Origin of the sequence: Undibacterium sp. SXout7W, from assembly GCF_049339385.1 — a bacterium.
Taxonomy (GTDB): domain Bacteria; phylum Pseudomonadota; class Gammaproteobacteria; order Burkholderiales; family Burkholderiaceae_D; genus Undibacterium.
In genome coordinates this window covers 1-57,671 of sequence record NZ_JBMPPF010000023.1, presented here as the reverse complement: position 1 = coordinate 57,671, position 57,671 = coordinate 1, and the positions used below count along the sequence as shown (strand labels likewise).

42 protein-coding genes, 3 tRNA genes and 1 pseudogene (1 of these 46 running past the window's edge) are annotated in these 57,671 nt (G+C 48.1%); 22 read left to right on the top strand and 24 right to left on the bottom strand.

Annotation, left to right across the window (positions count from 1 at the left end):
• From yegQ to ACO0LB_RS18450, 11 genes and pseudogenes are all read right to left on the bottom strand, one after another.
• Positions 1 to 206: the 5' end (the start) of a tRNA 5-hydroxyuridine modification protein YegQ gene (yegQ, locus tag ACO0LB_RS18500; protein ID WP_423051786.1), read on the bottom strand. The gene continues 1,171 nt to the left of window position 1, outside the view; only the first 206 of its 1,377 coding nucleotides appear in the window; its start codon is at positions 204 to 206; its stop codon lies beyond the left edge, outside the window.
• 242 nt (positions 207 to 448) lie between these two features.
• Positions 449 to 1,324: a DMT family transporter gene (locus tag ACO0LB_RS18495; protein WP_423051784.1), complete on the bottom strand. Its 876-nt coding sequence runs from the start codon at positions 1,322 to 1,324 to the stop codon at positions 449 to 451.
• A gap of 166 nt (positions 1,325 to 1,490) precedes the next feature.
• On the bottom strand, positions 1,491 to 3,326 hold the full coding sequence (gene typA, locus ACO0LB_RS18490) for a translational GTPase TypA (protein WP_423051782.1): 1,836 nt from the start codon (positions 3,324 to 3,326) through the stop codon (positions 1,491 to 1,493).
• A gap of 242 nt (positions 3,327 to 3,568) precedes the next feature.
• Entirely contained in the window at positions 3,569 to 4,504 is a 936-nt protein-coding gene (truB, locus tag ACO0LB_RS18485; protein WP_423051780.1) for a tRNA pseudouridine(55) synthase TruB, read from the bottom strand.
• 35 nt (positions 4,505 to 4,539) lie between these two features.
• A complete protein-coding gene (rbfA, locus tag ACO0LB_RS18480; RefSeq protein WP_423051778.1) occupies positions 4,540 to 4,929 on the bottom strand; it encodes a 30S ribosome-binding factor RbfA in 390 nt (129 codons plus the stop codon).
• A gap of 69 nt (positions 4,930 to 4,998) precedes the next feature.
• Complete coding sequence (infB, locus tag ACO0LB_RS18475) at positions 4,999 to 7,908, bottom strand: translation initiation factor IF-2 (protein ID WP_423051776.1); 2,910 nt, start codon at positions 7,906 to 7,908, stop codon at positions 4,999 to 5,001.
• A gap of 47 nt (positions 7,909 to 7,955) precedes the next feature.
• Positions 7,956 to 9,515 (bottom strand): transcription termination factor NusA, encoded by a 1,560-nt coding sequence (nusA, locus tag ACO0LB_RS18470; protein WP_423051774.1) that lies wholly within the window; start codon positions 9,513 to 9,515, stop codon positions 7,956 to 7,958.
• Complete coding sequence (rimP, locus tag ACO0LB_RS18465) at positions 9,512 to 9,997, bottom strand: ribosome maturation factor RimP (protein ID WP_423051772.1); 486 nt, start codon at positions 9,995 to 9,997, stop codon at positions 9,512 to 9,514. The genes nusA and rimP overlap by 4 nt, the downstream gene beginning before the upstream one ends.
• A 212-nt stretch (positions 9,998 to 10,209) precedes the next feature.
• Entirely contained in the window at positions 10,210 to 11,823 is a 1,614-nt protein-coding gene (locus tag ACO0LB_RS18460) for a pseudouridine synthase (protein ID WP_423051770.1), read from the bottom strand.
• A 313-nt stretch (positions 11,824 to 12,136) separates the two neighbouring features.
• A pseudogene (scpB, locus tag ACO0LB_RS18455) lies at positions 12,137 to 12,668 on the bottom strand (SMC-Scp complex subunit ScpB); the annotation flags it as partial.
• A 292-nt stretch (positions 12,669 to 12,960) separates the two neighbouring features.
• A tRNA-Met gene (locus ACO0LB_RS18450) sits at positions 12,961 to 13,037 on the bottom strand.
• Positions 13,038 to 13,165: 128 nt separating this feature from the next.
• Here ACO0LB_RS18450 and ACO0LB_RS18445 point away from each other — a divergent pair.
• The gene (locus tag ACO0LB_RS18445; protein ID WP_423051768.1) at positions 13,166 to 13,744 is read left to right on the top strand and encodes an NUDIX hydrolase; all 579 of its coding nucleotides are present in this window, start codon (positions 13,166 to 13,168) and stop codon (positions 13,742 to 13,744) included.
• 212 nt (positions 13,745 to 13,956) lie between these two features.
• Here ACO0LB_RS18445 and ACO0LB_RS18440 read toward each other — a convergent pair whose 3' ends face one another.
• Complete coding sequence (locus ACO0LB_RS18440; RefSeq protein ID WP_423051766.1) at positions 13,957 to 15,159, bottom strand: ammonium transporter; 1,203 nt, start codon at positions 15,157 to 15,159, stop codon at positions 13,957 to 13,959.
• A 185-nt stretch (positions 15,160 to 15,344) separates the two neighbouring features.
• Here ACO0LB_RS18440 and aat point away from each other — a divergent pair, with 185 nt between their 5' ends.
• The 4 genes from aat to ACO0LB_RS18420 all read left to right on the top strand — a co-directional run bounded on the left by aat (position 15,345) and on the right by ACO0LB_RS18420 (position 19,034).
• On the top strand, positions 15,345 to 16,064 hold the full coding sequence (aat, locus tag ACO0LB_RS18435) for a leucyl/phenylalanyl-tRNA--protein transferase (protein ID WP_423051764.1): 720 nt from the start codon (positions 15,345 to 15,347) through the stop codon (positions 16,062 to 16,064).
• Positions 16,061 to 16,789 carry an arginyltransferase gene (locus ACO0LB_RS18430; RefSeq protein ID WP_423051762.1) on the top strand — a complete coding sequence of 243 codons (729 nt, stop codon included), beginning with the start codon at positions 16,061 to 16,063 and terminating at the stop codon, positions 16,787 to 16,789. The genes aat and ACO0LB_RS18430 overlap by 4 nt, the downstream gene beginning before the upstream one ends.
• A gap of 146 nt (positions 16,790 to 16,935) precedes the next feature.
• Entirely contained in the window at positions 16,936 to 17,979 is a 1,044-nt protein-coding gene (locus ACO0LB_RS18425) for a quinone-dependent dihydroorotate dehydrogenase (protein ID WP_423051760.1), read from the top strand.
• Between the two features lie 11 nt (positions 17,980 to 17,990).
• Entirely contained in the window at positions 17,991 to 19,034 is a 1,044-nt protein-coding gene (locus ACO0LB_RS18420) for an aldo/keto reductase (protein WP_423051758.1), read from the top strand.
• 197 nt (positions 19,035 to 19,231) lie between these two features.
• Here ACO0LB_RS18420 and ACO0LB_RS18415 read toward each other — a convergent pair whose 3' ends face one another.
• A complete protein-coding gene (locus ACO0LB_RS18415; protein WP_423051825.1) occupies positions 19,232 to 20,155 on the bottom strand; it encodes a methyltransferase domain-containing protein in 924 nt (307 codons plus the stop codon).
• Between the two features lie 254 nt (positions 20,156 to 20,409).
• Positions 20,410 to 20,607 carry a hypothetical protein gene (locus ACO0LB_RS18410; RefSeq protein WP_423051756.1) on the bottom strand — a complete coding sequence of 66 codons (198 nt, stop codon included), beginning with the start codon at positions 20,605 to 20,607 and terminating at the stop codon, positions 20,410 to 20,412.
• 253 nt (positions 20,608 to 20,860) lie between these two features.
• Between ACO0LB_RS18410 and ACO0LB_RS18405 the strand changes: the two genes are divergently transcribed.
• The 7 genes from ACO0LB_RS18405 to cobA are packed head-to-tail and all read left to right on the top strand — an operon-like array spanning position 20,861 to position 27,655.
• The gene (locus ACO0LB_RS18405) at positions 20,861 to 21,634 is read left to right on the top strand and encodes a sulfite exporter TauE/SafE family protein (protein ID WP_423051754.1); all 774 of its coding nucleotides are present in this window, start codon (positions 20,861 to 20,863) and stop codon (positions 21,632 to 21,634) included.
• A 47-nt stretch (positions 21,635 to 21,681) separates the two neighbouring features.
• Positions 21,682 to 23,388: a nitrite/sulfite reductase gene (locus tag ACO0LB_RS18400; protein WP_423051752.1), complete on the top strand. Its 1,707-nt coding sequence runs from the start codon at positions 21,682 to 21,684 to the stop codon at positions 23,386 to 23,388.
• A 21-nt stretch (positions 23,389 to 23,409) separates the two neighbouring features.
• On the top strand, positions 23,410 to 23,955 hold the full coding sequence (locus ACO0LB_RS18395) for a DUF934 domain-containing protein (protein ID WP_423051750.1): 546 nt from the start codon (positions 23,410 to 23,412) through the stop codon (positions 23,953 to 23,955).
• Complete coding sequence (locus ACO0LB_RS18390) at positions 23,952 to 24,665, top strand: phosphoadenylyl-sulfate reductase (protein ID WP_423051748.1); 714 nt, start codon at positions 23,952 to 23,954, stop codon at positions 24,663 to 24,665. Before ACO0LB_RS18395 ends, ACO0LB_RS18390 begins: the two co-directional genes overlap by 4 nt.
• A gap of 14 nt (positions 24,666 to 24,679) precedes the next feature.
• The gene (gene cysD / locus ACO0LB_RS18385) at positions 24,680 to 25,615 is read left to right on the top strand and encodes a sulfate adenylyltransferase subunit CysD (protein ID WP_423051746.1); all 936 of its coding nucleotides are present in this window, start codon (positions 24,680 to 24,682) and stop codon (positions 25,613 to 25,615) included.
• Complete coding sequence (locus ACO0LB_RS18380) at positions 25,615 to 26,931, top strand: sulfate adenylyltransferase subunit 1 (protein ID WP_423051744.1); 1,317 nt, start codon at positions 25,615 to 25,617, stop codon at positions 26,929 to 26,931. Before cysD ends, ACO0LB_RS18380 begins: the two co-directional genes overlap by 1 nt.
• A 4-nt stretch (positions 26,932 to 26,935) precedes the next feature.
• On the top strand, positions 26,936 to 27,655 hold the full coding sequence (gene cobA, locus ACO0LB_RS18375; protein WP_423051742.1) for a uroporphyrinogen-III C-methyltransferase: 720 nt from the start codon (positions 26,936 to 26,938) through the stop codon (positions 27,653 to 27,655).
• A gap of 147 nt (positions 27,656 to 27,802) precedes the next feature.
• Here cobA and ACO0LB_RS18370 read toward each other — a convergent pair whose 3' ends face one another.
• Genes ACO0LB_RS18370 through lptF form a run of 3 tightly spaced genes read right to left on the bottom strand, consistent with a single transcriptional unit; the run spans position 27,803 to position 30,437 of the window.
• Positions 27,803 to 28,174 carry a sirohydrochlorin chelatase gene (locus ACO0LB_RS18370; protein WP_423051740.1) on the bottom strand — a complete coding sequence of 124 codons (372 nt, stop codon included), beginning with the start codon at positions 28,172 to 28,174 and terminating at the stop codon, positions 27,803 to 27,805.
• Positions 28,174 to 29,304, bottom strand: a complete 1,131-nt coding sequence (lptG, locus tag ACO0LB_RS18365; RefSeq protein ID WP_423051738.1) for an LPS export ABC transporter permease LptG — start codon at positions 29,302 to 29,304, stop codon at positions 28,174 to 28,176. Before lptG ends, ACO0LB_RS18370 begins: the two co-directional genes overlap by 1 nt.
• A complete protein-coding gene (gene lptF, locus ACO0LB_RS18360) occupies positions 29,301 to 30,437 on the bottom strand; it encodes an LPS export ABC transporter permease LptF (RefSeq protein ID WP_423051736.1) in 1,137 nt (378 codons plus the stop codon). Before lptF ends, lptG begins: the two co-directional genes overlap by 4 nt.
• Positions 30,438 to 30,487: 50 nt before the next feature.
• Between lptF and ACO0LB_RS18355 the strand changes: the two genes are divergently transcribed.
• Together ACO0LB_RS18355 and xth are read left to right on the top strand one after the other, a co-directional pair.
• Positions 30,488 to 31,996 carry a leucyl aminopeptidase gene (locus tag ACO0LB_RS18355; protein WP_423051734.1) on the top strand — a complete coding sequence of 503 codons (1,509 nt, stop codon included), beginning with the start codon at positions 30,488 to 30,490 and terminating at the stop codon, positions 31,994 to 31,996.
• Positions 31,997 to 32,329: 333 nt separating this feature from the next.
• A complete protein-coding gene (gene xth / locus ACO0LB_RS18350; RefSeq protein ID WP_423051732.1) occupies positions 32,330 to 33,094 on the top strand; it encodes an exodeoxyribonuclease III in 765 nt (254 codons plus the stop codon).
• Between the two features lie 6 nt (positions 33,095 to 33,100).
• Here the strand turns inward: xth and ACO0LB_RS18345 are convergent, their stop codons facing one another.
• On the bottom strand, positions 33,101 to 34,894 hold the full coding sequence (locus tag ACO0LB_RS18345; protein WP_423051730.1) for a methyl-accepting chemotaxis protein: 1,794 nt from the start codon (positions 34,892 to 34,894) through the stop codon (positions 33,101 to 33,103).
• Positions 34,895 to 35,287: 393 nt separating this feature from the next.
• Here ACO0LB_RS18345 and ACO0LB_RS18340 point away from each other — a divergent pair, with 393 nt between their 5' ends.
• Complete coding sequence (locus tag ACO0LB_RS18340; protein WP_423051728.1) at positions 35,288 to 35,779, top strand: GNAT family N-acetyltransferase; 492 nt, start codon at positions 35,288 to 35,290, stop codon at positions 35,777 to 35,779.
• Between the two features lie 99 nt (positions 35,780 to 35,878).
• Here ACO0LB_RS18340 and ACO0LB_RS18335 read toward each other — a convergent pair whose 3' ends face one another.
• Together ACO0LB_RS18335 and ACO0LB_RS18330 are read right to left on the bottom strand one after the other, a co-directional pair.
• On the bottom strand, positions 35,879 to 36,349 hold the full coding sequence (locus tag ACO0LB_RS18335; RefSeq protein ID WP_423051726.1) for a DUF1854 domain-containing protein: 471 nt from the start codon (positions 36,347 to 36,349) through the stop codon (positions 35,879 to 35,881).
• Position 36,350: 1 nt separating this feature from the next.
• On the bottom strand, positions 36,351 to 38,609 hold the full coding sequence (locus ACO0LB_RS18330; protein ID WP_423051724.1) for an ABC transporter ATP-binding protein: 2,259 nt from the start codon (positions 38,607 to 38,609) through the stop codon (positions 36,351 to 36,353).
• A gap of 468 nt (positions 38,610 to 39,077) precedes the next feature.
• On the opposite strand from ACO0LB_RS18330, the gene cphA (ACO0LB_RS18325) reads away from it, so the two are divergent.
• Both cphA (ACO0LB_RS18325) and cphA (ACO0LB_RS18320) read left to right on the top strand, forming a co-directional pair.
• Complete coding sequence (gene cphA / locus ACO0LB_RS18325; RefSeq protein WP_423051722.1) at positions 39,078 to 41,255, top strand: cyanophycin synthetase; 2,178 nt, start codon at positions 39,078 to 39,080, stop codon at positions 41,253 to 41,255.
• Between the two features lie 219 nt (positions 41,256 to 41,474).
• Positions 41,475 to 44,045 (top strand): cyanophycin synthetase, encoded by a 2,571-nt coding sequence (gene cphA, locus ACO0LB_RS18320; RefSeq protein WP_423051720.1) that lies wholly within the window; start codon positions 41,475 to 41,477, stop codon positions 44,043 to 44,045.
• 649 nt (positions 44,046 to 44,694) lie between these two features.
• Here cphA (ACO0LB_RS18320) and ACO0LB_RS18315 read toward each other — a convergent pair.
• Both ACO0LB_RS18315 and ACO0LB_RS18310 read right to left on the bottom strand, forming a co-directional pair.
• Positions 44,695 to 45,036, bottom strand: coding sequence for a ribbon-helix-helix domain-containing protein (locus ACO0LB_RS18315; RefSeq protein ID WP_423051718.1), 342 nt, complete (start codon positions 45,034 to 45,036; stop codon positions 44,695 to 44,697).
• Positions 45,037 to 45,096: 60 nt separating this feature from the next.
• Positions 45,097 to 45,678, bottom strand: a complete 582-nt coding sequence (locus tag ACO0LB_RS18310) for a DJ-1/PfpI family protein (protein WP_423051716.1) — start codon at positions 45,676 to 45,678, stop codon at positions 45,097 to 45,099.
• A gap of 379 nt (positions 45,679 to 46,057) precedes the next feature.
• On the opposite strand from ACO0LB_RS18310, the gene ACO0LB_RS18305 reads away from it, so the two are divergent.
• Positions 46,058 to 47,368 carry a diguanylate cyclase gene (locus ACO0LB_RS18305; protein WP_423051714.1) on the top strand — a complete coding sequence of 437 codons (1,311 nt, stop codon included), beginning with the start codon at positions 46,058 to 46,060 and terminating at the stop codon, positions 47,366 to 47,368.
• 357 nt (positions 47,369 to 47,725) lie between these two features.
• Here the strand turns inward: ACO0LB_RS18305 and ACO0LB_RS18300 are convergent, their stop codons facing one another.
• Together ACO0LB_RS18300 and uvrB are read right to left on the bottom strand one after the other, a co-directional pair.
• Positions 47,726 to 51,070: a S41 family peptidase gene (locus ACO0LB_RS18300; RefSeq protein WP_423051712.1), complete on the bottom strand. Its 3,345-nt coding sequence runs from the start codon at positions 51,068 to 51,070 to the stop codon at positions 47,726 to 47,728.
• Positions 51,071 to 51,384: 314 nt separating this feature from the next.
• Entirely contained in the window at positions 51,385 to 53,487 is a 2,103-nt protein-coding gene (gene uvrB, locus ACO0LB_RS18295) for an excinuclease ABC subunit UvrB (RefSeq protein WP_423051710.1), read from the bottom strand.
• A 226-nt stretch (positions 53,488 to 53,713) separates the two neighbouring features.
• Between uvrB and ACO0LB_RS18290 the strand changes: the two genes are divergently transcribed.
• From ACO0LB_RS18290 to ACO0LB_RS18275, 4 genes are all read left to right on the top strand, one after another.
• A complete protein-coding gene (locus ACO0LB_RS18290) occupies positions 53,714 to 54,928 on the top strand; it encodes an aromatic amino acid transaminase (protein WP_423051708.1) in 1,215 nt (404 codons plus the stop codon).
• 53 nt (positions 54,929 to 54,981) lie between these two features.
• Positions 54,982 to 55,057: transfer RNA gene (locus tag ACO0LB_RS18285), tRNA-Asn, on the top strand.
• Between the two features lie 77 nt (positions 55,058 to 55,134).
• A tRNA-Asn gene (locus tag ACO0LB_RS18280) sits at positions 55,135 to 55,210 on the top strand.
• Positions 55,211 to 55,580: 370 nt separating this feature from the next.
• Complete coding sequence (locus ACO0LB_RS18275) at positions 55,581 to 57,593, top strand: methyl-accepting chemotaxis protein (protein ID WP_423051706.1); 2,013 nt, start codon at positions 55,581 to 55,583, stop codon at positions 57,591 to 57,593.
• Positions 57,594 to 57,671 lie beyond the last annotated feature (78 nt).

Genomic DNA, 57,671 nt, shown 5'->3' with positions numbered 1-57,671 from the left:
AAAAACAGCTTGCCGCGTGCATGCGCACCATCTATCCCTTGCTGCAATACGTCAAGGGTTGAAAATTCGTTATTTCTTGCTCGCAGACTATAACGCGGCTGACCAGCGTAAACAGCATCCGCACCGAAATCGAACGCAGCATGCATTTTTTCCAGCGATCCGGCAGGTAACAGAAGCTCAGGGGCGCGAAGGGACGAAGTACTCATGGCAAGGCAATCTATAAATAAGACTGACAAAAAAATTACCCCAGCGACACTTCAGCTCCTCGTCGTACCATTCGTACCGTCGTCGCCATGCTTCGCTGAAACAATGCTGCATCAGTCCAGATAATGAAAAATGTTCGCGATTCTATAATTTTTTCGTTAAACCCGCAAATCTTTAAGGTCTTTTCCTGCGCCAAATCAAGCCGATTTTTTCCGACTGAAATACATTACGCACAAAATACGTTTCAACTCTTTTTCGCAGAACTTAATTCGTTGAATATTAAAGAAATTAATACGATCGAACCGCCAATAATCGTTGCCATTGCAGGCACCTCGCCCGCTCCCAGCCAAGCCCACACCGGTGCCAGCAACACCTCCAACAAAGACAATAAGGCAATCTCCGGCGCACTCAGACTGGCCGATGCTTTGACCAGCATGGAACATGGCAGGCCCAACTGGAAAAAGCCTAGTATGGCCAGTATGGCGATGTCGTGCCAGGACGCCTGAAACGGAAATGCAAACGGCAGCATTGCCAATGCAGAAATAGCACCGCCAACAAACACTGCCGGAATCAGATCAACCGCATGAGCGCGCTTCTTCAGCACGATGGTATTGACTGACGACGCAATGGGAACACCCAAACCAATCAGCATCCCCATCAATCCCCGACTATCAACGGCTGACAGACTGCCTGCAAACATCCAGCCCATGCCCAGCGCCGCTGCTGCAATCGCCCACCAGGTACGTGCGGCAATCCGCTCACGCAATACCAACCAGGCGAGAAAGGCAGTAAATAAAGGTGCCAGACTTTCCATGATCGAGGTATTGGCCACGGTGGTCATGGTCAGCGAAATCATGAAGCAGCTATACATGGTCGCCCACATACAGCCCGATACAAACCCCAGTCGCCCAAGCAAGCGCAAGCGCGGCACAAAGGCGCGCCCATACTCCTTGATCATCACGCCAGCGACGAATACCGCAGCAAAAAAACTGCGCCAGAAGGTTACTTCAAAACCACGTGCGCTCTCCAGATGGCGCGTGAATACACCAGCAATACTCCATAAACTGGCGGCGCAAATCATCAATAAAACGGCATGGCGGTGACTTAAGGTAGTTGGCATAGGTAATTTGTTCTCACTGAGTTTTTCACACTTTCAAGAAAATTCAGTGATGATTTTTTGAGAGATAACATTCCGGGGAAATAAAAAACCCGCTTCACTCCCGCCGGATGGCAAGAACAAAACGGGTTGATTTTCATGCGCCGCAGCGCATGAGTCATTCGAGAAATTACGCTTCGCGGGAAGCTTTTTTACGCTCGTGTTCTTTCAGGAAACGCTTGCGCAAACGAATACTCTTCGGTGTTACTTCAACCAGTTCGTCGTCTTCAATAAACTCAACCGCATATTCCAGAGACATTTGAATTGGTGGTACCAGACGCACCGCCTCATCCGTACCGGAGGAACGAACGTTGGTCAGCTGTTTACCTTTGATCGGGTTAACAACGAGGTCATTGTCACGGGAATGGATACCAATGATCATGCCTTCATACACTGGGTCGTTATGGCTAACGAACATACGGCCGCGATCTTGCAGTTTCCAGATCGCGTAAGCAACAGCAGCGCCGTCATCCTGAGAAATCAATACACCATTGCGACGACCAGCCATTTCACCTTTGGTGTTATCCACTGGTGCGTACTCATCAAACACGTGACTCATCAAACCTGTACCACGTGTCAATGTCATGAATTCGCCCTGGAAGCCGATCAGGCCACGTGCTGGAATACGGTATTCCAAACGCACACGACCTTTACCGTCCGGTTCCATGTTTTGCAGATCGCCACGACGACGACCTAATTCTTCCATGACGCCGCCCTGGTTGGCTTCTTCAACGTCAACAGTCAGATTTTCGTATGGTTCATGACGTACGCCATCCACCATTTTGAATACGACGCGTGGGCGGGATACCGCCAACTCGAAGCCTTCACGACGCATGTTTTCGATCAGGATAGTCAGATGCAACTCACCGCGACCAGAAACTTCGTACGTGGAATCATCACCTTCAGCCTGCACAACGCGCAACGCCATGTTCGATTTCAATTCCTTTTCCAGACGATCGCGGATCTGACGTGTTGTCACGAATTTACCTTCGCGACCGGCCAGTGGTGAGCTGTTGACCATGAAGTTCATCGTCAATGTCGGCTCATCAATCTTCAGCATAGGCAAGCCTTCAGGCGCATCCGGCGCGCAGATGGTGGAGCCGATACCGATTTCTTCAATACCATTGATCAGTACGATATCGCCAGCCAGCGCTTCATCAACCAATACACGATCCAGACCTTTGAAAGTCAGTACCTGATTGATGCGTGCCTTGGTTGGTTTATCTTCCGGACCATTCATCCAGACGACATCTTGCAAGGCTTTTACTTTACCGCGCAGGATACGGCCAACGCCGATCTTACCAACGTAAGAAGAATATTCCAGAGACGTGATTTGCAATTGCAACGGGCCATTAGGATCATCTTCACGCGCAGGAACGTGTTTCAGGATCGCATCAAACAATGGCTCCATGTTACCGTCGCGCACTGTGTCTTCCAGACCTGCATAACCTTTGAAACCGGATGCGTAGACAATCGGGAAATCCAGTTGTTCATCCGTTGCGCCGAGCTTGTCGAACAATTCGAAAGTCGCGTTAACGGCTTTTTGTGGATCAGCGTTTTCACGGTCGATCTTGTTCACAACAACGATAGGTTTCAGACCCAGCGCGAGTGCTTTACGTGTCACAAAACGCGTTTGTGGCATTGGACCTTCTTGTGCGTCCACCAGCAACAATACACTGTCAACCATGGACAATACACGTTCCACTTCACCACCAAAGTCAGCATGGCCCGGGGTATCAACGATGTTGATGTGCGTACCTTTGTATTCCACCGCGCAGTTCTTGGACAGAATCGTGATACCACGTTCTTTTTCGATATCATTCGAATCCATCACGCGGGAATCGACCTGTTGGTTGTCGCGGAAAGTACCGGACTGACGCAATAATTGGTCAACCAGTGTGGTTTTGCCGTGATCGACGTGAGCGATAATGGCGATGTTACGAATAGCGCGTTTTGTAGTGGACATGGTAACGTTCATTTGGGGTAAATCGGATAACCGACGATTATAACATGCTGCAACGCAAAAGAAGAAAACTCCTATTATTTCAAGGAGTTGCTACAAAGCGATGACAACAGAAATGAAGATGAGTACTTCAGGCATCCATGATGCTCGCCGCACAAAATCATCCAATCATTTCCTTGTGCGGATCAATATTATTTTTGCAGATTGTCCTGCTGATTATTTTGCTGATTGTGTTTCGGATTCACTCATGGATTTTGCGTATTGATCAACCGCTCCGGCGCCAGAATACTGAATTCCTGCAGTTGCGCTGAACCCAGTAATTGACCATCCGTATCGCGGTAAACACGAACTCTTCCCGCGACCGGCGGCAAGTTAACGGGCTCGTGACTCAATGCCAGCCGCTGCCCATGCAGGAAACGCCTGGATAATTCTTCATTCAACTGTACCGCCGAAAAACTAGACAGCAATGCATCAACCGGATCAAGCAAAGCCAGTCGCTGTTCTTCAGGCAAAGTCTCCAACGAAGTCAGCGTAATGGACTTCTCCAACACCAGATGACCGACCTGGATACGACGCAATTCTTTCAGATGAGCGCCACATCCCAGTACAGCACCGATATCCTCGCCCAATACACGGATATAAGTCCCTTTGCTGCACTTCACTTTCAGGCTGAGCAATGGCGCATCATAGGCGAGAAATTCCAACTCATGGATCACCACATTGCGCGCTTCGCGCTCCAGTGTGACGCCAGCCCGCGCATACTCATACAAAGGTTTACCATCGCGTTTGAGTGCTGAATACATAGGCGGCACCTGCGCAATCGGCCCTGTGAATTGTTTCAACACCTGCCGTATCTGCGCTTCAGTGACATTGACACTTTTCGTCTCAAGCACATCACCTTCAGTATCACCCGTCGTGGTAGTAACACCAAGATGCACGACGGTCGTATACGTTTTATCCGCTTCCAGCAAATCCTGAGAAAATTTGGTTGCCTCACCAAAACACAAAGGCAGCAAGCCTGTCGCGAATGGATCCAGCGTACCAGTGTGACCTGCTTTCATTGCATTGAGAAAGCGCTTTACTTTAATTAAAGCATCATTGCTGGAAAATCCAACCGGTTTATCCAATAACAGCACCCCGTGCACGGGGACACGGGGACGCTTTTTAATCTGAGTTGTCATAAGCCTGGAAAACCGGATCGCACTCCGGTCAAAGATCAGTTTTCGCCGTCGTCTTTGGCGCGAGTGGCATTTGCTTCGTCGATCAATTTCGACATCGCCATGCCACGCATGGTTGAAGTGTCATGAATAAAATGCAGTTGCGGCAACGTATGTATATGTAAGCGCAACCCCAGTTGAGCGCGCAAAAAACCAGCTGCTCTGGTCAGCGCATCACTCGTCGCCTTGATTGCCACAAGATCATCCGCCAATGTTGTGAAATAGACTTTTGCGTGTGCGTAATCAGGCGTCAACTGCACTTCAGTCAACGTAATCATACCTACACGAGGGTCTTTGAGTTCAGACCAAATGATTTCTGCCAGATCTTTTTGTATCTGATCTGCGACCCGCAAACCACGACCCGGAATATTTTTACTATGTTTTGCCATAATTTCTTTTTTACGCCATCCATCTACGCCATAAAGCAAGAACCCCGGAGCAAGTCCGGGGCTGATTTATCAGAGCGTACGTGCTATTTCTTGTACTTCGAATATTTCCAGATTATCACCAACCTGAATGTCGTTATAACCTTTCAGAGATAAACCGCACTCCATACCGGCACGAACTTCCTTCGCATCGTCTTTATAACGTTTCAACGAATCCAGTTCACCTGTCCAGGTCACCACATTATTACGAAGCAAACGAACTGAAGAAGTGCGTTTGACCACGCCATCAGTTACCAGACAGCCTGCAATAGCGCCGACTTTGCTGACCAGGAATACCTGTTTAACCTCAACCATACCAATGATCTGCTCGCGCTTCTCTGGAGCCAGCATGCCTGATAACGCTGCTTTAACTTCATCAACCGCATCATAAATGATGTTGTAGTAACGAATATCAACGCCGTTTGACTCTGCCAACTTACGTGAAGATGCATCCGCACGCGTATTGAAGCCGATAATCACAGCCTTGGAGGCAACAGCCAAATTGACGTCATTCTCAGAAATACCACCGACGGCTGCATGTACCACCTGAACACGTACTTCGTTGGTAGACAATTTTTGCAACGATTGCACCAATGCCTCTTGCGAACCCTGAACGTCTGTCTTAACGATGATAGGTAAGTTTTTAACTTCACCCTCACCCATGTTTTCAAACATGTTTTCGAGTTTAGCGGCTTGTTGCTTGGCCAGCTTCACATCACGGAATTTACCCTGACGGAACAAAGCAATTTCACGCGCTTTACGTTCATCTGCCATGACCATGACTTCTTCACCAGCAGAAGGCACCTCTGTCAGACCTTGAATTTCAACCGGAATGGATGGGCCAGCTTCAGTGATGTTTGCACCGTTTTCATCCAACATCGCACGAACACGACCATAGGATGAACCAGCCAGCACTACGTCACCGCGCTTCAATGTACCCGACTGCACCAGAATCGTTGCTACCGTACCGCGACCTTTGTCCAGACGCGCTTCCACGACCAAACCTTTTGCAGGCGCATCGATAGGTGCACGCAACTCCAGAATTTCGGCTTGCAGCAATACGTTTTCCAGCAAAGAGTCGATACCCTGACCTGTTTTCGCAGACACCTGAACAAATGGCGAATCGCCGCCGTATTCTTCAGGAACAACACTTTCTGCAACCAATTCCTGAGTAACGCGATCAGCATTACCGCCCGGTTTATCAATTTTATTGATCGCAACAACCAGAGGAACACCCGCAGCCTTCGCATGCGCAATTGCCTCTTTGGTTTGCGGCATAACACCATCATCAGCAGCCACGACCAGGATAACAATATCCGTCGCCTTTGCACCACGAGCACGCATTGCCGTAAAGGCTTCATGACCCGGAGTATCTAGGAACGTAATCATGCCGCGTGGCGTTTCTACGTGGTAAGCACCGATGTGCTGGGTAATACCACCCGCTTCACCGGAAGCCACTTTGGCGCGACGAATATAATCCAGCAACGAAGTTTTACCATGATCAACGTGACCCATGACTGTAACGACAGGAGCACGCGGGAAAGATTCATAGTCAGCGTGTTCTGCTGTATCTGTCAGCAATGCTTCTGGATCGTCGAGTTTGGCGGCAAATGCTTTATGCCCCATCTCTTCAACCAGAATCATGGCTGTTTCCTGATCCAGCACCTGATTGATCGTGCACATCTGACCCAATTTCATCAAATGCTTGATCACTTCCGAAGCCTTCACTGACATTTTGTGCGCTAATTCAGCAACAGTCAGTGTTTCAGGAACGTACACGTCTTTCACAATCGCTTCTACAGGCACCTGGAAGTTAGATTCGCGATCATCCTGATGATGATTACGACGCCCCTTAGGACCGCCCTTCCATCCATCGCGACCACCGGATGTGTCACCGCGAGTTTTCAGACCACCGCTACGTTTTTTGGCGGCATCTTCTTGCCATGTAGAAGATACGTTAGCGGATTTAATCGCCTTCTTATCGCCTGCAACTGGCTTCTTATCGTCTTTTTTCTCTGCTGTTGCTGCTGTAGCCGGCTTTTTATCACCAACTTTTTTATCGGCAGGCTTGTGCAGCGTACCTTCAGCAACTTTAGGAGCCGGCGCTGGCTCAGGAGCCTTCACTGGGCGACGCGCCGCGTTCATCATTTCTTTAATTTGCGCGACTTCATCAGCAACAGCTTTTCTTGCTTTTTCTGTTGCCGCAGCGCGATCTGCTGCATCCTTGGCTTCCTGGGCAGCTTTTTTCTTTGCTTCCTCTGCAGCCAAGCGCTTTTTCTCCTCATCCGAAGCGGATGGCGCAACGGCAGCCGGGGCAACTGGCGCAGCTACTGGTGCCGCCGCAGTTGCAGGTTTGCTTTCAGCAGCTTTTGCAGCAATCGCTGCTGCAGCTGCCTGTTCAGCCTTAATGCGCTCAGCCTCAGCTTTTGCAGCCTCTGCCAATTCAGCATCACGCTGTGCCTTTGCTTTTGCCTGAGCTTCTTTTTCAGCTTCAAGCTTTGCCAGATGCTCTTGTTTTTCGCGCAATTCCGCCTCCTGACGAGCAATCAGCTCCGCCTCCTGACGAGCCGCTTCTTCTTGAGCTGCGATTTCTTCAGGATCGTTTGACTGTGCTATCGAAGCATCATCTGCAGGAGCATCATCACGCTTCACGAAAGTCCGTTTTTTTCGCACTTCAACCTGAATGGTACGAGATTTACCAGTCGCATCCGCCTGCTTGATCTCGGTTGTTTCCTTGCGAGTCAAGGTAATCTTTTTCTTTTCTGTATCCGCAGAAGAACCGTGGGAACGACGTAAATGTTCCAACAGTCGGTCTTTGTCTTCTTTGGTCAGTGAATCAGATGTCGATTGTTTGTCGACGCCTGCAGCACGCAATTGCGTGAGCAGCAAATCCGCTGACATTTTCAGCTCGGTGGCAAATTGGGCAACGTTGTTACTCGCCATTCAGTCCTCTTTTTCTATGTGCGCGTTATGAATATGAAACCCGTGAATTACTTAGCTTCTACGAGTTTCCAGGCGGTAGCTAACAAAGCCTTGGCCTGATCATCATATTTAGCGTCGATGAGTTTCATCTCATCATCGGTCACATCTTCAAATGCATCTTTAATTAATTGGCGGGAACGGTCGGCAGACAATCCCAAAATTGCGCCAAACTCGTCGTAAGCCAAACCAGCAAATGCAGCCAGTGTCTTGATACCAGCCAAGCCGAGTTTGCCAGCAGTTACGCGGGTCATCCCTTCGAGGTTGAGTAGCTCATCTTCCATGCCTTCCAAACCTTCTTCAGAAGCAATTGCTTCTGTTAGCAAGGCGTCGCGCGCACGGTTACGCAATTCGTTGACGGTATCTTCGTCAAACGCTTCAATTTCCAACATTTCGCTGATAGGCACGTAAGCGATTTCTTCCAGGCTGGAGAAGCCTTCATCCACCAGAATATCTGCCACCTCCTGATCAACATCGAGTTTTTCGATGAACAGGGCGCGAATACCTGCGGTTTCCTGCTCTGCTTTATTAGCAGACTCTTCCGCCGTCATGATGTTGATTTGCCAGCCTGTTAATTCAGCAGCAAGACGGACATTTTGTCCGCTGCGGCCAATAGCAATCGCCAAGTTTTCTTCATCTACAACAACATCCATGCCATGCTTTTCTTCATCAACCATAATCGAAGAAACATTCGCCGGAGCCAGAGCACCAATGACAAACTGAGCAGGATCTTCTGACCACAAAACAATATCAACGCGCTCACCACCGAGTTCGCCTGTCACTGCCTGCACGCGGGAGCCGCGCATACCAACGCATGTACCGATAGGATCGATGCGCTTATCTGCTGTGTATACTGCGATTTTTGCGCGAACACCTGGATCACGCGCCGCAGACTTAATTACCAGCGAACCCTGTTCAATCTCAGGCACCTCCAGTTCAAACAGCTTCATAATGAATTCTGGCGCCGTGCGGGACAAGATCACCTGAGGGCCACGCGCATTGCGATCAATACGCAAAATGTAGGCACGAACACGATCACCAACACGCAGATTTTCTTTTGGAATCATCTGATCGCGCGGCAAACGAGCCTCAATCTTGCCAGACTCGACCACTGCTTCACCACGTTCCATACGCTTAATGGTGCCAGTAACCAGAGAGTCACCACGCTCAAGGAAGTCAGCCAGAATCTGTTCACGCTCAGCATCACGAATGCGCTGCAACACAACTTGCTTGGTGTCTTGTGCAAAACGGCGACCAAAATCAACTGATTCTATTTCTTCTTCGATGTAATCACCGATCTGGATATCAGCATCATCCTCAACCGCTTCGAAATGCAGAATTTCCTGATCCGGCAATTGCAAGCCCGCCTCATCAGGAACAACGTGCCAGCGGCGGAAAGAACGGAACTCACCGGTATCGCGGTCGATTTCTACGCGAATATCAACTTCACCCGGAAAACGTTTTTTTGTCGCCTGCGCCAAAGCATGCTCCAACGCTCCGAAAACGACTTCTTCATCGACGTTTTTCTCACGCGCCAGCACATCCACCAATAACAACAAATCACGACTCATGCTTTGCGACTCCTAAAATCCACTTGCGGCACCAGGCGTGCCTTATCCACATCGGCGAGCGTAAACTCCAGCATGGCCGACCCATCTTTTACTTCAAATTCCAGCTTCAGATTTTCGCCTTCAGGCTCATGCAAAACCCCTTCAAAGGTTTTACGATTTGGCGTTCCCGCCATAGGCATACGAAGTTTAACAGTGACTTTTTCACCGACAAAACGCTGATAATCAGACATTTTTTTGAGCGGACGGTCTAACCCGGGAGAAGAAACTTCCAGGCGGTTGTAATTTACATTTTCAACCATCAACACATGGGAAAGCTGATGACTGACCTTCTCACAATCTTCGACCGTAATATTGCCTTTCTCAACTTCATCAGGCAAAAAATCAATATAAATCCTGAACAAGCCGCGTTCAGCCTGCTCAAAATCAACCAGATCGTAACCTGTACCGTTGACGGTTTTTTCTATCAATTCCAACAAAACCAAACTATTCTCCGAAAAACACTTGCCAAAGTCTGCCGCAAACAAAGTTACCAAACACAAAACCAAAAAAAAATGGGCAACTGCCCATCTTTTTCGTAGTGACTAAGCTTACAACCTACCGAATGCAAAATCTACTAACTACCAGATTATAAACGATTATTTACCCTGTCGCAATGGAAAACAGGGCAAATCAAATCAGAATCCAACGCCAAGAATCAAGCGCCGCGAGTGCGTCGGCGCGCTGCAATACCCTGACCAATTGCCTGCCCGCTTCCACGCACCGTCCCGCCCCGACGCTGCTGCCCCGCCTCAGGAAACCCAAGAGCAGTTTGCAAAGGATCGGGCTGACGGCTACGCTTCTTCACTCCGCCAGCTGAATTCGCTCCCAAACCACTCGCAGCCTTATTGCCATTGACATTGCCGCGCGCACCAGAATACTCTCCACGACCACTCGACATAGGAAAATTTGGTTGCTTTTGCGTGAAAGGACTGATCGCCGATGGTTTACTACCAAATGGCTTACCAGTTCTCGCGGGCGCCTTGTCCGCCGCTGTTTTTTCAAGGCCACTCAGCTTCAACAAACTACGAACCGCATCCTCTTCCAACTCCTCCCAACGACCACGCTTCAGATTAGCTGGCAATGTCATTGCGCCGTAACGAGTACGAATCAGACGCGATACCGTCAGCCCGACCGATTCAAACATACGACGCACCTCACGATTGCGTCCCTCACCAATGATGACGCGATACCATTTATTCACCCCCTCACCGCCGCCATCAGCGATTTTGGAGAACTGCGCCAGACCATCTTCCAACTCAACGCCGGCCAACAAACGCTGACGCATTCCCTCCTCCAACTCACCAAGAGTACGAACCGCGTATTCACGCTCAATACCATAACGAGGATGCATCAAACGATTCGCCAAGTCACCGGAAGTTGTAAACAACAACAACCCTTCAGTGTTGTAATCCAAGCGACCAACCGCAAGCCACTTGCCGACCTTCATTGTCGGCAAACTATCAAATACGGATGTACGACCTTCAGGATCATTTGTACTGACAATTTCACCAGCAGGCTTATGGTAAATCAGCACGCGCGGAGGTTTTTTACTAATCTTGCGCAAAATTGGCTTACCATTAATACGCACCTGATCCGTTGGCAAAATACGCTGACCAATATGCGCAGGCTCACCATTCACCGAAACACGTCCAGCCACAATCAAATCTTCCATATCACGACGAGAACCCAGCCCCGCCTCAGCCAACACTTTATGCAACTTCGGCGCATCATCGTCAGCAGTTAAATCGCGACGGACAACCTTCGCATTACGACCTTTACCCCCCTTTGATTTATCATCATCCAAAGCATGGACATCAAACGCTTCAGATGTTACAAAAGAAAACACATCATCAGGATTGGAATTACCAGCCACACCACCATGAGGATGGCGCCCGCCGGCTTTTGACTGTGGAATACGCTTCCCTGGGCCTCGCGCATTGCCAGTTCCCGCAGGGCGATTCGCACCTGTAGCACGAGGATTCGCTGCATCCGTTCCCGTGCGCGGCTTTCGCTGCCCCCTGGCATTCGCCGAGCCTGGCACTGCCGCTTGCACTGATGACTCACCGCCATCCACAGTAGAAAACTCAGTGACCGGAGCAACATCAGTCACAACAATCTGCTCAACACCTTCCTGCTTTGGTCGCGACCGACGCATATTACGAGGGCCACGCACACCGCGCTTAGTCGGCTTACCTTCACCAGCCGCCACCGAGTCTACCCCACCAGGGTTTTGATCAGCTTTTACATCTTCAGGATTCATTGGATTCATTCTTTTAGTTCTGATGGAGGCAACTGATGAAATTCAGTGCCCGGCTCATTGTCGGGCCGAGAATATTCATCACCCCGATTATCTAATTCAACAATATTGGCAATACCATCACCAACATCGCTCGTCTCTATTACTTGATTATTTTCAGCATCGATTTACGGCAACAACGCCACACCCACCTCAACAACATTGACAGTTGCCAATGCGATTTCAGCGATTTCAGCACCCCCAGGATTGACCACACCATCCCCGACACCGAACATTTCCGCGCTCAGAAGCTCAACACCAGAAGAAGCAGGCTCGGCCACATCCCGAGTCACTTGCTGCAACGGCGGCAGCTGATCCAGCGAAGCCAGACCAAGATCACTCAAAAACTGCTTAGTAGTCGCAAACAACGATGGCCGACCCGGCACATCCCGATGTCCGATAGACTCAATCCACCCGCGATCTTCCAAGGTTTTCACCATCTGCGAGGATACCGTTACACCACGAATTTCTTCAATATCCCCACGAGTAACGGGTTGACGATAAGCAATGATAGCTAACGTCTCTAATGTTGCCCGGGAATATTTCGGCGGCTTTTCAGGATTAAGCCTGTCAATGTAAGCGCGCATACTTGGCCTGCTCTGAAACCGCCAGCCAGTCGCCAACCCAACCAACTCAATCCCCTTATCAGACCAATCATGACGCAACTCCTCGAGCATGCCCTTGATCGTATCAGCACCAACCACATCCCCCTGATCATCAGATTCCTGAAACAGTTTTTTCATCGAATGAACGGTCAGCGGCTCATGCGCGCACAACAAGGCTGTTTCAAGGACTTGCTTTGCCTCAGCAGTATTCATGCAAATAAGTTTTGGTTACGCGGGTTCAATGGGTGTCACACAGCGGAAAAACCGGATAATTCGGCAGACTCAATCCACAATGGGTATGTATTTAATTTATTGCCAGCCGATTTGGCTGCAACACCCGCCATGCGGGCAGATCAGGGAATTTCGCGGCCGAGATTTACTCTCAATGCCCAACCCGTCAAATCAGTAGATACGAGATTGTAGTCCAGTTTTTACGTGACAATCAAAAATAAAATTGCCAAATAATGAAAAAGCCACGCTGATACGTGGCTTTTTCAGTTGAAACTGGTTGCGGGGGCAGGATTTGAACCTACGACCTTCGGGTTATGAGCCCGACGAGCTGCCAGACTGCTCCACCCCGCGTCTGAAGAAGTAAACTATACATGTTTTTGCTGCTCTGCGCAATTCTTTTATCCAGAAAGACTGAAAACCTCAGGCGCACAAGCTGATGTTACACTCTGGATATTGATTATCTAGCCCCTATATCACCTATGAAATTTTGCTCGGAATGCGCCACGCCGGTTGTGTTAATGATTCCCGCAGACGATACGCGCGAACGCCATGTCTGCCCCAACTGCGGCACCATTCATTATCAAAACCCGAAAATGGTGATCGGTTCGATTCCAGCATGGGAAGTGGATGGAGAAGTTCAGGTTCTATTATGTAAACGCGCAATTGAGCCACGCTATGGCTACTGGACGCTTCCCGCCGGATTCATGGAAAACAATGAAACCACCAGTCAGGCGGCTCAACGGGAGACGGAAGAAGAAGCTGGCGCCAATATCGCACTGCACGAATTATTTTCGATACTCAATGTGCCTCATGTACATCAAGTGCATTTATTTTACAGAGCCACCCTGCTAGATCTTGATTACAAGGCAGGCACAGAAAGCTTGGAGGTCGCCCTGTTCAAGGAGAAAGACATTCCATGGGAAGACATTGCATTCCCTACCGTTAGCCATACGCTGCGTTATTTTTTTGAAGACTTAAAGCAAGTGCAAAAAGGTGGTCACTATCAACTACATGCTCACGATATTTTTAAACCGATGCGCCCAAACGACAAAAACTAGCCAACATCGCCAAACCAAATAAAAAAAACAAGCCCAAAAATAGGTACAGCACCACAAAATCAAAACGCCGTGTTTTCACGGCGTTTTGATTTGATTTGATTGGCAGCGGCAAGACAATAAATATCAATGCACTGCCCGCACAGCTGATAATCGGCAAAAAATTACTGACTGATCTGCCAGCTCAATTTCATGGCACACCTTCCATTCAATTATTACCAACTGGTTTCTCTCTCAGCAGTAGAAGAAATTTTATGGATGGACAAATCTGCCCCCTCAAATTCCTGCTCTGGATCAAGACGTATTCCAACCGTTTTCTTGAGTACGCCATAAATTACATATCCACCACCAAAGGCAATCGCTACACCAAGCACTGTCCCCAGCAACTGCGACATCAAACTCACGCCACCCAATCCCCCCAAGGCTTTCATCCCAAAAATACCGGCGGCAATTCCACCCCAGGCACCACATAAGCCATGCAAAGGCCAAACACCCAGCACATCATCGACTTTCCATTTATTTTGCGTCCAGGTAAACATCAGGACAAAAATAGCACCAGCCACACCGCCCGTCACCAGCGCACCCAGCGGATGCATCAGATCAGAGCCCGCGCAAACGGCTACCAGACCAGCCAAAGGTCCGTTGTAGACAAAACCGGGATCATTTTTCCCCATCACCAATGCCACCAGCGTTCCACCGACCATCGCCATCAAGGAGTTAATTGCCACCAGGCCATTCATCTTATCCAGCGTCTGAGCACTCATCACATTAAAACCAAACCAGCCCACGGTTAATATCCAGGCACCCAATGCAAGAAACGGGATACTGGATGGCGGATGCGCAGCAATAGCGCCATTCTTCATATAACGACCGCGTCGCGCACCCAGCAGCAGAACCGCAGGCAGGGCAACCCAGCCGCCAAACGCATGCACCACAACTGACCCGGCAAAATCATGAAATTCCTCAGAAAAAGCCGCTTTCAACCACGCCTGGATCCCAAAACGCTGATTCCAGGCTATTCCTTCAAATAGCGGATATAACACCCCCACCAATACGGCAGTAGCGATCAGCTGTGGATAAAACTTTGCTCGCTCAGCAATCCCACCAGAAATAATGGCCGGAATCGCCGCCGCAAACGTTAATAAAAAGAAAAATTTGACCAGCTCAAAGCCATTTTTTGCGACCAACACCTCAGCACCAGAGTAAAACTGTACGCCGTACGCAACACTGTAACCAACAAAAAAGTAAGCAATCGTCGACACTGCAAAATCAACGATAATCTTGACCAATGCGTTCACTTGGTTTTTTTTGCGTACCGTGCCCAGCTCCAGAAATGCGAAGCCAGCGTGCATCGCCAGAATCATAATGGCACCTAGCAATATAAATAAAGCATCGGCGCTACTGTTTTGTGCATTCATGCTAACAATCTCCCAATAAAAGTGCGTAAATTTATTTGTAATGCACTGATAAAGCAAAAAATATTCCAATTTGGTGCGATTTTTTAAGACGTTGATTTTTATATGAATTTTATTTTTTATTTTTTGATGCCTCCATCACACGCACTAAAATGTGGCGCTATTTTAGTGCATACAGGATATAGGATATGACGATTCCCTGGCTGGAGGCTGACAGCGAATTTCCGGATGTGAATACTGCGCTTACCGAGGAAGATGGCGCGGCCGGATTGCTCGCTGCAGGTGCAGATTTGTCACCCGCACGACTACTGATGGCATACAGACAAGGAATTTTCCCGTGGTTTTCGGAAGGACAACCAATACTCTGGTGGTCTACCGATCCACGCATGGTGTTATTCACGGCTGAGCTGAAAGTTGCCGACAGCCTGAAAAAAAAGCTGCGGCAAATCAACCAAAATCCACACTGGGAAGTGCGCTTTGATTCAGCATTTGAAGATGTCATGCGCGCCTGCGCAGCACCGCGAAAGGAAGGAACTGGCACCTGGATATCAGAAGAAATTATCGCTGGCTATTGTGGGCTAAATAAAGATGGCTACGCCCACTCGTCAGAAGTATGGCTCGATGGCAAACTGGTCGGTGGTGCTTATGGTGTTTGCATCGGCAAGATGTTTTACGGAGAATCCATGTTTGCCAGAGTCACGGATGCCTCCAAGATAGCGCTGGTGCATCTGGTATATTTTTTACGTGAACACGGAGTGAAAATGATAGACTGCCAACAAGAAACCGCGCACCTGGCATCACTTGGGGCAAGACCGATATCCCGTACGGCGTTTCTTGAATGGATACAGATGGCGACGCAATTGCCGCCCATCAGTGAATGGACCTCAAACCGCTCAATTGATCAGTGACCCAGCTTAACGACCTTCCTTTTGCCAGCATACAGTTTTACGCCACGGCGCCTTATCCCTGCAGCTATCTGGAGGGATTGCAGGCGCGCTCACAGGTCGCAACGCCTGCGCATCTGATTAATGCCGATGTGTATTCTGAACTGGTCAAGAGTGGCTTCCGGCGCAGTGGCATCTTTATCTATCGTCCACATTGTGATGCGTGCCAGGCATGTACGCCAGTCAGGGTCAGAGTCGATGAATTTCGGAAAAGCCGTAGTCAGCGCCGTGCCGAAAAAAAACACCAGCACCTCAGCGCCAAAGTATGCCCACTCACCTACGTGCATGAGCACTACGAATTGTATCAACGCTACCAGAGCAAACGCCATGCAGGTGGCGGCATGGATCAGGACAGTCGCGATCAATATGCGCAGTTTTTACTGCAGAGCAGAGTCAATACACGCTTGGTGGAATTTCGCGATGAGCACGATATTCTGCGCATGGTGAGTATTATTGATGTGCTGACCGACGGCTTATCTTCCGTGTACACATTTTATGATCCGGATGATGAATCCGCCTCTTATGGCACCTACAATGTGCTCTGGCAAATCCGGCAGACAAAACAGCTTTTACTGCCCTATCTGTATCTCGGTTACTGGATTGCTGCCAGTCCTAAAATGGCCTATAAAACCAATTTCCGACCTCTTGATGCCATGATGCAAGGTTACTGGCAAACACTACAGGAATAAAATCAGTACGACAGATGCAACGCAGAAGCAACTTAAAAACAATAAATACTCCCACCCAGTATTTAATAACACCACAATTAAAATAAGCGGGAACACCGCATTTTTTACCTATACTCCCTTAGATTACTCTTTACTACGCTGATACCATGTCCGAAAAATTACTCTACTCCCTGGCTCGTCCCTTGTTATTTGCCATGGAGCCGGAAAAGGCGCATCACCTGACTTTACCCGCGCTGCAACGCATTGCCCGACTCGGGCTCGGCGGCTTCATCGGCAAACCCGCAGAAGATGCGCGCACTGTCATGGGTGTACGCTTCCCCAATCCGGTTGGTCTGGCTGCAGGTCTGGACAAGGAAGGTGCCTACATTGACGGTTTAGCTGCTATCGGCTTTGGCTCCATCGAGATCGGCACAGTGACACCGCGCGCACAGCCCGGCAATCCCACACCACGCATGTTTCGCCTTCCCAAAGCGGAGGCCATTATTAATCGTATGGGCTTTAATAATGGCGGTGTTGACGCCTTTGTTCACAACGTACAGGCATCTCGTTTTTATCAGGAAAAACAAGGTGTACTCGGACTCAATATTGGCAAAAACGCGGATACACCCATTGAACGGGCAGCAGAAGATTACTTACATTGCCTGTCCAAGGTCTATCCGTATGCCAGCTACGTGACAGTCAATATTTCATCCCCCAACACAAAAAATTTACGCCAACTGCAAGGTGCAAACGAGCTTGATGCCCTGTTATCGCAGCTCAAAGAAGCGCAGCAAAGATTGGCTGACCAGCACAAGCGCTATGTTCCTGTCGCACTGAAAATTGCACCGGACATCGATGCCGAACAGATCAAAACGATCGCCGAAGCACTCTTGCGTCACCAGATTGACGGCGTCATTGCCACCAACACCACCATCACCAGAGATGCGGTACAAGGCTTGCCACATGCAGAAGAAGCGGGAGGATTATCCGGCAAACCCGTATTCGAGTTGTCCAACCGCGTGATCAGAGCATTGAAATCCGAATTGGGCGATGCTCTACCTATTATTGGTGTCGGCGGTATTTTTTCTGGCGCTGATGCAGCCACCAAAATGCAGGCGGGCGCTTCGTTGGTGCAGGTATATTCCGGACTAATTTATCAGGGACCAGGTTTAATCAAAGAATGCGCAGCCGCTTTACGCAATGTTCGATAACAGGAGATTTTATGCAACAGACGGCACTAGGCAACAGCCAGCTTCAAGTTTCTAAAATTTGCCTCGGCACCATGACTTTTGGCGAGCAAAATACCGAAGCCGAAGCCCATACCCAACTGGATTATGCGCTGGAACGCGGTATTAACTTTATCGACACAGCAGAAATGTACCCCGTCATGCCGCGTGCAGAGACTCAGGGCAAGACTGAACAATACATTGGCAGCTGGCTGAAAAAGTCAGGCAAACGCGGCGACATTATCCTGGCGACTAAAGTTGCCGGGCCATCGCGGGGCATGAACTGGATACGTAACGGCCAAAATGATCTGAACGCCGAGAATATCCGTCGTGCCGTCGAAGCCAGCCTGCAACGCCTGCAAACTGATTACATCGACTTGTACCAATTGCACTGGCCAAGCCGGAATGCTCCCATTTTCGGACAAAAGCAATTTGATCCAGCACTGGAACGCCCTTGTACTGCGATTGAGGATACGTTGGCAGTGCTGTCCGCATTGGTGAAAGAAGGCAAAATCCGTCACTTTGGCGTTTCCAACGAAACTTCATGGGGAGTCAGCGAATTCATCAAGCAAGCTGAAATACATGATGCGCCACGCATTGTATCGATTCAAAACGCCTATCACTTGATGAATCGTGCGTTTGAACAGGGTCTGGATGAAACCTGCTTCCGCGAAAATGTCGGCTTGCTGGCATATAGCCCACTGGCATTTGGGCAACTCAGCGGGAAGTATATTGACGATGCGAATGCATCGGGCCGACTGACTTTATTTCCACCAACCTGGAGCCCACGCTACTTGCGCCCTTCCGTGTTTGAGGCCAGCAAACGTTATACAGAACTGGCGCGGCAACATGGACTGACACCGACACAATTAGCGTTGGCGTGGTGCTATTCACGTTATTTCGTCGCCAGCACCATTATTGGCGCAACCAATCTTAATCAGCTGAAAGAAAATATCGACGCATTTGATATTCACCTAAGTGAAGAACTTCTGCAATCAATCGATGCGATTCACCAGACGGCCAACAATCCGGCACAATAAGCAGTAACGCCATCAGTAGCATCGTCGATTGATCGGTGAAGGTTAACAAAGGCTAAAGAGCAAATTGATTGCTCTTTAGCCTGAAACTTCAGTATTACAGTCTTTCAATCACTTACGCTTACTTGTGATTGCTTGCGACTGCTAGTATCAGCATGCCCGTCCTACTAGTCACATCGTCAAATACGCTGTAAAAAAAATCAGCCATGCACCAGCGACAGATGACCAGCGCGTGCCAACGCGGCTGGTTTTCGCTTTACCTGCAAACTTTTTTGTAATGATGAAATCGATCCTCCCGCCCGGTATTCAAAACTGACCTCAAGCACATCCCCCTGCCTGACATCAAAACTTTCCGGCAGCGGCAACACCATATACGCATGCAGCCAATCGATAGTGGACGAGGTCTCCATTAGTACAGCGAGGATGCTTTTAGTAACGAAACGTAAGGCACTGACTTTGCCTTTCCGCTCCATAGAAAACTGCCCATGCCATTGTATTTGCATGGCATTGTTCTGATCGAAATCAATGACACTGTACAAGGCAGGCTGCGCCAACTCCAGAGTATCGGCATAAAACGCACCAGGCTCCTGGAATTGAATTACCGGCGCCTGATATCCTCCAAAATCATAGGTTTGCTGGAGAGGCTGCACTGCCATGACGACCGCTTCCGGAATAAACACGGGCAAGCCGATGCCAAATTTTTCTAAGTATCGCTGCTTGAAATGCTCAATCACTTCCAGCTGCTTTTCCCGCAGCAAACCGCCATGAACCATCTCGCAAATCACAACATCAACCGGCTCGGGAGGCAGATATTCAAACGCGTCTGCGTGAATAATCTCTACTTTGTCGCCATGCACATTAAGTGCAAGCAAGCGACGCGCCTCTTCCACCATATCAGGATTAAATTCAACGCAATAGACTTTTGCGGCTGTCTGCGCAGCAAACCATGACAGCACGCCGGTACCACCGCCCAACTCAAGTACTTTTGCACCCGCAAACACATGGCGGGCAATTGCTGCCTTAAAACCATCCATACGATTGGTATCAGCAAGTAAATGATGATGGTATTGAACCGGAATAAATTGTCCAAGGTAAGCACTTTCCAGCTCGCGTTCATTAAGCATCATGATCCTTTCGTGGCGTCACATCCGAACAGCAAAGCCGTGTTCCGGAGATGAAATTGACTGGCAGTCAGGTTCAGAAAAAAACGCCAACAACAAACGTCTAAAACAAGCTGCCACATGCAGATAATTATCCTGATCACTGCAAAAACCGATGCGTGGAAGTAAAGGGTAATTCAGACTCAGTTCGCCATATCAATCAAACGGCAAAGTGCAATGTTTGCATACCACTCATTGTCAATATTCATTAACAACGCTCATTGACGACGTTTTTCACATCGCGGGTCGCGGAAAGGGCCGGCAGCGCGCTCCCAGCCATCGCCAGGTGAAGTCTGGGAACAAATTTCTACAGAATCAATTTTACTGCGCCATTTATACCAGTCTGCTGGGGCAGACCAGCTGGCAGCGCTGAACGCCGCCAGTAATACCATGCTCAAAAAGTAGATAGCACGCATGTTGCAATATCTTTCATCAATTTCGACAGGAATGCATCCGTCGCCTATGTATCACAAGCCCGTGACATGCACCGATATGTCACGGATAGCTGCGGGCATAAAATAACCACTTTATCAATCCGCACCTGATTAACCGAGATATATTCGAACTCCGGTTTTACATATATCAAATACGTATATAAGCAAATAAATACTAAGTAGTTTGGAATATAGCCCGCATTCATTAGGATGACCCTACTTTGCGCGAGGCGATATGAATTTAACCTATGTAATCTCTGGTTTTGCTGTAGGCACTCTGGTCGGTCTGACAGGTGTTGGTGGCGGCTCTTTAATGACGCCGTTACTCACGTTACTTTTTGGTGTATCTCCCACTGTCGCAGTAGGAACAGATCTTGCCTTTGCTTCTATTACGAAGGCAACCGGCACATTTACCCATCGCCTGCGTGGTACGGTAGACTGGCATGTGGTGCGTTTGCTGTGCTACGGCGCACTGCCCGCAGCGTTACTGGCCACCCTGAGCCTGAAATATTTCGGTAGTCTGAATAAGGAAATTGGCCAGGTTATTCGTTACTCTATCGCCATTTCCGTTTTGCTGACTGTTGTTGCACTGCTGTTTAAAGGCAAAATGCTCGAATGGCTGAATCGTCATCCAGAAAAACAGTTGCATGGCACACCGCTGGCTGCAGCAACTATTTTTTCAGGTATCGTATTGGGTACGCTGGTGACCATCTCCTCCATTGGAGCTGGTGCGATCGGCGCAACATTGCTGGTGATGCTGTATCCTCGCATGCCAGCGGCACATATTGCCGGTACAGACATCGCCTACGCAGTGCCATTAACAGCCATCGCTGCTATTGGACACTGGTGGTTAGGCTCCATTAACTGGGAATTATTGGGAACGTTGTTAATCGGTTCTCTGCCAGGCATTACAATAGGTTCTATGGCTGCACGCGCTGTTCCGGAGAAATTTTTACGCGGATTGCTGGCAACGACACTGACGCTCGTTGCTGCCAAACTGGTTCTTTAAAACATAGTTGCAAAGCGCATTTTGCGCAGATTTTAAGGGTATACAAGATGTATCGTTACGACCAACACGATCACCAGATTATCAAAGAACGTATTGCACAATTCCGCGATCAGGTGCGCCGTCGCCTTGCTAATGAGCTGGCCGAAGAAGAGTTTTTACCGTTGCGTTTACAGAACGGTTTGTACCATCAGCGTCATGCGTATATGTTACGCGTCGCTGTTCCCTACGGCATGCTGTCCTCTGCGCAGATGCGTAAATTTGCTCATATTGCACGCAAATATGATCGTGGCTATGGTCATTTCACTACCCGCCAGAATATTCAATACAACTGGATTAACCTGGAAGATGCACCAGACATTCTGGAAGAGCTGGCATCAGTCGAAATGCATGCGATTCAGACTTCCGGTAACTGCATGCGCAATATCACCTCGGATGAATTTGCAGGCGTTGCAGCAGATGAGATCATTGATCCACGTGCTTATGCCGAAATTTTGCGTCAATGGACCACGTTCCACCCAGAATTTGCCTACTTGCCACGAAAATTCAAAATCGCCATTAATGGTGCTAAAGAAGATCGCGCAGCAATCGCCGTACACGATATCGGCCTGACCGTTGTTCATAACGACGCCGGTGAAGTTGGTTTCAAAGTCATGGTTGGCGGCGGAATGGGACGTACACCCATCCTTGGCAGTGTCATCCGCGAATTTCTGCCGTGGCAACATGTTATGACCTATCTGGAAGCCATTCTGCGTATTTATAACCAATACGGCAGACGCGATAATAAGTACAAGGCCAGGATCAAAATTCTGGTCAAAGCGATCGGCGCAGATGTTTTTGCAAAACAAGTAGAAGAAGAATGGGCGGATCTGAAAGATGGTCCAGCGACACTGACACCGGAAGAATTACAGCGCGTTGCCTCTTACTTCAGTACGCCAGCCTATCTGACTTTACCGCCGCAAGATGATGGATTTGAACAACATAAAGCTGAAAACAAGGCATTTGCAAACTGGATCAAGCGCAATGTGAAATCGCACAAAGTCGCTGGCTACTCCAGCGTCGTGCTTTCTCTCAAAAAGCCGGGCGTACCACCTGGCGACGCAACAGCAGAGCAAATGGACTTTATCGCCAATCTTGCTGATCAATACAGTTTTGGTGAGCTGCGCGTCACGCATGAACAAAATCTGGTGTTGTCTGACGTAAAGCAATCTGACTTGTTCCCTCTCTGGCAGGAAGCTAAAGCACATGGTCTGGCTACACCAAACATTGGTTTGCTGACCGATATGATCTGCTGCCCGGGTGGTGACTTCTGCGCGCTGGCAAACGCCAAGTCTATTCCCATTGCGCTGGATATCACCGATCGCTTTAATGATCTGGATTATCTGCATGATATCGGCGACATCGAACTCAATATGTCGGGTTGCATTAATGCCTGTGGCCACCATCACGTCGGCAACATCGGGATTCTCGGTGTCGACAAGGATGGCAGCGAGTGGTATCAGGTTTCCATTGGTGGAGCACAAGGCAATCAGGCTGCCATTGGTAAAATTATTGGACCCTCTTTTGCTGCTGGACAAATGCCGGAAGTCATTGACCGCATTATCCAGGTCTACATTCGTGAACGTGTTGCCAGTGAGCGCTTCATCGATACAGCATTACGCGTAGGCATCACTCCGTTTAAAGATTTTGTGTATGCCACCCCGATCAAAACGAATGAACATCATGGCGAAGACGCCGGTTCAGCAGTGGCATATTGAGCAAGGGACAGAAAGAAAATCATGCGCGACATTATTAAAGATAAAGCTATCGTACAAGACGACTGGACAGTTCTGCGTCTGGCAGAAGGCGAAACTCCTGATGCTGTAGAAGTCCCCGAAGGCAAAGTAATTGTGCCGTTAAAAGTGTGGCAGCTACAACGTGATCATCTGCTCAAGCGCACAGAGCTAGCGGTTTGGTTCAGTAGCAACGAACAGGCAAAAGAATTGAAGGAAGACATTGCACGTTTTTCTTTGCTGGCAGTTGATTTTCCAAAGTTTTCGGATGGACGTGGCTATTCCGTTGCCTACAACTTACGCGCCCGCTTTGGTTTTGCCGGAGAATTGCGCGCTATTGGCGATGTGTTACGTGATCAGTTGTTTTACATGCAGCGCGTGGGCTTTAATGCATTTGCCGTTCGTGCGGACAAAGATATACACGATGCCATTAAAGGTCTGACTGATTTTTCTGAAAAATATCAGACATCGTGGGATGAAAAAAATCCCCTATTCCGTCGCGCTGAACGTACTGCACTCAGCAATGTGGGCGATACAGGAGCTTCAGCATGAGCGATTTCAGCGCCAGACTTGCGCAGACTCAGGCTATTCTGGAACGCATCTCCAGTGAATTTGCGCCAGCAGTCTTCGCCTCCAGTCTTGCAGCAGAAGATATGGTGCTGACTGACCTTATTTTAAAAGGTAAGCTCAATATCGGCATTTTCTCTCTGGAAACAGGGCGTCTTCATGCAGAAACCCTGGGCATGATAGCCAAAGTCAAAGAAACCTATGGGGCCGATATTGTTCTGTTCAAACCGGATGCGGCAGCAGTAGAAAACTATGTCAGCACAAACGGATTGAATGCATTTTACGACAGCGTAGACATGCGTAAAGAATGTTGCCGTATTCGTAAAGTAGAGCCATTAAACCGCGCTCTGTCAGGCAACAAGGCCTGGGTTACCGGACAGCGCAAAGCGCAATCGGCAACGCGGACAGAACTCGCCTATCAGGAAGATGACACTGCGCACGCGATGCAAAAGTTCAATCCTCTGGCTGACTGGTCAGAAGAAGATGTCTGGCACTATATCCGTACCAACAATGTGCCTTACAATCCTCTGCATGACAAAGGTTATCCATCAATCGGATGTGAGCCTTGCACCAGAGCAATCCAGCCTGGTGAAGATGTCCGTGCGGGTCGCTGGTGGTGGGAAAACCCAGAATCCAAGGAATGCGGCCTGCATGTAGTTGATGGCAAGCTGGTCCGAATTAAACAAGTAGTCTGAATCGAATACATATCATGAATACAGTCGTGGAAAACCAATTTATCGATGCTGCGAGCAATCGCCATCTGGACTGGCTCGAATCCGAAGCCATCCATATCATGCGTGAAGTCGCAGCTGAATGCAGCAATCCGGCTCTGCTCTTCTCAGGCGGTAAAGACTCTATCGTCTTGCTGCGCCTCGCAGAAAAAGCATTCCGCCCAGGAAAATTCCCTTTCCCTCTGGTTCATATTGATACCGGCCATAACTTCCCTGAAGTAATCGCTTTCCGTGATAAACGTGTAGCAGAACTCGGTGAGCGGCTGATCGTAGGCTCGGTTGAAGACTCGATCAAACGTGGCACTGTACGTTTGCGCAACCCGGCGACAGATTCACGTAATGCCGCACAGGCGGTGACTCTGCTGGAGACGATTGCGGAACATAAGTTTGACGCTTGCATTGGCGGCGCACGTCGTGATGAGGAAAAAGCACGCGCCAAAGAGCGTATTTTTTCTTTCCGTGATGAATTCGGCCAATGGAATCCTAAGGCGCAACGTCCAGAACTCTGGGACTTGTATAACACACGGGTACACGCAGGTGAAAACATGCGCGTATTCCCGATTTCCAACTGGACAGAACTCGATGTATGGCAATACATCGCCCGCGAAAAACTGGAATTACCTCAAATTTATTTCGCCCATGAACGTCAGGTAATCCCTCGTAACGGCTTGCTGGTTCCACTCACAGACTTGACACCGCCACGTGCTGGAGAAACGGTAGAGACACAAATTGTGCGCTTCCGCACTGTTGGTGATATTTCCTGCACATGCCCAGTCTCGTCAGATGCGGCAACAGTCGAGGCAATTATTGCAGAAACAGCGATTACCCAAATTACTGAACGCGGTGCTACGCGCATGGACGATCAGACATCGGAAGCATCGATGGAAAAACGTAAAAAAGAAGGATATTTCTAATGAATGCCGCTGAACAATTTACAGCCAACCTCAACAAAGAACGCGGTCTGCTGCGGTTTATTACGGCCGGCTCCGTCGATGATGGTAAAAGTACATTAATTGGCCGTCTGTTATTTGACAGCAAAGGCATCTTTGCGGATCAGCTTGACTCCATTTCCCGTGCCAAGCACAAGCGCACGGTTGGCGACACGATCGATTTGTCCCTGCTAACCGATGGTCTGGAAGCCGAACGCGAGCAAGGTATTACGATTGACGTGGCTTATCGTTATTTTGCCACACCAAAACGTAAATTCATCATTGCAGACACACCAGGCCATGAGCAATACACACGCAACATGGTCACGGGAGCATCCACGGCGGATGCAGTGATCATTCTGATTGATGTGTCCAAAGTCAAACTCAATGACGATGGTAGTGTTGATTTGCTGGTACAGACAAAACGCCATTCAACGATCGCGCACTTGCTCAAGATTGAGCATGTTGTAGTTGCCGTGAATAAAATGGATCTGGTTAATTACGACCAAACGGTATATGACCGTATCATCGCAGCGTATAAAGAATTTGCACAACAGCTAGGACTGAAGGATATTCATCCAATTCCACTATCGGCATTAGCAGGTGATAACGTCGTCACAGCCACGGACAATATGTCGTGGTACAAGGGCCCTACCCTGATTGACTTGCTGGAATCATTGAGCGTCTATGACGCCTGCCACGATGAACCTTTCCGCTTCCCAGTGCAACTGGTCGCACGTCATAATGGTCATGAAGCCAACGATTTCCGTGGTTACATGGGGCGCATTGAAGCAGGAAAAGTCAGCAAAGGAGACGCATTAATCGTGCAGCCCGGCGGGCAATCGGCAACAGTCAAAGATATCCTGACATTGGATGGTTCACTCGATACTGCAGTCGTAGGACAATCCGTAACTATTTTACTCGATGAATATCTGGATATCTCTCGTGGTGACATGCTGGCTGAAGCTGCACGTCCTGCGACTTTGCTGAAAACGGTGACAGCGGATCTTTGCTGGCTCTCCGAAGATGCATTGGATATTCGTCGGAAATACTGGCTCAAGCACACGACACGTCAGGTCTCCGCTCGCGTAACTGCAATTGATACACTGCTTGATATCAATACGCAGGAAAGACGTCCGGCAGAATCACTCAAACTGAATGACATCGCCAAAGTGACGATTAACGTACAGCAAGCGCTGGCTGCCGACGCTTATGATGAATTACGTTCAACCGGTGCCTTTATTCTGATTGATGAAGTGACGCATCAAACAGTTGCCGCAGGCATGATTCATCTTGGATAAATCTGTGCCATCGCTCCATGGAAAGGTGTATCTGATCGGCGCCGGTCCCGGCGCTGCCGATCTGATTACCGTCCGTGGTGCTCGCATCCTGGCACAAGCAGATGTGGTACTTTACGATGCATTGATCACGCCGGAAATGCTACAACTCTGTTCGCAGGCAGTGCAGATTTCTGTTGGCAAACGTAGTGGGCAGCGTTCTGCTGCTCAAGACGATATCAATCATCAAATATTATCCTGTGCCGCACAGTATAAGACTGTAGTGCGTCTTAAAGGTGGCGACCCCATGCTGTTTGGGCGTGCAGACGAAGAATTAAATGCATTGGAAGCGGCGAATATCGATTATGAAATCGTACCTGGCATTACCACTGCACTCGCAGCGGCTGCCAGCACCCGCCAACCTTTAACCAAGCGTGGCATCGCTCGCAGCGTGGCGTTGTTCACGTCGAGCACTGCACCGGGTGAAAAGGCCGATACCCGTATTCCTGAATGCGACACGCTAGTGCAATATATGGGTGGCAAAGAAGCCATGCTGACCGCCCAGCGCATGTTGTCAAACGGTTTTCCAGATGATTTACCGGTCGTCGTGATTGAAAATTGCAGTCGTTCGGATGAACAACAGCAATTTCTTAATCTGGCAAAACTCGCTCTTGGCATCGAGACCAGGAATGGTCCTGTCCTCGTCATGATGGGGGAAGCAATGCGTCTGAGACCAAACAAAAAATAGATCAATGCGCTGACAGATACTGGAGGGTGACAGTACCGTTTATATCATCACCTTCAACATAAAAACGGCATGCAAATCAATATTTGTATGCCGTTTTCAATCAGTCGCCGCGTTCTGTGACATTGCTATCTTTTCCACATCGCTGACTCATGCCACCAGTGCCATGCAATGATCACGAATCGCGTTCAACACACTCACTTCTTCTCCGACGGCAGTGGCGACGGAGAAATCGAGTGCCGGATATTTACTATTGATCTGTACCGCCATTTCAGGCAAATCACGCAACACATGCCCTCCTTGCCCCAAGAATATCGGCGACACAATAACCTTATTTGTTCCCTGCTCAACCAACTGGTCAATGAGCTCTGGAAGGTTTGGAGACATAAATTCCAGAAAAGCCAGTTCCACCTGAACATCTGGCAAACCCTCCTGAGTCATTTTCTGTAAACGCTGGAATGGTGCCGCCCAACGCATATCTCTGGCTCCATGCGCAAATAAAATCAGTGCCGATTTTTTCATTAATTTCTTTCAACGTAACGTAAGCCAAACATGGCAATCATCAAAAACAGCATACTTGGCACTAATGCAGTGACCAGCGCTGGCCAGGTATTCAATAATCCCAGATGAGAAAACAAAGCATTGATCAGATAAAACACCATCCCTATCATAATGCCACTAAAAATTTTCAGACTCACGCCACCGCTTCTGACATGTAAATAGGCAAAAGGCAACGCCAACGCCATCATGACAAGCACAGCAAAGGGGTAGGTCACTTTTTTCCAGAACGCTATATCGTAGCGCTCCGTACCCTGTTTGTTATCAGCTAAATGGCGGGTGAAAGCAGCAAGGTCATATGCTGACATACGGTCAGGATCAGCAAATAAAACCGATAAAATATCCGGAGTCACTTCAGACAACACATCCAGATTTGCCAGTTTTCTAGTGCTGACGGATGACATGTCCTGGCTAGATAAATTTTTAGGGAAAGTCGTCTCTGTCACATCGGTAAGACGCCAGACACTGCCCCCCCGATATTCTGCACGAACAGCGGAAATTTCTTTGGATAAATGAAATTTCTTATCGAACTCAAAAACCTTCAACTCCTTGAGCTCTCGGCTTGGCAAAATCTCTTTTACATTCAAAAATCTTGATCCGATAACGTCGCCCTGCAATCCCTGATCTCGAATCAAATCTTTTGTCCATAAACCTGTACGAAATTCCTGAGCAACCGAAGCACCAATCGCATTCAGTTTTACCTTTTGAGCCAATCCGCTGGTGTATGGCGAAATCAGCTCTCCAAATACAAATGTCAATACAACAAAAAGCAGCCCTATTTTGAATAAAATCGTGCCTGCCATGACTGTGGACATACTGGCTGCACGCATAATCGTGAATTCAGAGTTGGAAGCGAATTGCGCCAACACATAAATGGTGCCGATTAACACGGCAATTGGCATGAACTCGTAAATATATCCAGGCATCCCCAAAGCAACGTACAGCAACGCATGCTGCAAGTAATACCCGCCCTGATTAACAGACTGCAACTCTCCCATCAAATCAAAGAAAGAGAATAGTGCCAACAACGCTAGCATGACGAATAACACGGCACGAATAATCTCGACGCCAAAATATCTTTGTAAAATTTTCATGCAATGCTCTTATTTTCTTTGGCTCGGAAACATGCCTTGCATGCTGCCCACATGACCAAAGGATGAAGACGACTATTCACTTTTAACCGCCAGGCAAACAAAACCACCACCATCGCCAGCGCGGCCAGATGAACCGGCCACCAAGCCATCGCAAACCCGGTTCTTTCCTGCACCACCATCGCTTGAACAATATTAATCAGATTCAGATAAATCACGACCAATAGCAAGGCGACAATCAGATTGGCAGAACGCCCGACCCGTGGGTTGACATACCCAAGCGGAATCGCTAGCAACATCAACAATACACACATCAGCGGCAAGGAAATTCGCCATAGGAGCTCACCTCGCTTCACGCCATCCACATCCTCAATGAGTTGCGACAAAGGCATGGATTTCGCTGATCTATCACCGGTCACTGCAGCATTTTGTCGCGAAACCAAGACACCGTATTTCTCAAATTGCATCATCTGGAAATTGGGCTCGGTGGGTAGTCCATCGTAACGACGACCTTGGCTCATCACCAGAAATTTATCGCCTTTGGCATCTGTTTCAATGACACCCTCTTTTGCCACAACAACACTAGAACGACCATCTCGGAAGGTATTGATAAAAATATTCTGTACTTTGCTCAGATCTCCGGCAACTTCCTCGACGAAAAAAATTCGGTCGGAAGATGCTGACTCTTGAAACTTACCAGGTGAAACTTTAGCAATATCAGAGCGCTTTTCATAACGCTCCCTGAATTCCGCACTTTGTTGGTTAGCCCAGGGAGTTGCAATAAAACTGAGCAAAGCAGTCAATATAGTCAACGGCATGCCAAATCTCAGTACGGGTACTATCCATCGTGTCAGGCTGAGCCCAGAAGCAAACCAAACGACCATTTCAGAGTCTTGATAACTGCGCGTGACCACGAGTAATACAGAAATGAAACCTGTCAGGATCAGCAACACCGGCATATAGGTCAACGAAGAAAAACCAATTAACGCAATCACGTCGGCAGATGCAACCTTTCCGCCAGCAGCCTGTCCAAGAATTTTAATAAGCATCACAGTAATTGTGATGGTGAATAATGTAGTGAAGACTGCGCCTGCGGCACTGAGTAATTCACGTCGAAGCGCGCGCTGAAAAATCATGAGAGGGACTATAATGTCTTTTTTACGAGACTTACCAAGAGGAGTAATAAGTGGACTTTAGCATAAAAACAATCGACGCAAAAAGTACCTCATCTGCCTATAAAGCAATAAAGACTGCTTGTATCATTGCCGGCGTGTTTGAAAACAAGAAACTTTCTGCTGTTGCGGTGAATTTGGATCAGCAAGGTCAGATCGTGGCCGCATTGAAATCCGGCGATATCAGTGGCAAAGCAGGCTCCTCTTTATTGTTACGTAATGTTGGTGATGTGGCTGCTGAGCGTGTTCTTCTTGTCGGTCTCGGAACAGAAGCAAAAACGGTAACAGAAAAGTCTTTTCAACAGGCGGTACAGGCTGCCGCTCGTAATCTGGCGGGTCTTGGTGCCAATGACGCCGTGTTGGTTCTGCCTGCTGTAGAGGGACGCGATGTTGCTTGGGCAATCCGCACCACTGTCATCGCGTTCAGAGAAAGTATTTTCAGGACTGATGAATTAAAAAGCAAAAAAGATACATCCTCTTCTGGAGTGAAAAAGCTTGCGATTGCAGTCAATGCGTCGGATGCCACCGTTGCTAAAACTGCGTTAGCACAAAGCATTGCCTTGGCAAACGGGATGGATCTGACCAAAGAACTGGGTAATTTGCCACCAAACGTCTGTACGCCCACTTACCTTGCGACAACCGCTAAAAAAATTGCGGCAGATTACGGCATGGCGACTGAAATCCTCGATCGTAAACAAATTCAAGCGCTGAAGATGGGAAGTTTTCTATCGGTTTCCAATGGTACAGTCGAACCGCCCAAATTTATTGTATTAAAACATCAAGGTGGCAAAGCCAAAGACGCACCTGTAGTATTGGTAGGAAAAGGAATTACGTTTGATTCGGGTGGCATTTCCCTGAAACCAGGCGCTGGCATGGATGAAATGAAGTACGACATGGGCGGTGCTGCATCAGTCATCGGCACGATGCGTGCAGTCGGCGAAATGAAACTCAAGCTCAATGTCTATGCGATTATTCCTACCTGCGAAAACATGCCGTCAGGTAGTGCAACGCGCCCAGGCGACATCGTGACCTCAATGTCTGGTCAAACTATCGAAGTATTAAACACGGATGCAGAAGGTCGACTGATTCTGTGCGACGCGCTGACCTATGCTGAACGATTCAAACCTGCTGCCGTCGTGGATGTAGCAACGCTGACTGGCGCATGCGTGACATCTCTTGGCCATCATAATTCCGGCTTATTTACACGCCATGATGATGCGCATGACAAACTCGCTGCTGAGTTACTGGCAGCCGGCAAACAAACGGGCGATACTGCCTGGCGTATGCCGATTGAAGAAGCTTACAACGAACAACTCAAATCCAACTTTGCTGACATGGCGAACATCGGTGGTCCTGCTGGTGGCAGTATTACCGCGGCTTGCTTCCTTGAGCGCTTCACCAAACAATATACGTGGGCACATCTCGATATCGCTGGCACCGCGTGGAAATCAGGTGCAGCGAAAGGCTCTACAGGACGCCCGGTACCATTGCTGACAACATTCCTGATCAATCGCGCTGCTTGATATCGGACGAAATAACGGCAAGAAATTAACAGCACGAATTCAGTCTCGAAATACCAGCCAGATACAATCTGGGCTGGTATTTTTTATGCTCTTCAGAAAACCTGAAAATAGTATCTGACAAACGCATAGTGATCAGCGCGGTAAGCTACGATTGCGAAGAGAGATCAAAAGCAAACTCACCTATCTCTTTGTTCATCGTTATCTTTCCACATCCCACTCACGACACATTATGCGATTCTGCTGAACGTATAATACGCATTAAAGCATGATCAGATGTTTGACATCTTCACTCTGCATCATGTTCTTCCCCAACCCTACCCATACGATATTGACATGAAATTAGTAACCTGGAACGTTAACTCCCTGAAGGTCAGGCTGCCTCAAGTATTGCAATGGCTGGAAAGTAATCCCGTTGATGTTTTGTGCATACAGGAGACCAAACTCACAGATGACAAGTTTCCTCAATCAGAAATAGAAGCGGCTGGCTATCATGTTGCGTTTACTGGTCAGAAAACCTACAACGGCGTCGCCATTGTATCCAGGCATCCGATGTCGGATATCCAAAAAAACAATCCGCAATTTGAAGATGAACAGCAACGCATTATCGCTGCAACAATACAAGGTATGCGCATTATTTGCGCCTATGTTCCGAATGGTCAGGCGCCGGAGTCGGATAAATTTCAATATAAACTGAAATGGCTGGCTGCTTTGGAAAACTGGATCAAGGCTGAGATGCAACAGTATCCTGAGTTAGCCATTCTGGGTGACTACAACATCGCGCCCGAGGACAGGGATGTTCATGATCCCGCTGCCTGGGAAGGCATGAATCTGGTTTCACCAGAGGAGAGAAGTGCCTTGCGATCCTTGCTTGATCTTGGTCTGAGCGATAGTTTCAGACAATTTGAACAACCTGAAAAATCATTTAGCTGGTGGGATTATCGTGCACTTGGATTCAGATTGAATAAAGGCGTACGTATCGATCACATCTTACTTTCTGCTTCATTAGCAAAACGCTGTACCGCCTGTGTGATCGACAAAATCCCACGTAAATGGGAGCAACCATCAGATCATGCGCCTGTGGTTGCTACCCTGAACTAAGACCGATCACTCATCATATTCAAGACTACGGGCAGAAGCTTTGTTTTTTGCCCAGCTTGATTGCGGTACTGCGGTAACGCGTGCAGGTGAATTCTGATGTTCCATGCGGAATGCGGACATGGCCGTTTTCAAAATATTAGCCTGCTCCTCCAAAGAACCTGCCGCTGCTGCTGCCTCTTCAACCAATGCTGCATTTTGCTGTGTTGCTTCATCCATATGAGCCAAAGCGACATTGACCTGTTGAATGCCATCACTTTGCTCGACAGATGCAGAGGTGATTTCATTAATAATCGCCGCCACCTGATCGACCGCAGAGACGATACGGTTCATCGCCTGCCCCGCCTTATCCACCAGATCAGAGCCTTCATTCACCTTACTCACAGAGTCTTCAATCAAACTCTTGATTTCTTGCGCGGCCGCAGCACTACGCTGCGCCAAAGTACGCACTTCGCTCGCAACAACAGCAAACCCTCGTCCCTGCTCACCTGCTCTTGCTGCCTCAACCGCAGCATTCAAGGCCAGAATATTGGTTTGAAATGCAATACCTTCGATCACACTGATAATATCGACAATCTTGCGCGAACTATCTGAAATACCCTGCATAGTATTAACTACTTTACTGACAACTTCGCCGCCTTGCGTTGCTACGTCGGACGCATTCACCGCCATCCGGTTTGCTTCCCGGGCGCTATCAGCATTATGCTTTACGGCTTCCGTCAACGCCTCCATGCTGGCTGCTGTTTCCTCCAGCGACGAAGCCTGTTGCTCTGTACGACCGGACAAATCCATGTTGCCAGTTGCAATTTCAGTGGCGCCAACGGTAATGGAATCCGTCGCCCTGCGTACATCTACCACCATCACCCGCAGTTGCTCAAGGAAACGGTTGAACGCCTCGGCCGTTTGTGCTACCTCGTCTTCACCCTCTACATCAATCTTGCGTGTTAAATCCCCCCCACCCTGCGCAATATCAGACATGGCGTTCCGCACTCGCTGCAGTCCTGCAAGCATCCGCCCCACAAGCCATGTTGATAAAGGCAATACCACCGCCAGCATGGCGAGAAATACCACACCAGAAATCATCAGCAATTGATCCAGTGCTTCCAGTGCTTTCTTTTTATTCACGACCAGCGCCAGATAAATATCGGAACCCGTAATTTTCTGCAAAAACAGAAAGTGTGATGTGCCACCGATATCTGTCACGATAGGTTCATTTTGCCGGGATAAATTATCCAGATTATCCACGCCTAAATCACTGGACAATTCCTTTGCAGGTTTCAGTACTTTATTCTGATCAGAATGAGCTAACACCAGACCTGATTTGTCCAATAAAAACGCGTATCCATCTCCGGCCAGCTTAATGGTCAGAATCTGTTCAACAATTTTGGTAAGAAATACGTCTGCAGCAACGACACCACCTTCTCCGCCCTTGACTGGCGCAGCAAACGAGATCATCAGTCCAGGTGGATTCACTCCCATATAGGCAGAAGTCACAATTGGCTTTTTGGCTTCCATTGCGGCTTTATACCAAGGACGCACTGTCGGGTCGTAGCCATCGGGAGGTGGACTGGCAGGAAAATTAGTAAATGTTTTATCTGGCTGTCCCAGATACACACTGAGAAAATTTCCACCTTTACTGATCATTGTTAAACTAGAGACAAGATCATTGCCATTAGCAACCGCCTCTGACAAACTCGCCACCATAGACGTGTTGACCTGTATCCAGTTACTTAACACCGCGTTATAACTCGCCGCTACGCTGCGGATTTCATTACTGAGATCGTGCTCAATTTGCGATTTCATTCGCAAATAACTACCCACCGTCAAGAATATGGTGCACATAGTCACAAGCAATGCGATAACAACGATTAGTCTGGTCTTCAAAGACTTCATCATTTCCCCTTTAATTTTGGTTCAGAATTATGGTGCGATACGGCTTGGCTTATGGTGCGATACGGCTTGGCTTTTTGAGCAAACTATAGCGTCCAGGTCGACGATTTATCTTACGCCGATAAGATAGTGATCGTAAGAAAAAAAGTCGTGCAAACGAATTTTCAATCCACTTCTGTCGCTTTGACGACAAAGTTAGCATGACAATGATGTTAAAAAATTTAGAAATGGCATGATGTCTCCGATGAATATGACTCAACAATCAAGTGACCATTTATGCAAGTATGCTCAACGAAACGATTAATATTGCGCTGCATCAACATCAAAGATGCCGGATTCTATCTGAAAATGGTGAATGAGCCATCATGGATTAAAAATATTGGCGATAGAGGGATACATGATGTGCAACAGGCAGAAGCTGCGCTGTTAAATGGCCCGATAGCGAGTCAACATAAAAACGGATTTAGTCTGTATATCGTCGAAAGAAAAGAAGACTCTGTCGCGATGGGGATATGTGGGCTCATCAAACGCGATTATCTGGAGACAGCAGATATCGGCTATGCGTTTCTTCCTGAATACTGGGGTCGTGGCTATGCCCTGGAAGCTGCACAAAGTGTGTTGCACTATGCCCGCGAAGAATTAGGCATGACCAGCATTGCAGCAATGACGTTTCCAGATAATCTGAGCTCTCAACACCTGCTACGAAAGCTGGGATTTTCATTGATTGATGTCCTGACATTGGAGGGCGATCAGAAAAAAACGCATCTCTATGTACAACAAGATCTATCAGAACTCTGAGAACCTTATGGCAGAGTGTTGGTCTGCCATAAGGATATTATTTGTCTTGCAACTTAAGCAGAACCTCACTGCAATCCAAGTGAGATAGGAGCAAAACGCCTACAAAAAACGATCCAAAATTTTACGGCTATGCTTATCAATGGAAAACATGTCCCGAATCAAAAAATGAATGCCATGATTGTCACTAATCAGCAAAGATGACTGCCCGATACGGCGTATATCTTCATCTCCTTTGAGAACAAATTCAGTCTCGCCACGATCTGTGCTGACGAACCAGGTACAAGGCAATGCAAAGCTGCTAACGTTTTTTATATGCGAAATTTCCGGCATAAATTCACGCCCTTCGAGCTCATCAACCACCAACTCTCGGGTAGATTCTGGCAAATCATTCAACTGATCTATCCAAGCAACTTCCCTGCCGTCCCCCAGTACCATGGAAATACTGATCATTGGCGATTGAATCGGAAACGCGCGAACAGGAGTCACCCCCTCAAATATCTCGCCTTCTGCAGTGGTGAGTATTAATTTACCGAACGTATTACGGCTTAATTCAAATTTTGTCGTGCTCATCTTATTCGTCTCCTGCCAGTTCCGCATTTCTCGCTTGCGCCTGATACAAATCGTAATAAGCACCTTGTTTTGCCATCAGTTCATCATGGCTTCCAATTTCAACTACCTGTCCTCTGTCGAGCACCACCAGACGATCGGCCTTATGCAAGGTTGACAGACGATGTGCAATCGCAATCGTCGTGCGGCCTTGCACCAGATTATCCAACGCCTTCTGAATTTCTTTTTCGGTTTGCGAGTCAACGGAGGATGTCGCTTCGTCCATAATCAAAATACGAGGATCAATCAACAAGGCACGGGCAATCGAAATGCGCTGGCGTTCGCCACCCGACAAGCCCTGACCACGCTCACCTACCATCGAGTCATAGCCTTGTGGCAATCGTAAAATAAATTCATGCGCATGCGCCGCGCGAGCTGCCGCGATGATTTCTTCGCGTGTGGCATCAGGTTTTCCGTAGGCGATATTTTCGGCAATGGTGCCGAAAAAGAGGAAAGGCTCCTGCAATACCAAGCCGATATTGCGACGATAATCCGACACGGCAAAAGAACGTATATCCACACCATCAAGCAGAATCGCACCTTCCGATACATCGTAAAAACGGCAAATCAGATTAACCAGTGTACTTTTTCCAGAGCCGCTGTGGCCTACCAGACCAATCATTTCTCCAGGTTGAATACTCAGATTGATACCACGATTGACCGCACGATTACCATACCGGAAGCCCACTTCACGTAATTCGATTTGCCCTTTGACTTCATTCACTTTCACAGGAGTTTGTGGGTCGGGGACACTGGATACGTGATCGAGGATATCAAAAATCCGTTTTGCGGCTGACGCTGATTTCTGCGTCACGGACACGATGCGGCTCATGGAGTCAATGCGACCATAAAAATTACTAATGAAAGCAACCGCAGCGACCAAGGCACCGACTGTGATTTCATTATGCGATACCTGCCAGATACCGAAGCCCCAGACAACCAGAATACCGAGATCCGTCAAAAAAGAAACCGTTGGCGAAAACAGCGACCAGACTTTATTTAATTTGTCATTCACAGCCAAATTATGCTTATTGGCCTCACGGAAGCGACCAGCTTCCCTTTTTTCCTGTGCAAACGCTTTGACGACCCGAATCCCTGGAATGGTATCGGCCAGCACGTTTGTGACTTCCCCCCATACGCGATCAATTTTCTCAAAACCTGTTCTGAGTTTGTCGCGAACCAGATGTATCATCCAGGCGATAAATGGCAAAGGTAACAACGTCACCAGTGCAAGCTTTGTATTGATCTGCAAAAGCGCTACCGCGGTCATAACGAACATCAGCACGTCAGTCGCAAAATCCAATAAATGCAAAGAGAGGTAAACACAAATCCGGTCACTCTCACTTCCTATACGAGACATCAAATCGCCAGTCCGTTTTCCACCAAAATACTCCAGTGACAATTTCAGTAAGTGCTCATAAGTCGCTGTCCGCAAATCAGCACCTATGCGTTCAGACACCAGCGCCAGAATATATGTTTTCCCCCAACTCAACAGCCATGCAACCACCGCAGACCCCAGCAAACCGCCGATATAAAGCGTGACCAGATGAGGGTCAACGTATTGGCCATTTTGATAAGGTATCAGTACTTCATCAGTTAATGGTTTAGTCAGATAACGAGGAATCATATGTGCTGCGGTTCCTAACAGCATCAACATAAAACCGATGAACAATGGGATACGGTAGGGATGGGCGAAACGCCACAGGCGGAAAAGCGTCCATGTCGATGGCGGCGTATAAATGACCTTGGTGCAAACAGGACACTCCTCCTGCTCAGGCTCCAGTATCGCCTTGCAACTCGGGCAAATATTTTGCTCTGCTTTGACCACCGGCTGCCCGGTGACATGGCTGCGTAGCTGTTCTTTAAAGTGATCCAGCAAACGAATAGCATGTAAGTTTTGTCCTAGCGTAAAACGCCAGTCAGCCAACAAGCCCTGCGTGTCCGACAACTGCAAATGCCCAACACCCGCATGGTCATGATGCGTTAATTGCAGCCCTTGAGTGTAAGGCCAGCATTTCCACTCCTGCTCGCCCGGTGTCTTTGCCAACAATCGACGATCCGTGACAACAATCACGCCTTTAACAAAACGTAATTTACGGTCAAGGTCAACCTCCACCGTGGCCAGGACGTTTTCGCCAGTAGTCAACTGCGGAATCAATTCAGATTGCCAGAATGCAGGGAGAGATAAAATAGACTGCGGTTGGCTGAATTGTGGTGTGGTCATCGTGAAACAAACTCCGGCTCAAGAGCTGGCCCCGGATAAATTCGGGACATTTTTTTTGAAAAAAGGGATCAGTTGGGTTCCGTTCATGGAGCAAGCCATATCACGGAGGTAGTAATTTACGGTATTCTATCGAAACAACAATGATTTAATGAAACTGATCGAGAGGGTGAATTACTGTTGCGCTAAGGCGCAAGTATACCAGCAAGCATTTTTCCGGATAGTGCTTTTTATATCGAAAACAGAATTGAATATAAAAATAGAAATTAAATACCATGAATGAATCGAGTATTGATTGAATTAACAATCAATACGAAGTTAACAATGAGTCAATGCTGCAATCAACACTAAATATTGTCTATTCATTGTTTATTTATTGTCTATTTTTACGATACGAACATCAGCTCTCTATTAGTTGCAAAAAATGATCAGAACAGGCCACGTCTATTTGGCCCCCAGAAAATTACTTACATGACAACAAAGAAGAAAGACATCAGCATTCTCCGCGTCAACCATTTGCGCGGACCGAATATCTGGACTTATCGCCCTGTGATCGAAGCCTGGCTGGATATAGGCGAACTCGAAGAGTTCCCATCGAACAAACTACCCGGACTATACGAACGCCTGACAACCTGGTTACCAGGCATCATTGAACATCGTTGCGGCGTCGGTGAACGAGGCGGTTTTTTGGAACGGTTGCGTGAAGGTACATGGGCTGGTCACATTCTTGAGCATATTGTTCTCGAACTGCAAAACCTTGCTGGCATGCGTACAGGATTTGGCCAGACACGCTCCACGCATGTCATTGGCGTCTACAAAATGGCATTTCGCACCCGGGAAGAACAGGTAGGACGCGCAGCACTGGCAATCGGGAAAGATTTGCTGATGGCCGCAATCGAGGATACGCCTTTTGATCTGCCCGCAAAATTAGTCGAACTCACCGACATGGTTGATTCGCGCTGCCTTGGCCCCAGTACAGCTCACATCGTGGATGCAGCTACCGACCGTAAAATCCCTTCTATTCGTCTGACGGATGGCAATCTGGTCCAATTGGGCCACGGTGCAGCACAGCGCCGTATCTGGACAGCAGAAACCGATCGCACCAGCGCGATTGCGGAAAGTATCGCCAGCGATAAAGATCTGACTAAAACCTTGCTTAAATCCTGTGGCGTACCCGTACCGGAAGGCTGCATTGTCCGTAGTGCAGAAGAGGCATGGGAAGAAGCGCAGGATATTGGCCTGCCTGTCGTTGTCAAACCTTATGATGGCAACCACGGCCGTGGCGTTTCTCTCAACCTGATGACACAGGCCGATGTCGAAGCCGCGTACCATCTTGCAGCCCGAAAAGGTGACAGCAAAAGCGTCATCGTTGAACGTTTTATTACTGGCGACGAACATCGTGTTCTGGTCGTCGGCAACAAAGTGGTTGCAGCAGGAAAAGGCGAATGCCTGTGGGTGACTGGCGATGGTCAGTCAACGATTCAGCATCTGGTGGATACCCAGATCAATACCGATCCACGCCGTGGTACGACAGAAGAATTCCCCTTAAATATTATTCAACCACAAGTTGCAGCAGAAGTTATTCTGGAACTTCAACGTCAAGGCATGGATGCCCATTCAGTGCCATTAGCACAGCAAAAAGTGCTGATTCAACTCAACGGCAATGTGGCGCTTGATGTCACCGACCATGTTCATCCGGACGTTGCTGAAGCAGCGACTCTGGCAGCACGTATCGTTGGACTGGACATTGCGGGTGTTGATCTGGTCACTGAGGATATTTCCAAACCTCTGTATCAGACTGGCGGCGCGATTATCGAAGTGAATGCCAGTCCCGGCTTATTAGCACATATCAAACCAGCCAATGGCGAAGGACGGGCTGTAGGTACTGCCATTATCGACCATCTGTTTACCGAGGAAGAGACCGGACGTATCCAGATTGTCGGCGTAGCAGGAACCCGGCATACGAGTCTGATTGCACGACTGGTATCCGCGCTACTCCATATCAGCGGCAAACAAACCGGCGTTGCCAGTGCTCAGGGTCTGTATCTGAATAAACGTCTGGTGAATGAAGGAAATTGTGCCGACTGGGAATCCGGCCAGCGATTACTGATCAATCGCTCTGTACAGGCAGCAGTGTTTGAGACCAATGCAGGCGCTATTCTGAAAGATGGTCTGCCCTACGATAAATGCTCCGTTGGTGTTGTGACGGATCTCGATGGACATGCCGATTTGGGTGCGTTTTATATCAATGATGCTGATCAGATGTATAAGGTCATGCGCACGCAGGTTGATGTTATCTTGCCGGAAGGTGTTGCCGTATTAAACGCCAGCGAGGCTGCTGTGGTCGAGTTAGCGGAACTTTGTGACGGTGCTGTGATTTTTTATGCGCTGGATGCTGCCAATCAAGTCATTACCGATCATCGGGCGAAGGGAGAGCGTGTGGTGTTCCTGAGGAATAATCATATTGTTCTCGCCAGCGGACGTGATGAAACAGCCTTACTACCTCTGAGCTCACTGAAACCGACCAAGGCAGCGCAGCCCGAAGCTGTGCTGGCGGCAGTAGCAGCAGCATGGGCTTTAGATATCACGCCAGAATTGATTGGTGCCGGACTAAAAACCTTCGATTCCAGTTTTAAGGCAACCTATTAATAACGTTATCAATATCAATAACGTTATTATTAACCCATTAATTGACCAATTAATTAACCCAATTAATTAACCCAATTAATTAACCCATTATCATCATTTGATTCTATCGAAGCCCTTTCCCTGCTGGCAATCCGAAAATCGTATCTCTGGTTTTTCAGTGCTTGCAGGGTAATACTTCAATTGAGTCAATAAAGCCCTCTTTCAACAGGACTACGTTTTATGGAAGTATCACGCATCCGTGCACTGCGCGGCCCAAATCTCTGGAGCCATCATACGGCAGTCGAAGCTATCGTTGCCTGCAACGAGGCTGAATGTTCCATCGCGGAACTGGTCGGATTTGAAGACCGCTTGCGTGCCCTGTTTCCGGAATTAAGCATATTGCAACCGACAGGTCACAATGATGATATTCCGATGGCGCATGTATTTGAATTGACTGCGCTCGGTCTGCAAGCACAGGCCGGATGTCCGGTCACATTCAGCCGCACCACGCAAACACTGGAACCTGGCATTTTTCAGGTTGTGGTTGAATACTCAGAAGAAGCCGTGGGTCGTATGGCTCTGGAGTTGGCAGAAAAACTCATTACGGCAGCACTCAGCAATGAAGCATTTGACCTCAATGCCGCGCTGGAACAATTGCGCGAACTCGACGAAGATGTCCGTCTTGGCCCGTCAACCGGAGCGATCGTCAATGCCGCAGTTGCCCGCAATATTCCCTACCGTCGCCTGACGGATGGAAGCCTTGTCGCCTTTGGCTGGGGTTCCCGCCAGCGCAAAATTCAAGCCGCCGAAATGGATGGCACCAGCGCTATTGCTGAAGCGATTGCTCAGGATAAAGAACTCACAAAGAAATTATTGCACGCTGCCGGAGTTCCGGTGCCACTCGGACGCTCAGTAGAAAGTCCCGATGATGCATGGGCAGCAGCAATGGAAATCGGCTTACCGGTGGTAGTAAAACCAAAGGATGGCAATCAGGGTAAAGGGGTTACCGTCAACGTCACCACCCGCGAACAGCTTGAGGCCGGATTTCATGCTGCCAGTGAATTCCGCGACGATATTCTGGTTGAGCGCTTCTTGCCGGGCAACGATTTCCGCTTATTGGTGATCGGTAACAAGTTAATTGCAGCAGCACGCCGCGATCCACCACAAGTCGTAGGAAACGGTAAGCAATCCGTGCGGCAACTGGTAGAACAAGTCAATCTCGATCCGCGTCGCGGTAGTGGTCACTCCACCTCTCTGACAAAAATTCGTTTCGATGACATCGCACTGGCAAGCTTGGCGAAGCAAGGGTTTGAAGCAGACTCCATTCCGCCGAAAGGTCAACGGGTCATCTTGCGTAACAATGCCAACCTGTCGACCGGTGGTGCCGCAACGGATGTGACTGACGACGTGCATCCAGAAGTTGCTGCTCGTGCAGTCGCTGCGGCGCAAATGATAGGACTGGATATCTGTGGCGTCGATCTGGTCTGCGACAGCGTCTTAAAACCGATCGAAGCACAGAACGGCGGCATCGTTGAAGTCAATGCTGCACCAGGTCTGCGCATGCATTTGTCACCTTCATTTGGTAAAGGGCGCGCTGTCGGCGAAGCGATTGTCAATGCCATGTTTGAGGAAGGTGAAGATGGACGCATTCCCGTCGTTGCCGTCACCGGTACGAACGGAAAAACAACCACGGTGCGTCTGATTGCACATCTGATGAGTGCCAGCGGTTTGCGTACTGGCATGACCAATACTGACGGCGTCTATGTGAATGGTCGCCAGATCGACAGCGGTGATTGCAGCGGCCCTCGCAGCGCGCGCAATGTTTTGTCTCATCCAGATGTCGATGCAGCCGTATTTGAAACCGCGCGCGGTGGTGTATTGCGTGAGGGTCTGGCGTATGACCGCTGCCAGGTCGCAGTAGTCACGAATATTGGTTCCGGCGATCATCTAGGGTTGAATTACATTACCACCGTCGAAGACCTGGCCGTTCTGAAGCGTGTGATCGTGCAGAATGTCGCAGACAACGGCTATGCAGTACTGAATGCGGCCGACCCGATTGTGGCCAGTATGGCAGCCAACTGCCCTTCCGCCGTCATTTTCTTTGCGGCAGATCCGCAGCATCCGGTGATGGCGGCGCATCGCGCTCAAGGTAAACGGGTTGTCTATATCGACAATGGTGAGCTCATTGCCGGCGAAGGTAAATCGAGAGAGCATATCCGCCTCAGCGACATTCCGATTACCAGAAATGGCAGTATTGGTTTTCAGGTTGAAAATGTCATGGCATCAGTCGCCGCCGCCTGGGCAGTGGGGATTGATTGGGATGCGATCCGTATCGGATTGAAAACTTTTGCCAATGAAGCAGATAATGCACCAGGGCGTTTTAATATATTTAACTTCCGTGGCGCAACGCTGATTGCCGACTATGGCCATAACCCGGATGCGATTCTGGCATTGGTCAAGGCAGTCGAAACCATGCCAGCCAATCGCCGCTCGGTTGTCATCAGTGGCGCGGGCGACCGACGCGATCAGGATATTCGTCAGCAAACAGAGATTCTGGGTGAAGCCTTTGACGATGTCGTGTTATATCAGGATCAGTGTCAACGCGGTCGTGCTGATGGCGAGGTTGTTGCGCTGTTACGTGAAGGTCTGAAAAGTGCCACCAAAACCACTCGCATCGATGAAATTAATGGAGAATTCATCGCCATTGATCTGGCGATGGACAGACTTGCCGCTGGTGATCTTTGCCTGATTCTGATTGATCAGGTCGAAGAAGCTCTCGCTCATATTGCGAAGCGAGTCGCCGAAGGGTGATGCTTGTCAGCAGACACCTGTTCGTTGATGGTGTATCTGTGCATCTTTAAACAGCAGAAAAAATGCCGGGTTATCCCGGTATTTTTTTGCTCCGTTCCACTTATATCATCTCATCAGATCACTAACACCGCACATAGCACAGAAGGCACAAGTCGCTTTTCTGATGACCAAATCATCCGTCAGCCAAGGTACCGAAGCAGGCTGACTGCGGCACCAAACCCGTTAAACCTCTCCAAAATAGAGTTTTGGAGTAAAAATATACTCCCCCTAGTATATAAAAACCCACCTTATTTCATCAGGTCTTCAGGCAATAATGGGGAAATGAAGGTGGGAGTATGTCTTTTTAAGGACACAATCAACACCTGATGCGCATCAGATCAATGTATGTCCCGGCGCCAACACATGTCGATACGACTTTCAGCACTGCAATCAAAAGAACGAACGGAAGGCTATCAGCTCATTAGCGATAGAAAAGAAAATCGTGACGCACCAAATTTGTCACGCATCGGCTTGCTGCTCGTAACTTATAGCAGACGATAAATACAGACGAGGGAACTCAATCAACAAGGAATCAAAAACTAATCAGAATTCAAGCAATATCCAATCGGTATTCGACCGACATTCCATCAATCCTGAGTGAACGTAACATTCAAATCAGAAACCTTGGACTATGGTTTGCGTCCTTCACAACCGCTAAAGGCACACCTTTATCAACGGGAATTCCCCCTTCCGCCATCAGCGAGGTATAGCGCAAACAACAGACACGCAAGAATGAAGAAAAGTTATCAATTTGTCCCCGATAGGCGATCAGCTCATCATATAACTTCGTGATGAGCTGATTGGTATTCATCCCATCACGCTCAGCGATTTCCTGTAGCGTCAGCCAGAACATTTTTTCCAGTCGTATCGAAGTCACCACACCATGCAAACGAATGGAGCGCGCCTTAGATTCATACAGACTGGCGTCAGCCTTGACAAAAATCTCACACATATTCTTCTCCGCATCATGATCAGACCGATATCCGATGATGATTATACGGTTCGCTGTCGCCTATAAGTGAATTTGCGTACCCAACAGCGCCAGAAATTGCGCCATCCATGCTGGATGTGCTGGCCAGGCCGGTGCCGTCACAAAATGCTGATCCGTCACCGCCTCGGTCACAGCGATTGCCGCATAATGCCCGCCCGCTGCCTCCACTTCTGGCTGACAGGCAGGATAGGCGGAGCAACGAATTCCTTCAATGACCTTCGCCGCAGCAAGTATCTGCGCACCGTGACAAACGGCGGCAATCGGTTTTTTATTCTGTGCAAAATACTGCGTAATCGCAATTACACGGGGATTCAGGCGCAGATACTCTGGCGCTCTCCCACCTGGAATCAGCAAAGCATCATAATCCTGCTCATTGATCTGGGCAAAATCATGCGTAATCGTAAAGCGATGCCCTAGTTTTTCAGTATACGTCTGCTGCCCTTCAAAATCATGGATAGCGGTGGCAACAAAATCACCAGCTTTTTTATCAGGACACACGGCATGCACCTGATGCCCGACTGCCAACAATGTCTGGAACGGCACCATTGCCTCGTAATCCTCAACAAAATCACCTACCAGCATAAGAATTTTTTTGCTTGCCATGATGTCTCCTGAAATCGTTATAAGGGATTTGATTGTTGAGCAAATTCAGAGTCATGTGGTAATGACAGGTTACTACATCAATGTGCGCGCTTCTTGATCTGATACATATTGCCGTAACGAAAGGTCGCTAACATTGCATTTGTCATATGAAATGTGGCTTGAGTAACATGAATGGTTTGGGAGTAGATTCAAAAAAAACAGGTATGAGATCAATGATTGCGCGACACGGTATTGCATTCAAAAAAAACAGAAAAACACGTTTGCCATAAATAATTAAATCTACTATGCAAAGTACCGATTGAACTCAGATAAAATCGACCAACACAACGCGACATCAACGATCGTACCAACAGCAAGGCAACAGAAGAGCGGAGAGCTTATGGCGGAAGCCGGCGTACTATATAAAAACAAGGTCATGTTACTGGCTCAGACTTTTTTCATTAAAGATAATAAAGACGAGTTGTTACTATGTGCTCACAAGTACGATTATGATATTCTGTTTTTTGATCAGATGAGTGATTTCGTCAGAGCAGTAGAACACTCTGACGCATACCATCTGTTCGTCATAGATCTCGACGTGCTATACAACATGCAAAATGATATGCAGCAACAGCGGCGTCAAACCATGTTCCTGAGTGACCTGCTTGAACGCCTGCCTGCACATCATGACTACGTCTATCTGCAAACCGTGCGTCAGGGAGAACGTTTCCTGTTGCAACAAAAACTGGTCGACAGCAATTGTCTTGCTTATGCCGAAAAGCCCATCGCCAACGATGTCCTTGTCGATAAACTGTTCAACCTGTTCAGCTTGCAGAAGCGCGACGAATCCAACACCCTCATCTACCTTGGCGATCAGGTTCCCTTGAATGCGACATTGCTGGCACAGCAACAGGTTGACCTCATACACACTCAGGATGCCCGTACGCTGCATGTCCGCGTCAAAGAAACACTGCCTGATATTGTGCTGATCGACGAAGCGCAATACCAACACACAGAAGCACTGGTGCGCGTACTGAAAAAAAACATCGAGTTCGATCCCGGTCGCGAAATCATTATGCTGCAAAAAAATCCGGATGCGCAATTAGCCAGACAGGCGCTCGACAGTGGCTTTGATGAAATCATGACCCTCAATGATGAGGAGATTCTGACTCGCTTATTACTCAACCGCATCAATAAAATTCGCTCCAGCAAAGACCTGATCAGTCGTGACAGAGCGACAGGATTACTGAATAAAATCGGTCTGCAAAGAAAAGCGCAAGAATGGATACGTCGCGCCAACCGCACCGAAACTTCGCTCGCTTACGGCGTGATTGATATCGATAAATTTAAAGTGATCAACGACACCTGGGGTCATTATTTTGGCGATATTGTCATCAAACGATTATCGCTGCTGCTGTCATCACAATTGGGAGAACATGATTTACTCAGCCGGTTCGGTGGCGAAGAATTTGTCGTCGTATTTTGGAATTGCTCACTGCAACAAGGAAAAGAAAAACTCGACATCATGCGCGATGCGTTCGGCAAAGTGATTTTTGAAGTCAAGCCAGGGGAGCATAAAGCGTTCAGCTTCAGCGCCGGAGTCGCCGCGTACCCCGCCTGCAAAACAGAAAACGATTTATTTTTACAGGCGGACGCCATGCTGTATCTGGCCAAACAAGGTGGTCGAAACCAGGTGTGTATGAGCCAGTAACAATGCGCGAAGATACTGGCAGAGGAAAGATAGAGGTCAAGACGAACAAACAGGATTTACGCATAGCTGCCGCAACAGCGTTATGGCTGCTGGTTGTACAACACAGTAAATTTTGTAAAGGTTCGGCATAAGCCGCTACAGCGCGGTACAGGCCAGACAAACACATACTGCCCTCGCTGCCATGCCTTGCAGGAACAATGTTGCGTCAGTTCTATAAAAAAATCCCGGAATACATTTGTTCCGGGATTTTTTTATTGGTACTTCCTGCTTCCTGTATTACTTATATTGTTTTTGCGCAGCGACTCTCATTTCTGATCCTGACAGAAATCGAAACAGATCGCTGCTATACAGATCAGATTATTCTCCTAATTTTTGGGGCATAGGTGGAGAGGATAAAAGTTTCACATCCTTATAGGATTTCAGCTTATCCATGACATGCAGGATGGCGGCATCCAGCTGCGGATCATGACCACGATTGACTTCCAAGGGATCGAGATCAACGTCAATGTCCGGCGTCACGCCCTCATTTTCAACACGCCACTCGTTATCCGGCGTAAAGAAACGGAAAAACGGGACGACAAGATTACCACCGTCGATCAAATTCGGATTAGCAGAGATGCCGATTAAGCCCCCCCAGGTTCGCTTGCCGATCAACGTACCCAGCCTTAAACGTTTGAATGCATAAGGTAAAAAATCCCCGCCCGATCCGGCATCCTGATCAATCAACATAGCTTTAGGGCCATAGATGGCGGCACCAGGTGTTTCATAAATCAGCCCATCGCGATCTTTCCAACCGGCCAGATATGGTCGACTCAGTACATCAGTGATGTAGTTGGCAGCCTGACCACCACCATTTCTGCGCTCATCGATAATCAGAGCTGACTTGTCTGCCTGAGCATAAAACATGCGGTTGAAGTACTGATAACCATCCGCTCCTGTATTGGGTAGATAAACATAGGCCACTTTACCGGCTGTTTTTTTCTGTACGTAGTCGCGATTTTTTTCCACCCAGTTCCATTGACGCAGCTCCGTTTCACTTGCCACTGGCTGCACAATGACCTGATGTGTCTGTTTATTCGCCAGATCACGGGCAAGCGTCAAAGTGACTTGTTTGCCTACCGTGTTTTCCAGTAGTGAATACAGATTTGTTTTGCTGTTCACAGTCTTGCCGTCTATCGCGAGTAAATAATCTCCCTCCCGGACATTCAGCCCAGGTACGGCCAAAGGTGCGCTCAGGAACGGATTCCAGCGATCTCCCCGCAGAATATGCTTGATCCGCAGATGCTCTTTGTCAATCATAAAATCCGCACCCAGCAAACCAACAGCAACCGCGGATTCCTGATGTACATCGCCGCCGCCCACACGATTATGTCCGACCTGCAATTCACCAATCATCTCGACCAGCAAATCATTCAAGTCTTCCCTTCTTTGTACATACCGAAGTAAAGGATGGTATTTCTGATACACCTTGTCCCAGGCGATTCCATGCAAATTGGCATCATAGAAAAATTCTTTTTCCATCCACCATGTTTCATTGAAAATCTGTTCCCATTCGGCACGTGGATCAATTCGCATTTTCAAGCCGCTCAGATTGATTGGCTTCGTTTCTATTTTCTCGACCGCATCCGTGATCTCGAGTTTTGATCCTGTATATTCCAGCAGCAGCTTTTTGTGATCGGCACTCATGCTGTAATCATGGATTCCCGCCTTCACCAGTTTTGCCTTTTTGTCTTCCATATGAAAGCGCATCAGGTTTGCAGTATTCCGGCTACGATCCGGTGGTGGTTCGTTGCTGGCGCCCGGCTGCGGCCGCTCGAGAAAAAATAACGCACCGTCAGAAGCTACGGTCAAATGTTGATTATTTTTTTCTGCCACAGGCAACGCTACGATGCGCTGCTGAATATCGGTCAGATCGATCCGGACTGGCTTAGTATTTTTTATTGCCGCATCGTCTTTTGGGGATTCGCCTTTACTCTGCTCCGCCTTTTCATCGCCTTTCGCGTCTGCTTTTTTATCGCTAGCGGCTTTGTCGGCTTTATCACCTGATTTCATGTCTTCATCACCGGACTTCGGCAATAAAGGGGATTTGCCATCGGCCGCCAACACAGCGACATACAGACCATTGCGCAACGGCCGCTCCTGAGTCGACATATCCAGTCCGACATGGGTTGGCCCCGCATTGATTGAAGCCGTGAAATACAGATAATCCTTCGGTGCAAATACCGGGTTACCGGCATCACTCAAACCGTCCGTCAGAGCCGTGCTTTTACCATTCTGAAAATCATACAATTTGATTTGTGAAAAATGATTAGCGCCAGTCACTGTGTACGCCAGCCAGCGACTGTCACTGGAAAAAGAAACAGTAAAATCTGCGCGCCGTGCGCTTTCATCGAGGCGAATAATTTTCCCCTGAGGCAGATGTAATGCGAACAAGTGCAGATGATTATCCTGAAACACGATCATCTGGCTATTCGGTGCCCAATCGAGCAAGGTGTAGTAACCCACTTTCCCCAAGGAGTATGTGCGGACAGCATCGTTTCCCAGTTGGTCACGCACTACAATCTGATGCTCCATACCCACATCTGACAGGTATGCAATCTGCTTACCATCCGGACTCCAGATCGCATCTTTTTCACGCACGCCAGAGGTTTCCGTTAAATTACGTACGGAACCATCCTTGACTGGAACGGTGAATACGTCACCCCTTGCTGTAATTGCTACACGCTTCCCCGTAGGTGACAGGCTGGCCGAGGTCAGGTTGCTTGCAACGTCTTTCCATTGTGGCCGCACTTGCATCGCCTGGCTCGCCTGAGAGCCCAGATCAATATGAATAGTTTTGCTGCGGCCGGTACGAGTATCGAGCTCCTTAAGCACTCCACCTGCTTCATAGACAATCGCATGATCGAATCCACTCAAGGTACGAACATCCCACTGTGTCTCTTTCGTCAGTTGTTCAACCTGCTTGGTTTGCCGCCGGTACACAAAGACATTCGCGGCGACATTATCACGATCAGAAATGAAATAAACATCATCACCAATCCAGACTGGCGATTTATCACTGGCATTCACATGAGGAATTTTTTCCAGCTGATTTCCTGTTTTATCCAAGATCCAGATAGGCGGCGTTGTTCCTCCACGATGCTGGCGCCAGCCGCTGGTTCCGGCATAGGCCTGCGGAAAAGGTCTGTACGCGAATAACTTGCCATCCCCTGACCAGTTCCCCTCCAGCGCAATCGCCTCCATCATTTTTTGCTCAAAACCTCCGTCAACCGGCACCTCAAATAACTGGGTACTCCGACTATTTGCAATTTCACGCGCAGAAGAAAAGATAATTTTTTTACTGTCCTGGCTCCATCCAACCACGGTATCAACACCCGGATGCCAGGTTAATCTTCTGGCCTCGCCTCCATCGGCAGGCATGACATAGACATCGGTATTTTTGTCGTAGGACGCAGAAAATGCCAGCCACTGACCATCAGGTGAAAATGAAGGGGCAAATTCTGCTGCTGCGTGCGTGGTCAGCCGCACAGGATGTTGCCCATCTCTGTCAGATAACCAGATGTCACCGCTGTAAACAAACGCCAGATGTTGGCCTGATACGCTGGGCTGCCTCAACAGCAGCGTATCTGCATGTGCTTGCGACAGTGCAAAACAGACACCAGCCACCAGACTGGCGATCATTTTCTTTTGAATATGCCGCATTACTGCTGCCTCCTTATTGATATAGAGCCGGATACGTGGGTGAAATCGCCATACGGACGAGATGACAGCAACGATAGAGTCCTAAAAAGAAAATTAGTTCTGGATTTGCCACATCAAGTCAGCAATCGTCATGAGTAACCTGCTATCGCGACTGGTATACCAGCGTCGTTACCAGAATATACTTCAGTTTTAAACATTAAAAAAACCTCTCAAATGCAAGTGCACAAGAGAGGCTAATTCAGGTAAGCCGGGCTAACCAGTAAAAATTTATCTGGCGTAAATCAATATTCAATTCATCGCCGGTTGACGGAAAATCACCGTGCAATCACTGATATCGCGTCGTGACCACCGGCACCAAACAATAATTCTTTCAGATGCGCGAGCTGATCACGTACCTGGGCTGCCTTTTCAAACTCTAAATTTTTAGCATGATCCAGCATGAGTTTTTCCAAGCGCTTGATTTCACGACTGATCTGTTTTTCACTCATCACTTCATACTTGGCCTGCTCCTGAGCAACGGCTAAATTATCTCTGGCTTCCTGTTGATGATAGACGCCGTCAATAATGTCCTTGATTTGCTTACGAATACCGGTTGGAGTGATATTGTTTTCCAGATTAAACGCCAATTGCTTATTGCGACGGCGTTCAGTTTCTCCCATGGCACGGCGCATGGAATCAGTGACCTTATCCGCATATAAAATCGCTTTGCCATGCAAGTTACGCGCAGCACGCCCGATGGTTTGAATCAAGCTGCGCTCTGAACGTAGGAAACCCTCTTTATCTGCATCAAGAATCGCTACCAGCGACACCTCTGGAATATCGAGTCCCTCCCGCAAAAGATTAATCCCGACCAACACATCAAAAGTCCCAAGGCGCAGATCACGAATAATTTCGACACGTTCGACAGTATCGATATCACTATGTAAGTAGCGAACCTTGATCCCATTTTCACCTAAAAATTCTGTCAGTTGTTCTGACATGCGTTTCGTCAGAGTCGTTACCAGCACACGCTCATTTTTGCTGACCCGATTGACGATTTCATTCATCAGATCATCGACCTGCGTTAATGCCGGACGTACTTCGATTTCCGGATCAACCAGTCCTGTCGGACGCACGACCTGCTCCACGGTCTGGTCTGCATGAGTGTGTTCGTAATCCCCTGGTGTGGCGGAGACAAATACAGTCTGCCGCATTTTGCTTTCAAATTCAGCGAATTTCAAAGGACGATTATCGAGCGCGGAAGGAAGGCGAAAACCATAGTCAACCAGATTCGTTTTACGTGCACGGTCGCCGTTGTACATCCCATTTAATTGCCCAGTCAACACATGGGACTCATCCAGAAACATCAGTGCATCGGCAGGGAGATAATCCACCAGCGTAGGCGGCGGCTCCCCTGCTTTTGCGCCACTCAGATGGCGGGAGTAATTTTCAATGCCTTTGGTAAAACCGATTTCGGCCATCATCTCCAGATCAAAGCGGGTACGTTGCTCAATACGCTGTTCTTCTATCAGCTTGTTTTCGCGACGGAAAAAATCAAGTCGCTCCCGTAGTTCCTCTTTGATCGTTTCGACGGCACGCAAGACGGTTTCACGCGGAGTCACGTAATGCGAACCAGGATAAACCGTAAAACGGGCAATTTTTTGTTTAATACGCCCTGTCAGGGGGTCAAACAATTGCAGATTGTCGATTTCGTCATCAAACATTTCCAGCCGGACGGCAAGTTCCGCGTGCTCTGCCGGAAAAATGTCAATGGTATCGCCGCGCACCCGGAATGTACCGCGCCCAAAATCAATTTCATTGCGGGAATATTGCATCTGTATCAGACGGGCAATAACATCTCGCTGACTGACTTTGTCCCTGGCACGCAGGGTCAATATCATTTTGTGATATTCGTTAGGATTACCTATACCGTAGATAGCTGACACTGTTGCAACAATAATCACGTCCCGGCGCTCCATCAGCGATTTTGTACATGACAAACGCATCTGCTCTATATGTTCATTAATGGCAGAGTCTTTTTCGATGAACAAATCCCGCTGTGGGACATAGGCTTCTGGCTGGTAGTAGTCGTAATAAGAAACAAAGTATTCCACTGCATTGCGTGGAAAAAACTCTCTGAACTCGCTATACAACTGCGCAGCCAGGGTTTTATTCGGCGCAAAGATAATCGCCGGACGCCCGGTGCGGGCAATCACGTTTGCCATGGTGTAGGTCTTGCCTGAACCGGTCACACCCAGCAAGGTCTGAAAAAAGAGACCATCATTGATCCCTTCTTCCAATTGTGCAATTGCCGCAGGCTGATCTCCTGCGGGCTGAAACAATTGATAGAGCTGAAATGGTGAATTAGGAAACGATATAAATTTTGCTTCATCTAATTCTTCAGATAAAGCAACTGAATTCACAGGAGCGACCGCCATGGTACCCATACCTTTGTTAAAATTAGGGGCTGTAATAAAATTTACGTAAAATAGTGCTCGACAGTGTTACCCACACAAGTATCTGACGCAGAATTCGTCTTATCTGACGTTCTCCGCTGCGGGACAATCTGCAGAACCGATTTTACGTAAGTCGAATGTAATCCGCATTTTGTATTATTCCAACCTTTACTGTCGGTGACGACAGACTACTTTCCATATTATCACGATGACTGCTCCAGCCTCTTCTCCTCTGTTTTCCGCCATTGAAATGGCTCCTCGCGATCCAATTTTAGGCATCACCGAAGCCTTTAACGCGGACAAAAATCCTGCCAAGGTAAACCTTGGTGTTGGCGTGTACTACGATGACAACGGCAAAGTACCATTGTTGGAATGCGTAAAAAAGGCAGAAGCAATTCTGATCGAAAAGTATGCACCACGTACTTATTTGCCTATTGAAGGTCTGGCTGCTTACGATAAAGCAGTACAAGAACTGGTATTTGGTGCTAATAGCGCCGTAGTGACTGAGAAACGTGCCATTACAGCGCAAGCCATCGGCGGAACAGGCGCATTGAAGCTGGGCGCAGATTTCCTGCAACGCTTTGCTCCTGACGCACAAGTCTGGATCAGCGACCCAAGCTGGGAAAATCACCGCGCCCTGTTTGAATCAGCGGGCTTTACTGTCAACAACTATCCTTACTACGACCCTGCAACACGTGGCGTTAATTTTTCCGGCATGCTGAATTGCCTGAATACAATGCCATCCGGCTCTATTGTGTTGTTACATGCATGCTGCCACAACCCAACAGGCGCTGACTTAACAGAAGAACAATGGACACAAGTTATTTCTGTCGTCACAGAGCGTGGCTTGATCCCTTTCCTTGATATGGCATACCAAGGCTTCGGTGATGGCATTGAAGCAGATGGCAAGGTCGTTCGTCGTTTCGCCGAAGCTGGTGGTGCATTGTTTGTCTCCAACTCTTTTTCTAAATCCTTTTCACTGTATGGTGAACGCGTAGGCGCACTGAGCATCGCGGCCTCCAGTGCAGACGAAGCAGCCCGCATCATGTCCCAACTGAAGCGCGTCATTCGTACAAACTATTCCAACCCACCAGTGCATGGCGGTCAAGTAGTCGCTACTGTTCTCTCCACACCAGAGCTGCGTCAGTTGTGGGAAGAAGAGCTGGCAGGTATGCGTGTCCGTATCCGCGAAATGCGTAATGCTTTTGTCTCAAAGTTGAAAGAAAAAGCACCAGGACACAACTTTGATTTTGTGATTCAGCAACGCGGCATGTTCTCTTACTCAGGATTGACCAAGGAACAAGTCGGCCAACTGCGCGATGGCAATTCCATTTATGCCGTGGATACAGGCCGTATCTGTGTCGCAGCGTTGAACAGCAAAAATATCGACAACGTTATTGATGCGATTGCCAAGGTTCTGTAAGTAGCCAAGGGATTGACAATACGACCTCCCGAGCCTATAATGTTTGTCTCTGTTCCCTGATAGCTCAGTCGGTAGAGCGACGGACTGTTAATCCGCAGGTCCCTGGTTCGAGTCCAGGTCGGGGAGCCACAGAATTTAAAGTAAGTAGTGAACTTAATAAAAAAATCACTACAATAAAGTTTAATGAAGATCACCAAATCTTCTATTCCCTGATAGCTCAGTCGGTAGAGCGACGGACTGTTAATCCGCAGGTCCCTGGTTCGAGTCCAGGTCGGGGAGCCAAATTTTGAAGGGCTTAACTATATTGTTAAGCCCTTTTTCTTTCTACGTCAGCGAGAAAGAAAATGAATATCCAAAATGATTAATCCTGAATTGCAAGGCAGGACGCCATTATTTTGAATGTTTTGTAAGGCTCAGCGCAGTTGCCTTTTCCGAAGCGCTTCAATCTCCCGCATTGAACTCCCCGACTCTCATTACCAATGTCTTGGCACTGATGTCGATCTACGCATGTCCATAGAGTAATTATTTTTGACATGTAGTTATTCCAATAAAATATCTTCTTGTCATAACAAAGTCACAATCCATCGTTAATCTTGCCTAAAATCAACATTCTCCATTTGTATTTAGAAAAGAAATAACAGTGTTCACATTCATGACTCCCGCTGTACGACTGATGCATTTTTTCCGTATCAGACAAAAATTTGTACTCGTTGCACTCGCCTTTGCCATACCGATTGTTGTCACACTCGCGTTCCTGATCAAAGATATGCGCGCAGAAGTGACATATGCCAGAGATAAACAAATCGCGATCAAGCAAATACAGCGACAGCAGCACCTGATCCTGCTGCTCCAGCAACATAGATCACTTCAGCATATGAAACTGATCGGTAATAAACAATTGAACTCATTACTTGGCACCTTGGAAACTCAAATAGGCCAAACTTTATCGGATACGACTACAACGAATCAGATACAGGCCTCATGGAAAACATTGGTTTCCAAAACGGACGATCTTAAAGCGGTCGATAGTTTTCAACAACACACAACGTTGATCAACGCCATCAACTCACAAATCAATCAACTCGCAAATACCTCTAAACTGGCACTGGATAGCGACCTGTATACGCATCTGCTGGCCAATCTGTATTTGATCAACATTCCTCAAATCACGGAAAAGATTGCGACAATGACAGGGCGTGGCGCAGCTTATATTGATAGTGGCTTACTGGAAGGCGGGGAAGATGTGATGCTGAATTCCCTGCAAATGCTGACCAGATATGAGCTGGAGCAACTCCCATTGCAGTTGAAATCACTTGAAAAACAAAACCAGAATCATCAACAGAACAAACAACAATTTGCAGAAGTAGAAAAAGCAATTGAGAGTGCTCGAAAGTTTCTGGACCAATCTCAAGACCAGGTACTTGCATCCGTCAATCAAACATCCGGCAGCGCTTTTTACGCTGCGGGCAAAGACACATTAATGCAACTGGTAAAGTCGAATGACCATATTTCAGCGGCCATTGATGATGTGCTGGAGCAACATATTTCCGAAGTAAACCAAGACAATCTGCAAAAAATAATACTCATTATTATTTTATTATTGGCAGCCAGTTATTGCCTGGCAGGTATATATATCGCCATGCTCAGAGATCTATCAACGCTGACAAACATCATTGCCAATACTGCTGCTGGTGATCTGCAAAGTAATGTCACAAGTAACGGTAAAGACGAGTTGTCGCAATTGATTAATGCAGTCATGAGGATGAATCAAGGCCTGAGCAAATTGGTTAATAACATTCGCTCTGGTGCTGAAAACATAAATCTGATTGCACATGAAATTCACAATGAAAATACCGATTTAGCCGACAGAACTGAGAATCAGGCTGGCTCCTTACAACAAACTGCAAGTTCCATTGAGGAACTGACAGCGACAATTACGGAAAATGCCCACAATCTGGGTCAGGCAAACCAATTAATCACTACCTCTGCGGAACGGGTACAACAAGGTTTGGTAGTAATGGAAGACACCATTGTATCCATGCAAACAGTGACTTCAAGCTCACGTAAAATTTCTGAAATCATTGGCGTCATGGATGGCATTGCATTTCAAACCAATATTTTGGCATTAAATGCAGCGGTAGAAGCAGCGCGCGCGGGTCAGGAAGGACGAGGATTTGCCGTTGTAGCATCAGAAGTTCGCAACTTGGCTCAACGTAGTACTGAAGCAGCAAAAGAAATCAAGGCATTGATTACTGCATCCAGTCATGCTGTCCAACACGGAAGCCGCATGATAGACAGTGCTGGCACGACCATGAGAGAGATTGCCACAAACGTTGATCAGATTACAGGTCTGATCAAACAGATCTCAATTGCTGGCCAAGAGCAAAGCGCGGGAATTTCTGTTGTTAATAGTGCGATTTCAGAGATTGATCAAATCACTCAGCATAATGTCGCACTGGTGGAGCAGGCAAGTGAATCAACAGAAAAACTGGAAGAGCAAGCAGCCTCATTGAATGCCGCTGTAAGTGTCTTTAAAACCAGCGAATCAAATAAGGATGTTCACTTACACCTTATGGATCATTCACAAACATACCATACGCTCAAAAAGGCAATCACCGTAACCGCCCGGCGAACTCATGTTGACCGAACGACTTTATCGTGGTGAGAATTATTGTACGGTGGCCCAGCGATGCGGGAGCAGTTGGCTAATTTGACTAAACGGTTGTAGCGGCAGCCGTTCCAG

What these genes read in the sequence shown, in the direction of transcription:
- ACO0LB_RS18425 (WP_423051760.1), top strand. Translation starts at nt 16,936, where the DNA reads ATGTCCGAAAAATTACTCTACTCCCTGGCTCGTCCCTTGTTATTTGCC.
- ACO0LB_RS18305 (WP_423051714.1), top strand. Translation starts at nt 46,058, where the DNA reads ATGGCGGAAGCCGGCGTACTATATAAAAACAAGGTCATGTTACTGGCT.
- ACO0LB_RS18275 (WP_423051706.1), top strand. Translation starts at nt 55,581, where the DNA reads ATGACTCCCGCTGTACGACTGATGCATTTTTTCCGTATCAGACAAAAA.
- ACO0LB_RS18440 (WP_423051766.1), bottom strand. Translation starts at nt 15,159, where the DNA reads ATGAATGCACAAAACAGTAGCGCCGATGCTTTATTTATATTGCTAGGT.
- cphA (WP_423051722.1), top strand. Translation starts at nt 39,078, where the DNA reads ATGACAACAAAGAAGAAAGACATCAGCATTCTCCGCGTCAACCATTTG.
- ACO0LB_RS18315 (WP_423051718.1), bottom strand. Translation starts at nt 45,036, where the DNA reads ATGTGTGAGATTTTTGTCAAGGCTGACGCCAGTCTGTATGAATCTAAG.
- ACO0LB_RS18495 (WP_423051784.1), bottom strand. Translation starts at nt 1,324, where the DNA reads ATGCCAACTACCTTAAGTCACCGCCATGCCGTTTTATTGATGATTTGC.
- ACO0LB_RS18345 (WP_423051730.1), bottom strand. Translation starts at nt 34,894, where the DNA reads ATGAAATCGCAAATTGAGCACGATCTCAGTAATGAAATCCGCAGCGTA.
- ACO0LB_RS18330 (WP_423051724.1), bottom strand. Translation starts at nt 38,609, where the DNA reads ATGACCACACCACAATTCAGCCAACCGCAGTCTATTTTATCTCTCCCT.
- aat (WP_423051764.1), top strand. Translation starts at nt 15,345, where the DNA reads ATGACGATTCCCTGGCTGGAGGCTGACAGCGAATTTCCGGATGTGAAT.
- ACO0LB_RS18395 (WP_423051750.1), top strand. Translation starts at nt 23,410, where the DNA reads ATGCGCGACATTATTAAAGATAAAGCTATCGTACAAGACGACTGGACA.
- ACO0LB_RS18420 (WP_423051758.1), top strand. Translation starts at nt 17,991, where the DNA reads ATGCAACAGACGGCACTAGGCAACAGCCAGCTTCAAGTTTCTAAAATT.
- typA (WP_423051782.1), bottom strand. Translation starts at nt 3,326, where the DNA reads ATGTCCACTACAAAACGCGCTATTCGTAACATCGCCATTATCGCTCAC.
- ACO0LB_RS18335 (WP_423051726.1), bottom strand. Translation starts at nt 36,349, where the DNA reads ATGAGCACGACAAAATTTGAATTAAGCCGTAATACGTTCGGTAAATTA.
- uvrB (WP_423051710.1), bottom strand. Translation starts at nt 53,487, where the DNA reads ATGGCGGTCGCTCCTGTGAATTCAGTTGCTTTATCTGAAGAATTAGAT.
- lptF (WP_423051736.1), bottom strand. Translation starts at nt 30,437, where the DNA reads ATGATTTTTCAGCGCGCGCTTCGACGTGAATTACTCAGTGCCGCAGGC.
- rbfA (WP_423051778.1), bottom strand. Translation starts at nt 4,929, where the DNA reads ATGGCAAAACATAGTAAAAATATTCCGGGTCGTGGTTTGCGGGTCGCA.
- cysD (WP_423051746.1), top strand. Translation starts at nt 24,680, where the DNA reads ATGAATACAGTCGTGGAAAACCAATTTATCGATGCTGCGAGCAATCGC.
- ACO0LB_RS18405 (WP_423051754.1), top strand. Translation starts at nt 20,861, where the DNA reads ATGAATTTAACCTATGTAATCTCTGGTTTTGCTGTAGGCACTCTGGTC.
- ACO0LB_RS18370 (WP_423051740.1), bottom strand. Translation starts at nt 28,174, where the DNA reads ATGAAAAAATCGGCACTGATTTTATTTGCGCATGGAGCCAGAGATATG.
- ACO0LB_RS18400 (WP_423051752.1), top strand. Translation starts at nt 21,682, where the DNA reads ATGTATCGTTACGACCAACACGATCACCAGATTATCAAAGAACGTATT.
- ACO0LB_RS18410 (WP_423051756.1), bottom strand. Translation starts at nt 20,607, where the DNA reads ATGCGTGCTATCTACTTTTTGAGCATGGTATTACTGGCGGCGTTCAGC.
- ACO0LB_RS18310 (WP_423051716.1), bottom strand. Translation starts at nt 45,678, where the DNA reads ATGGCAAGCAAAAAAATTCTTATGCTGGTAGGTGATTTTGTTGAGGAT.
- ACO0LB_RS18445 (WP_423051768.1), top strand. Translation starts at nt 13,166, where the DNA reads ATGAAATTTTGCTCGGAATGCGCCACGCCGGTTGTGTTAATGATTCCC.
- ACO0LB_RS18390 (WP_423051748.1), top strand. Translation starts at nt 23,952, where the DNA reads ATGAGCGATTTCAGCGCCAGACTTGCGCAGACTCAGGCTATTCTGGAA.
- ACO0LB_RS18415 (WP_423051825.1), bottom strand. Translation starts at nt 20,155, where the DNA reads ATGCTTAATGAACGCGAGCTGGAAAGTGCTTACCTTGGACAATTTATT.
- infB (WP_423051776.1), bottom strand. Translation starts at nt 7,908, where the DNA reads ATGGCGAGTAACAACGTTGCCCAATTTGCCACCGAGCTGAAAATGTCA.
- ACO0LB_RS18380 (WP_423051744.1), top strand. Translation starts at nt 25,615, where the DNA reads ATGAATGCCGCTGAACAATTTACAGCCAACCTCAACAAAGAACGCGGT.
- xth (WP_423051732.1), top strand. Translation starts at nt 32,330, where the DNA reads ATGAAATTAGTAACCTGGAACGTTAACTCCCTGAAGGTCAGGCTGCCT.
- ACO0LB_RS18290 (WP_423051708.1), top strand. Translation starts at nt 53,714, where the DNA reads ATGACTGCTCCAGCCTCTTCTCCTCTGTTTTCCGCCATTGAAATGGCT.
- truB (WP_423051780.1), bottom strand. Translation starts at nt 4,504, where the DNA reads ATGACAACTCAGATTAAAAAGCGTCCCCGTGTCCCCGTGCACGGGGTG.
- ACO0LB_RS18460 (WP_423051770.1), bottom strand. Translation starts at nt 11,823, where the DNA reads ATGAATCCAATGAATCCTGAAGATGTAAAAGCTGATCAAAACCCTGGT.
- cphA (WP_423051720.1), top strand. Translation starts at nt 41,475, where the DNA reads ATGGAAGTATCACGCATCCGTGCACTGCGCGGCCCAAATCTCTGGAGC.
- ACO0LB_RS18300 (WP_423051712.1), bottom strand. Translation starts at nt 51,070, where the DNA reads ATGCGGCATATTCAAAAGAAAATGATCGCCAGTCTGGTGGCTGGTGTC.
- nusA (WP_423051774.1), bottom strand. Translation starts at nt 9,515, where the DNA reads ATGAGTCGTGATTTGTTGTTATTGGTGGATGTGCTGGCGCGTGAGAAA.
- lptG (WP_423051738.1), bottom strand. Translation starts at nt 29,304, where the DNA reads ATGAAAATTTTACAAAGATATTTTGGCGTCGAGATTATTCGTGCCGTG.